Source organism: Desulfovibrio faecalis, assembly GCF_053570625.1.
This window is the reverse complement of the sequence record NZ_JBRBQR010000001.1, coordinates 1-57,671: the sequence shown is the minus strand read 5'-3', so window position 1 is coordinate 57,671 and position 57,671 is coordinate 1. Positions and strand designations below refer to the sequence as shown.

Genomic DNA, 57,671 nt, shown 5'->3' with positions numbered 1-57,671 from the left:
CTCCCACATGTCCATGGCCACGGCCTTGATCCGCTCCAACTGCGCCTTGGTGAACTGAAGGTAGTACCCCTCAAGGCTTTCGGCCTTACGCTCGTCGGCCACATACTCCACCGTGCTGCCGATCAGATCACAAACCACGGTCACATAGTCGTGCCCCTTGCGGAATGCCTTCTCGTCAACGCCAAGATACCGCGAGGGATTCGATTGCTTGCGCTCCCGGCCCCGGCGCACCGCCCTTTCCATGACACCCCATGCTTCGTCCCAGGTGATGCGCAGGATGCGCCGCGCTCCTGTTACGGTGGCGCACTCGGTCAGCACGTCGATGATCAATCGCTCCATCAATATGGTGAAACGTGCCTTGGACTCGGCCCAAGGCACGTTGACCTGAAGGACGCCATGCTCGGGGCAGTCCACTCGGGGAATCCGAGCATGCAGGAACGTCTTGAACTGGCACGTGTCCAGATGGCGCCAGACACGAGGCTCGGCATGGTCGCGGCAAGCCAGCTCTCGACCACAAGTAGGGCAAAACCAGCGAACACCAGGACCATGCTCCACGCGGATGTCTACCCGACCTTCCGCCGTGTCCAGTTCAACAGCCTCAACAAACCAGGGCTCGGTCAGCCCGAGAATCCGAAAATATAGGTCCGTATCCTTCATTGGTGCCCTCCGGGAAGGACATTAGCAGATCAGCTACCCACGGAAAACCCGGAAGAGCCAAAATTGTTGCCCGCGCGGGTGTTCACTTCGGCAAGGCGCGTAAGCGTAGTGGAAGAGATGTTTGATGTAACATCGCTTGCGTAATCATGAATAAAAAAAATGGGGGCAAGGAACAGGAGAACAAGAACGGCAAATGATATGAGAGGCTTGGAGATATCTGACATGTCTCATTATCCGTGGTGTTTGAACCAGGGTAGGCCGTTGAGACGAAAGAACCCCTGGGCATTGCCCGGGAGTTTGTATCTGCACGGTGCGGCAAAAGAGCCGCTGAGTATCAGTTGCTGCCGCTCCAGCTGTATCGGGGGAGTCTCTGTATCACTACTAAAGGCTGGGAAAGGGAAATTTCTGTTGTCTGTACTTTTTCTGTTATGCGTAAGGAAAGTGCAACCAATATCAGTAGTCATGATATTTTCTAGAGTTTACGTGCGGTTTCCAGATGTTGTCAATATATATAGTCTGGATAATGTTGTTTATTTGTGCCGATTTGTAACATAATGGATTAACAGTTTAAAATATTGTTGAGACCCCATTTGCAATGGCGGGATGCGTCTGCCCCATGTGCGGTAATCACATGTCAGCTTGGCAAAAACAGCAAAAGGCCCTGCAAAAGCAGGGCCTTTTCTATGCATAACCACGTACAGCAAGATGTTTGCCCGGCAGACCGCCGAAGCAGGTGCTCCTGGCTGCAGAATTGCAAATTAGGCGAGCTTGGAGAGCAGGGTTTCCTTGATGGAATCAATGCTGCCTTCGCCATTCAGTTCGATGTATTTGGTCTTGCCAGCGCCGGCGAGGTCTTTGTAGAAGTACGCGGCGGCAAGGGTGCCATCGGTGGTGTTGTAGTAAATGTCATGACGCTTGTTGATGGCGGCTTCGTCCTGGTCATCGGAGCGGCTGGAAAGCGCGCCGCCACAGACGCGGCAGACATCGCCGTTGGGCTTGATGGCGTCAATAAAGATGTTGTTGGGGTGGTTGTTGTTGTTCTTGCAGAGGCGGCGGCCCATGATGCGGTTTTTGGCCACTTCGCGGGGCAGAAGAATTTCAACCACGTAGTCAAGCTGCATGCCTTCTTTCTGGAGGGCGTCCCACAGCTTCTGGGCCTGCACGGTATTGCGGGGGAAGCCATCAAGCAGCCAGCCCTGCTGACCCTTGGTCTTCAGGGTTTCCAGCACCATGGGAATAGTGATGTCATCGGGCACGAGATCGCCGCGATCGATGTAGGCCTTGGCTTTTTTGCCCAGCTCGGTGCCGCCGCCGATGTGTTCACGGAAGATGGCCCCGGATTCGATGTGGGCGAGGTTGTACTTCTGCTTGATCAGGTCGCCCTGAGTGCCTTTGCCGCTGCCGTTGGGGCCAAAAATAAGGATATTCACTGGTACTCTCCTTGCCGGAACCGAGTTAGTTTGTGCAAAAAAGAACACAACTGGCACCCTATCCCCTAAAATAGGCCCTGTCAACGGGTGCTGGGAAGAATGCTCGACATGTTGCAGCCCACGGGCCGCTGCCTACCGAAAGAGCTTCCAGGTGCCTTCCACCACGCCGCCAAGCACATCAACAAATCCCTGGGTGATGCCTCCAATGGTGTTGAGCAGCAGCTTGCCAGCGCCAATGGATGTTTTGCTGTTGTCCAGGCTGCCATAAAGACGCATGGGGAATTCTGGAAGATTCTTCATGTTTACGGTAAAGTTACAGTCTAGAGTCTCACTGTTGAGGTCTATCCATCCACCGCCGGTAACAGTGAGGTCCTGCCCCTTGAGATAAAAATCACCACTTTTTGCAATGCCGTTGGTGATTGCGCCGGAGCTGCCCGCAGCGTCAAAGCGGGTGGGTTTGCCCTTGAGCTGACCGTCTTTGTCGCGCGACTGATAAAAGCCGTTATGAACGTTGAAGCGCCATTTGCCGTTCAGCCGCGAGGGCAACTGGTTTGCCCCTGTCAGCTCCGCATCAACCTCGGAGCTAATGCTCGCGCGCCCGCCAAGGGCCGCGCTGCCACCGCGATCCTTGCTTGCTGCGGCAAGGTCAAAGCCCTCGATGGACAGGGCATTGGCAAACCCCATCCCCTTGTTGAAACGCATTTCACCATGCGCAGACACGGGCGAGCCATAAAATTTGCCGCCCTGACTTTCATAGCGCAGGGTTCCGTTCTCCATTTTGGCTTTAAGGCGCAGGTCATCGGTGCGCAGTTTCCACAGGGTGAGCTGGCCAACGTGCGCTTCGCCCTCAGCGGAAAATGCCCGCATGAAGCGCAGATCCCACGGTTTGCTGTCGGTCTTTTTTTTGCTTTTGCCGCCGTCCGCCTGCCCGGCGGCCTTGTCGCCCACGTAGCGGTCAAGATCAATTTGCGGAGCGGAGAGCTTGAATCGCAGGGCCAGTTCCTTGCGCCAGTCAAGGCTGATGCTGCCGGAAATATCGTTTTGATCCACCTTGGCGCGGAACTCTGACAGCGCCAGGGATCCGCTATCGCCCTTGAAGGCAGTGTCCAGCTCGATCCTGCGCAGAGGTTGCGGCACATTGGGGTTGGCAGCGCCAAGCAGGCGCAGCGTTTTTGTGCTGTCCGGGATAAAGGCGGAAACCTTGCCCTGCCAGACCATGCCGTCCTTGCCCATGCCCAGTTGCCCCGCGCCGGAAATGTCCGCCCCAAGGGCGTTCATGTGCATGTCTGTGGCCGAAAGCTGGTTGCGCGCAGCCTGACAACTGAATTTGCCGCTGATTTGCGTTTGCAGACCCTCTGGCTGAAAGGATTTTTCCGGGCTGAGGCTCAGGCTGATGGTGCCGGGCAGGTTTTGAAAATCCATGTTGCCGCCGCCCTGACCATCGCCGCTGAACCAGAGCCTGCCGTTAAGGCCCACGCTGGCGTCAATGCCTTCATCTTCAATGGTGGCGGTCCACTGGCCTTCAAGGCCCAGGCGGCTTTGCTCCCAGGCCGCCGTGCGGGCTTTAAGGCTCAAATCAAGCGCTTTAAAGCCCACTGCGCCGGGGGAGGCCTTGCCTGGGATATTGTTCGGCGGGCGCAACTGGCCTTTTTCAGCCCGGGCGCTTACCGTGCCGCGCAATTTGCCCAGAAAAACATCCAGCTCCCGCCCCTGGCTCATAACGTCCACATCACCGCGCAGCTTGCCACCGCTCACGGGCATGACCGGGAGGTCTTTTGCCAGATTTTCGCCGTTAACGTCGCGCATGTGCAGGCGGATAGCGTAGGGGGTATCCGGGTGACCGCCCATGATGGTGTCGCCCTTGACGCTGCCGCCGTAAAGAGTGCCGTCAACAATCAGCAGCGTGTCTTCAAAGTGGGTGACTTGGTCAACCAGCCCCTGCTTGATGACGACCAGCGCGTCGTTGATAACGATGGGGCCGTAGTTCACCCGGGTTGCAGCCAGCCGGATGTTGTAATCAAGCCCGATTTCGCCGGGCACCACAGGCTTGCCGGGCATGGGAGTGAGCGGACCGTGCCCGTATCGTGGTTCGGCAGGCAATACCCCCACCGATTCAGGGATGGCGCGCCCCAGATTCACAGTCTCGGCCTTGAGATCCAGCAGCAGTTCAGGCCTGGCCCAGCTCGCAACGCCGCCGGAACCCAAAAAGCGGCTGCCAGCGGCGGTTACGTCAATATGCGGAACGCGCAGCCCTTTGCCGTTCACTGAAAAATCAAGAGTGCCAAGGGTTACTTCGTCCAGCGCCACCTGAAGGCCGGGCGCCAGATTACGGGCAAAGCCCAGCCATTCCGTCAGGCTTGCGCGCTGCAGTTGCAGACGTCCTTCAATACTGAAAGTGTCCGGTCCGCCCAGAAGCAGCAGGCCGTTGACGGTCACATCATCCTGCCCAAGCCGCAGGCGCAGATTTTCTAGGTTGATGCCTTGATCTTCCTTGCTGCGTTGGGCCACAGTGCCGGTAACGTGGGCAGGCAGCAGCACTTCATCCTTGCGCAGTTCGCCTTCAAGGTCGCTGGTCAGGCTCCAGCCATTGGCATCAGCCTTGAGGCCGAGCGCAAAGTTGAGGCGGGCCAGCCAGTTGGGCAGCTGCATGGTGCCCTTGACCGCCAGTTGCGGCGTTTTTGCCAGGGGGGCCGAGAGGTCAGTCTTGCCTTCCAGATTGAGGTGCTCAACCTTGGCTGGCGTTTGACCTTCTGGCTGTAGAACCGCTGTGGTGCAAAAAAAGTTGCCCTCAAGGCGTGTGCCCGAGGCGGTTTCCAGGTCGCATTGCAACCCGTAGGCCGTCACTTGCGTTTTGTCCGCGCCGATGATTTCCACTTCGCCCTGTGAAACTGCCAGTCTGAACCGACCCGGCAAAATGCCCGGCAACAGAGCCGCGCCTCCAGTGTTGTCCCCGGCAAGCCGAGACAGCCATGATTGTATGGAATTCTGCGCAGGGGGCAGCTCTTGCGCGGCAGCGCTTTGCGAGGGAACCGCCGCATCTGTTGCGGCTGGGATCGCTGCTTCCTGCGTCGGCGGTGTGCTGGCCTTTGCCGCAGAGGCTGCGGTAGGCTGAGGGACGGATTTTGGGGACGCTTTTTTGGGGGATGCGCTCCTTTCTGGCGCGGCCTGAGCTGCAACGGGCTGGGCGGCTTCGGCATTGTCAGGGAACAGAAAGGGCAGGCTGAGAGCCACGGGCAGTTCGCCCTTGAGGCGGGGGCGCAGCAGGGTGATATTGCGGGGCAGCAGTTCGCCGCGCAGCAGCGCCAGAAAGTCGGGCCGGAGTGTGGCGTAGGCAACGGTAAAACTAAAGCTCTTGCCCTCAACGCTGGCATTGCTGACAGCCAGGGATGGCAGCGGCAAAAGAGCCACATTGACCGATTCAACGGTAATATTCAGGCCGGTGCTGGCGGCAATCTGTTCAATATAATGTTGCGCCAGCGCCTCGGGATTGCGTTGCAAAAGCCAAAAGACCGCCGCCGACATAGCCGACAGGGTTAACAGAAGCGCCAAAAAAATGCGCGTGATAAGGCGAAGTCGGCCAGGGTTGAGCAGCATGTGCATTCTCGCGTCTTGACGCCTTGGGGCGTCGAGGCTAGGTTTTGAACCTATTGCAAATCGGGCCTATTGGCAACTGTCAGGCAGGAGATGCCAAGCACCGTGCGCAGTTAGCGCAAAACCACATTACTGTTGCCGGGGGCGCATGAAGCGGCTTTTGTGGATAGGCAGTCCTTTTTTCAGCGACGCCCTTTCTTCCTGCGGCTGGGATGCTGTGGCCCGGCACAATTTTGAGCATGCCGCCGTGTTTGGCTGGCATGATCTGGTGCGTATTGCGGGTTTTGAGCCAGACGTGCTGGTAGTTGCCGACAAAAGCCGTGCTCCCTATGTGCTTGGCGTAGAAGATTTTCCGTGCCTCACTGTGTTCTACAGCGTGGATTCTCACATCCATTCGTGGCAACCGTATTACGCCCAGGCTTTTGATGTCTGCATTGCGTCTTTGCGCGATCATTTGCCGCGCTTTGCAGGGGCGTATCTGCCCGCAGATCGGGTGTGGTGGTCTCCTGCCTTTGCCTGGGCTCAGGATGCGCCCGAGCCGCAGACTGCCAAGGATATGGACTGCGTGTTTGTTGGTACGGTCAATGCCAATCTGCCGTGCCGCACGGCCTTTCTGGAAAAGTGCCGCAGCGGATTGCCGGAATTGCAGATTGTAACCGGCTCCTACCGCCATTTATATGCAAGGGCGCGGGTGGTGCTGAACCACTGCGAGCACGGTGACCTGAATTTTCGGGTTTTTGAGGCCTTGGGCTGCGGCAGTTGCCTTGTGACTCCACGTATCGGGCACGGGCTGACGGATATTTTTGCCGAGGGCGAGCACATGCTCTGCTATGGGGCGGATACGGCGGACAATGGCAGTACTGTGGACGCTGCAACCGCTGCTGGCGAGGCCGTGGCGCAGGTGCGCTATCTGCTTGAGCATCCGGATGTTGCTGCGCGCATGAGGCAGGCCGCGCTGGCCTGCATAGACGGAGGCCACAGGGCGGTGCACCGCGCAAGAGCTTTCAGCGATAGGGTGCGCGCCCTCCTGACCAGCGACCCTCAGTGCGTTGCGCGCCGCAGGGGCAGGGCCGTAGCCATCCGCAAGGATTACCTGAGGTTGCCCTATCTGCATTGGGCCGAGGAGTTGCGCAGTACCGGATTGAGCGAGGCCTATCTTGCGGCTGCCAAGGGAGAATTCGGGCTGACGGGGCGGGAATGAGCAATAAAAAAACGTTGAGAACGGGTATTCTCAACGTTGATGAGCTTTAATTTCTGCTGTTTCTTCCTGAAGAAGCGGGAATACCCACTGCCGGGTCAAAGTGCAGATCCAGCGCCGGATCTACATCGGGTGCAATGCTGACGTTCTGGGCGGGTTCATCAAAACTCAGATGCAGCAGGGGGTCTTGCGCTGGCTGCGGGGCAGGGCGGGGCGCAAGATGGGCGGCACCCCTGGGGGAGAACGCAGCCTCGGCTGGTTCCGTCACGTCCAGCGCGTCAAGGCGCGATTCCAGCGAGCGCAGCAGCACACGCATCTGTGCGTGTTCTTCGTGCAGCGATCTGCAAAGTTTTTCCTGGCTGCGCAGCATGTGGTACAGCACAGCCAGTATTCCGAAGAAGCACAAAAAAATGAAAAGCATGATGGAAAACATGGCAGGCCTCCAAAAATACGGGCCGGGAAGGCCCGGCCAGCAGTTTTTATATACGTTCAACACTTCTTGGGCAAGGAGCTTTTATGGCCGCGCAACACATTGAACCGCATCTTGTAATGGCAGACGAGCGCGGCAATATCTATGACGATCCCGATCTGCTCATGGTCTGTCGGCGAGGCGCGCAGTGGGGGCTGCCGCGTCCGGACGAACTGATTCCCCTGCCGGAGGAAAGCGAGTTCTTTCTGTTGCCTGGCAGGCAGGCTGTGGGCCTTGACCCCGAAACCGGACACATCGCGCCTCCTGAAGGCGAGGCCCAGCTTGCCGTGGCGGCCTTTGCCGCACCCGGCTATACGCTTTCGGCCCATCCTGCCTATGAAAGCGGCGAAAACGCACCCATGTTGCCATTGTTTGCCTACGGGGCCGTGGGCTTCGCCAGAGGGCGTTTCTATATCTGCGCCCGCAGGGTGGATACCGAACCACGGCAGATTTTCAGCAATATTCCGCGCGGACGCATTGAACAGGGCGCCCGCGCCCTGCTGCGCGATTACCCCAAGAACAGGCTTATCCGGCATATCATGGATAACTGCGTGGCGCGCTACGATTGCCCTGCGGCCCGCAACTTTGCTCTGGGCCGTTACGAGGCCCCGCTGCCATCGTCCCGCGCTTGCAACGCCAGCTGTATTGGCTGTATTTCAGCGCAGGAGAAGGACTCGCCCATTCAGTCAACGCCACAGTGCCGCCTTGCCTTTACGCCCAGCCCCGAAGAACTGGCCGAGGTCATGCGCGTCCATTCCGGGCGCGAAACCCGTACCCCCATTTATTCCTTTGGTCAGGGCTGCGAGGGCGATCCGCTCATGAATCCTGATCTGCTGGTGGAGAGCGTGCGCCAGTTCCGCGCGGGCGAAGGGCCCGGCACTGTCAACTGCAACACCAACGCCTCCCGGCCCGAGGCTGTGATCCGCCTTGCCGAAGCTGGGCTGACCAGCATGCGGGTGAGCCTGAACAGCGCTCGGAGCGGCCTTTATGATCGCTATTACAGGCCATCCGGCTATTCCTTTGACGATGTGCGCGCTTCCATTCGCGAGGCCCGCAGCCGTGGCATATGGGTTTCTCTGAATCTGTTGGTCTTCCCCGGCGTTACGGATACGGAAGAAGAACTGGACGCCCTGGCGCGTCTGGTGGGCGATAACGGCGTGAGCATGATCCAGTGGCGCAACCTCAATATTGATCCCGAATGGTACTTCAAGCTCATGAGCGGTGGCGAAGGGCAACAGAAGCTGGAACTCTCGCCCAGCATGGGGCTGACATCGTTCATGAAGCGCCTCAAAAAGCTTTGCCCTTGGCTGCGTTACGGCTATTTTAACCCCTATCTTGGGGAAAAGGCCGAACTTGCCGCGCCTATGCCGGGAGAGTGGAGCATGCCAGCCCCGCGCGCCAGAGAAGCGGCGACGGAAGATGGTCTGGACGCCGGGGCGGATGAGGACTCGCACAACGGAGCAGACAGCGAATAGTTTGCGTAATCTGACAGACAACATTTTCGGAGCCCTGCGAGTTGCGCGGGGTTCCGATTTTTTTTCATCTTTTTTCATTTTTGTGATCAATGTCACTTCTTTTCTCTGCTGGCAGTGCTGAGGTTAAGTTGCGCAGGGTGTGATTTCTGCACAATCTGCTCGAAAAATGCCGGACGTGGCCAGCAGGGATGCAGCAAAAAAAGTCTTGGTGATTCTTTCCCTTGACAGGCGAATCGAACATCCCTATCCATTTAGAAAATGAATTTCATTTTTAAATAAGACGCAACGAAGGAGAATGTCATGAGTAAGGTACTGATTGTTTTTGGTTCCAGCACCGGCAATACGGAAAGCATCGCCCAGAAGCTTGAAGAACTGATTGCTGCTGGCGGGCACGAAGTCAAGCTGCTCAACGCGGCGGACGCCTCGGCAGAAAACCTGGCAGACGGTTACGATGCCGTGCTGTTTGGTTGCTCGGCCTGGGGCATGGAAGACCTGGAAATGCAGGACGACTTTTTGTCCCTGTTTGAGGAATTTGACCGCATCGGGCTGGCTGGCCGCAAGGTAGCCGCATTTGCCTCCGGCGATCAGGAATACGAACATTTTTGCGGCGCGGTGCCTGCCATTGAAGAGCGCGCCAAGGAACTGGGCGCGACCATCATTGCAGAAGGGCTCAAGATGGAAGGCGATGCCTCCAACGACCCCGAAGCCGTGGCCTCGTTTGCCGAGGATGTGCTCAAGCAGCTGTAAAAGTCTGCTGCGCACGGCGTTAAGCCTTTCGGCTGCGTCATATGGGCCCGCTGTGTTTCAGGTCAGTGTCATGTCTGCCCTGAAGCCGGCGGGCTTTGCAGCTCTCCCCCGTGTCCCATGATCAGGTTGCACTGGTGTACAGCCAAAACGCTGCACCTCTTGCCAAACCCTTACGTCGAGTGCAGAATTATTGTTCGCAAGAGCGAAACGTAAGGGACAAGCGAGGAGTTCATGGCAATTCTTGTTTGCGGCGGTGCCGGATATATTGGTTCCCACAATGTGCGCACCCTTTTGGAACGTGGCGAAACGCCTGTGGTGCTCGACAATTTTCTTACGGGGCACCGTGGTTCCGTTCCGCAGGATGTGCGTCTTTATTCCGGCGACATGCGTGATCCGGCATTGCTTGATGCCGTATTTTCAGAGCAACCCATTGAGGCCGTGCTGCACTTTGCCGCCTGCTCTCTGGTGGGTGAAAGCATGGAGCAGCCGCTCAAGTATTTTCAGAACAACATACATGGTATGATGGTACTGCTTGAAGCCATGGCGCGGCATGGGGTGGACAAGATCGTGTTTTCGTCCACGGCTTCGGTCTATGGCGAACCTGATGTCGTTCCCATACCCGAGCACGCGCCTCTGCGGCCCACCAATCCCTATGGCGAAAGCAAGCTCGCCATGGAGCGCATGATGCACTGGGTGGGTAGGGCGCACGGCATACGGTCTGTCATTTTGCGTTATTTCAACGTTGCTGGCGCATGGCCTCAGGGCCTTATTGGTGAGGATCACAGGCCGGAAAGTCACCTTATCCCCATCATTCTACAGGTGCCGCTGGGCAAAAGGCCACATGTCACCATTTTTGGCGATGATTATCCCACGCCGGACGGTACCTGTATTCGTGATTATCTGGACGTGATGGAACTGGCCGATGCGCACCTGCGCGCCGTGGATTACCTGCGTGGTGGTGGCGGCAGCGAAGTGTGCAACCTGGGCAACGGCACGGGATTTTCTGTGCGGCAGATGGTAGAAGCCGCGCGCCGTGTGACCGGACGCGACATTGCCGTCAGCATCGGCGCGCGCCGCCCCGGTGATCCGGCGCGGCTCATTGCCTCCGCCGAGCGCGCCGCCGAGGTGCTGGGCTGGACAGCCCGCGCTGATATCGACAGCATCATTGCCTCGGCCTGGAGCTGGCATTCGCGCAATCCCGAGGGGTTTGCCGAATAAGGTGCCTGTTTGCGCTGCAATTGTTTTGCGCCTGTCCGCTCTGCGGGTGGGCGTTTTTTGTAGGGCGCATCGAAGGCAGGCCGTGCATCCCCCTCGACATGCCCGGTCTTGTGCTTATGTAAAATGCATGCGCTGCCTGCGCCGGGAGGAACCCATGCCCAGATCCGGACGAACGAGTTGTCTCCTCATTTGTACATTTATGCTGTTGGCTCTGATGCCGGGTCTGCCGCTGGCGGCCTTTGGAGCTTCGCCTACAGCTCCGGAGGTTTCGATGCAAAACACGTATCCCATGCCGCCGCTTTCAGGACTGGAGGCGGATGTGCTGTTGCGCAAGGCCACAGAGCCGCCCTATACGGGCAAATATGTTAACAACCATGAGGCGGGCACCTATATCTGCCGCCAGTGCGGCATGCCGCTCTACCATTCGGACGACAAGTTCGAGTCCGGCTGCGGCTGGCCCAGCTTTGATACGGCTGTGCCGGGCGCGGTGCGCCGTGTGCCCGATGCAGACGGTCGCAGGGTTGAGATTATTTGCGCCAACTGCGGCGGGCATTTGGGACATGTGTTTGAGGGGGAAGGATTCACCGAAAAGAACACGCGCCATTGCGTCAATTCGCTGTCCATGAGTTTTGCCCCTGCGGGCAGCGATGCGGAAAAAGCGGCTCTGGCGCGGCTGGCAGCAAAAAAGGAAACCTCCGCTGCCGGGGGCGCTCCGCTGGCGGCTACCGGGGCTTCAGGCCAGAATGCGGCCTCTGGAGGATGCACGGCCACAGCCATTGTGGCTGGCGGCTGCTTCTGGGGGGTGGAAGACGCTTTTCAGAAAATACCGGGCGTGTGCGAGGCGATTTCTGGTTATACGGGCGGTCACACGGTCAACCCCAGTTATGAAGACGTGTGCCGGGGCGATACCGGTCATGCGGAGGCCGTGCTGGTGCGCTATGATCCCTCGCGCGTGAGTTACGAGCAGATTTTGCGCCGTTTTTTTGAAATCCACGATCCCACACAGCTCAACAGGCAAGGGCCGGACTGGGGCGAGCAGTATCGTTCAGCGGTCTTTTATCAGGGCGCGGAACAAAAGGCCGTGGTCGAAAAGCTGGTGACGCGCCTGCGCGAGCTTGGCTACAAGGTGGTTACGCAGATTGCGCCCGCAGGGCCTTTTTATGAGGCAGAGGCCTATCATCAGGATTTTGCCCGCCGCACAGGGCGGGGCGTGTGCCATATGTCTGTGCCGCGCTTTTCGCAACGAGTGGATGGAACTCCGGTTAAATAAAAGGTTCGGCTGAACGTAGCGGCCCCCTATTTCCCCCGCTGCACGCAGACAGGCCCGTTTCAGGTGGCGGAGCGTTTGCTCTCCCTGAAACGGGCCTGAATTTATTTGAATTTTTTGCAATTAACGCAGAATCTGGGCAGTGGAGGCGCAGGGCAGGCCAAAGGCTTCGGCCACGCCAGCAAAGGTGCACTGTCCATCAACCGTATTCAGGCCGCGCTCAAGGGCGATATTGTCGCGGCAGGCGTTTTTCCAGCCTTTGTCTGCCAGTTCCAGGGCAAAGGGCAGAGTGGCGTTGGTCAAGGCATAGGTTGACGTGACCGGCACGGCCCCAGGAATGTTGGCAACGGCATAGTGGATGACGCCGTGTTTTTCATAGGTGGGTTCGTGGTGGGTTGTGGGCCTGCCCGCCGTGGTTTCAAACGAACCGCCCTGGTCAATGGCCACGTCCACCACCACGCTGCCGGGGCGCATGGTTTTGATCATGGATTCTGTCACCAGTTTGGGGGCCATGGCGCCGGGAATAAGCACGGAGCCGATAACAAGGTCGGACTCCTGAACTGCCCCGGCGATATTGTATTCGTTGGAAGCAAGGGTCTGGACGCGGGAAGAGAAAATGTCGCCCAGATAGCGCAGGCGGTTCAGGTTGTTGTCCAGAATGGTAACTTCCGCGCCAAGGCCCATGGCCATTTTGGCGGCTTCCGTACCCACGGTGCCGCCGCCCACAATGGCGACCCTGGCGCGCTGCACGCCAGCCACGCCGCCCAGCAGCATACCCGCGCCGCCTGCCTGTTTGGTCAGAATGTAGGAACCCATCTGCACGGCCATACGGCCCGCAACTTCAGACATGGGGGCCAGCAGCGGCAGGCTGCGATCCTTGGGCTGCACGGTTTCGTAGGCAAGGCCCACCACCCCGGAATTAAGCAGGGCGTCGGTGAGTTCCTTGTCCGCCGCAAGATGCAGGTAGGTAAAGAGCAGTAGGCCGGGGCGAAAATATTTGTATTCGCTGGGCAGTGGCTCCTTGACCTTCATGATCATTTCAGCCTTGGCCCATACATCTTCCACTGGCAGCATACTTGCGCCAGCCTTGGCAAATTCGTCATCGCCAATACGGCTGCCAAGCCCTGCGCCGCTTTCTACCAGAACCTTGTGCCCGTGGTCAGCGAGCGCCTTGACCCCGGCGGGCGTGATGCCCACACGGTATTCATCGGCCTTGATCTCCTTGGTGACGCCAATAATCATGGATAGTCCTCGCAAGCTTATGGTTGTGGCGTAACCGGCAATACCGGTCACGCTGGGGGCATGCTTCTTCCATGGTCTGGGGCGCAGGGGGGATGACGCCTTGCGGGCGGCCTGATCCGCCCGATATGAAACCGTATATTTTTTCCCGTTTATCAGCAATAAAATTGCGATGTTTTGCGGAGTCTTCTTACAGACAATCGCACAAGGTGCGTTCGCGCAATGATTTGAGCCGGATGCCGCCGTTGAGGATTTCGCCCCGCAGTTCGCGCAGGCGGCGATCCATATCCGGGGCAAGATTCTTGCCAGCCCCAGCCTTGAAAGGCTCCATGGACGTAATGTCCACGCCGCCGTTTTGCAGGTCGCGCACCATGATTTCCTTGCCTGCAAAGTGGCCGGAGGCCGCAGCGGCTATGATGTCGTAGGCGGCTGTGTTTGGGTGCTTGAGAATGGAGGTGAGCACATGGCCGGGCAGCAGGTTGTCCTTGTCGGTGTCCAGCCCCACGGCATATGCGTTGCGCGCCTTAACCTCCTGCAAGGCCGGGCCGTTGCCCATACCACATGCCAGAACCAGAATGTCCGCACCCTGGTCGAGCAGATTTTTCGCTGCGGCGCGGCCAGCCTCCGCATTGGCAAATGAACCTGTAACCACGTTGACGACACGTACTTCTGGATCAATCACGCGCGCGCCCTCGGTGAATCCTCCCAGCAGGGAGCGCATGGCGGGGCAGTCTTCACCCGTTATCCAGCCGATAATTTTGCGTCCGCTTATGCCGGGCATGTCGGTCTGGCGGGCAAGCATGGCCGCAGCCGCCCCGGCAAGATAGGCCGCCTGCTCATCGGCAAATGTTACGGACATTATATTTGGCGCGCGGATGCCGGCATCAATGCAGCCAAACATGGTGCGGCGAAAGTTGGCGGCGTTGTTGCGCAGCACTTCGTGCAGACCGTTGGAAGCCACCAGCACCAGATCATTGTTGCCCGCAGCAGTTCGGAACATTTCCTGAAGCGCCGCCTCGTCATGCCCTGGCTGGGCGGTAATCACAGAAGCCTTTATGCCCAGCTCGCGCTCGGCCTGCCTCAGGCCGTCCACAAGACTGTCGTTCCAGTCGTTATCGCCCGTGGGCGTTTCCAGCAGAAGGGCCACGCGCAGGGGGCCTTGGGGTTTTTCGGCGCAATGGGCTGGCTGGGCAAAGCCAAGGCAAAGGAAGAGCAAAAAAGCCAGCATAAGGGAAACAGGGCGGAGTGAGAACATGGATTTTCCTTGAAGTGGATGTGCGGGCAGAGGAATCTATTTTTTTAGGTTTTTGGCAGGCTGAGTGCCCTTTTTTTGCCATGCGCAATATATCTCTGTGGCTTTTGCGGCGCAAGAGCATCTGCTGGCAGGCACTGCGCAAATAAATACAAAAATTTTTTATGTGTTTGATTTTGGTCGCAGGAGGAGAGCGCTTTTTCTATCTTGTCAGTTTCATTTAGCTTATTTTTCAGGCAACAGCCCAATTTATAGTTTGATTAATCAAACAAGTGCGTGTACACACCTTGACTTGCGAATGTGAAATAAATAACGTGTTGCTTGTGAACAAAGTAACATGAAGTGCAGGATTGTTATTGCGATGATCCTGCTGAAATTATTGAAAATTATTGCAAGGAAGGTTCCCATGTCTCTTGATGCACAGCCCCGCTGGTTTGATGCCCAGGCCATTGGCACAGCTCTGGAAAGGGAAACAGCACCTGACGCCGCAGAGCTTCGGGATATCCTCAACAAGTCGCTTGAATTGCAGCCGCTCTCCATGGCGGAAACTGTCGCCCTCATGCGCGTTCAGGACGGCGTGGGCGTTGGCCGCATCATGGCTGCCGCCGATGAAGTCAAGCAAAAGGTTTACGGGGACCGTATTGTACTTTCCGCCCCCCTGCACATCTCCAACCACTGCGGCAGCGAATGCCTGTATTGCGCCAACCGCAAAAGCAACAAGGCCGTTGAGCGCAAGTACATGACCTCGCCTGAAATGCGCGAGGCAGCCCTCAAGCTCATTCGGCAGGGTCACAAACGTATTTTTCTTGTCAGCGGCCAGTTGCCCAATGCGGATATTGAATATCTGGCCGAGGCCATCAGCATTCTGTACACGGCTTTTGACGGCGTGGGCGAGGTACACAGCGTCAACGTGAACGTGGGTGCTCTCGAATCACATGAATATGCCGCCCTGCTTGAATCGTATGTGGGCACCGTGCTGATCTATCAGGACACCTACCACGAGGCCAGCTATCGCGCGGCTCACATCTCTGGCCCCAAGAGTGATTACTACGCCCGGCTGAACGCCGCCGATGTCGCCTTTCAGGCGGGTGTGCCGGACGTGGGCGGCGGCCTGATGCTGGGCCTTGGCCCCTGGCAGTATGATCTGCTGGGTATTGTGCAGCATCAGGCGCATTTGCTGCGGGCCTATGATACCGGTTGCCGCACCCTGAGCCTGCACCGCATGCGTTGTGCCCCCGGCAGCAACATGCAAACGCCCCATCCCGTGAGCGACGCCGACTACCTGCGGTGCGTGGCTATTGCCCGGCTGGCGGTTCCCTACGCGGGCATTATCCTCACCACCAAGGAACCTGCGGGCCTGTGGCGCGATGGCTGTAGCGCGGGCGCTTCGCAGCTGCTCACTGGCAGCGTTGCCAATCCCTACGGCAACTGGATCGACAATCCCGAGCACAAGGTTCCCTTCCCCATTGGCGAAGACTGCCATGTGGATGAGGTGGTGCGCTTTCTGCTGGAAGAAGCCCGCCATCTGCCGTCATTTTGCGCGGCCTGCCCCCGGTTGGGGCGCACGGGCGAGGAGTTCCTTTCCATGGTGCGCGAATGCGGCATGAAAAACCAGTGCGGCCCCAACTCTGCGGCATCGTTCCTGGAATTTCTGCTGCACTACGCTACGCCCTACACGCGCATGATTGGCGAACAGCTGTTGGCCGAAAAAATGGAAAGGATGACCACGGGTGAGCTTGGCGCGGCCAAAAGGTTGCTGACCAAGGTGCGCGCTGGCCGTATTGACGAATTCATCTAACAGAGCGCTTGCAGATAAAACCCTCAACGGCAAGCGTACTCTGTCAACACAGTCGGAAATCAGGAGCCGGTTGCGGCTTTGCCGCACCGATAGCGACTGGTTTCCGTGTATTCCGCCGGGCGGCTTTGCTGACGCTGGCGGCGCAAATGCCGCAAAGCGGCGTTTGATCAGTATCAGGCGGGCTTTATGCCCGCCTTTTTGCGTGTTGGCGTTGTCAGGTTGTGTCAGCCGTCTGCTCAACACCGGCCAGACCAGCCGCCTAGGTAAAGAAAAACCAGGTCAACAGAGCGAACAGCGGCACAAGGATGCAGACCGACCACAAAATGTAGCCAAAAAATCCAGGCATACGCACGCCCTGATCTTCCGCGATGGCCCGCACCATAAAGTTTGGCGCGTTGCCTATGTAGCTGCATGCGCCCATAAAGACTGCGCCAGCGGAAATGGCCGCCAGAGTTTCGGGCATATGGTGCATGAGCGTTTGCGCATCACCACCAGCGGTATTGAAAAAGACCATGTAGGTCGGGGCGTTATCCAGAAAACTGGAAAGAACGCCCGTCAGCCAGAAGTACATGGCATTGACAGGCTGCCCATCGCGCGAGACCAGTTCCACCAGCGGGGCCAGCGCGCCGGAGGTCCCTGCCTTGAGAATGGCCATGGCCGGGATCATGCTGACAAAAATACCAAAGAACAACTGGGCCACTTCTTCAATGGGCCCCCACGTAAAGCCGTTCAGTTCGCGGCATCTACGGCTGGTATAGCGCATGGAAAGCCACGCCAGGCAGAGCAGGGCGGCATCGCGCAGCACGTTTTGGGCTTCCAGCGGCACGCCGCCCACCGTGGCTATGGTTCCCAGCGGGAACAGGCCGGAAAGCAGCACGGCAGTCACCACGCCCAGCAGGAACAGCAGATTGATCTTGCCGTCAAGTCCGAGTTTTTCCTGGCTGTGCATTGCCTGCCCCGGTCTTGCGGGCGCGGCTTCAGCAGGGTTGATCGGCGGTACGGGGCGGCCTTCCTTGTTATAGAGCACCATGTCCAGAACAAAATAGATTGCCAGCAGGGCGGTGGAAAGGCTCAGGGTCTTCAAAAACAGGTGCGAGGTTGTCCAGAAAAAGTCCACGCCCTTCAAAAAACCCAGAAACAGCGGCGGGTCGCCCAGCGGCGAGAGTGAGCCGCCGATGTTTGCCACCAGAAAAATGAAAAATACCACAGAATGCACGCGGTATTTGCGGTGCGCATTGGCTCGCAGCAGTGGGCGCACAAGCAGCATGGCTGCCCCTGTGGTGCCCATCCAGCTTGCCAGCACAGTTCCTATGGCAAGAATGCCCAGATTCACTGGCGGCGTGCCTGTGAGCGAACCTTTAAGGCGCACTCCACCCGCAACCGTGTACAGCGAAAAAAGAAGTACAAGGAAGGGCACGTAATCCAGCAGGATGATGTGGCAGAATTCATAGAAGGTCACGCCTGGGCCATAGACGGCCAGGCAGGGGACAAGAAAGGTGAGCGCCCAGAAAATGGAAATTTTTCCCCGGTGATGTTCCCAGAAAACATGGGCGGTCAGCGGCAGTATGGCTATGGAAAGCAGCATGCCCGCAAAAGGGATGATCCACCATGCGGAGAGGGTGCCGGGAACTGTAAGGTGGTCGGCGGCGGCAAGAGCCGTATAGGGAGTAAGCAGCAGTGCGCTCAGAGCATATGCAGAGAGGCGGAGTAGATTCATGTTGCTCCTGAAAAAAAGTGAATGGATTGCAGGTCGATAAGAAAAATCGACCAAGACTGGTGTGCTAAATATACCCTAATTGGCATTGTCCGTCCATCCCGGCAGATCGGCGCACTTGCCTGAAAGGCCGTTTTCTGCCACACAAGGGCAGCAATCAATTACAATGTGTAAGGAATCAGCCATGCCCAAAGAACCCACGGCACGGCGCAAGGCCCGCTTTCTGGAAGTGCTGAGTCACCGCCAGCCGGACCTTACGCTGGTGCTTGCCAATATTCACGACCCGCACAACGTTTCGGCCATTTACCGTTCGTGCGATGCCTTTGGCGTCAGCCGCGTGCACCTGTATTACACCAACACGGCATTTCCCGCTTTGGGGCGCAAAACATCGGCCTCGGCCCGCAAATGGGTAGAAACCGAGCGCCACAAAACCTGCGAAGGCATGATGGCAGAGCTGCGCGGTCAGGGGATGCAGGTGCTTGCCACCTCGTTTACAGAAAAGGCCCGCCCCATGCGGGAATGGGATTTTACCCGCCCCACGGCTGTGATTATGGGCAACGAGCACAGCGGCGTTGAGCCGGAACTGCTCGCTGCCGCAGATGGCGAGCTGTACATTCCCATGTACGGCATGATCCAGAGCTTCAACGTTTCTGTGGCTTCAGCCATCATTCTTGCAGAAGCAGCACGCCAGCGCGAGGCCGCAGGCATGTACGCCACCCCGCGCTTTGATGAGGCAACTCTCGCAACCCGTCTTGGGGAGTGGCTGGAAAAATAGCGATAGCCCGAACTGGCCGATATCCGGCCACGAAAGCCCGGGCCGCCCGCGCGGCGTTTGCGGGCGATACTTCGGGCTTCCGCAGCATGTAACTATTCGCCAAGAATAGTCATGAACAATCCCTCGCTGATCTGTCAGGCCTATGCCTTTGCCACTGTTGTACTGTGGTCGACCGCCTATGTGTACACAAAGGTTGCGCTGGCTTTTTTTACGCCGGGGCCGCTGGGCCTTTTGCGCTGCGCTGTGGCGTCGCTGGCCTTTGTTGGCATCTTGCTGGCAAGGGGCTGGGCGCGCGGGGGATTTTTTGTTCCTTCTGCCCGGCATCTGTCCCTGTTTGCGGCAGCAGGGCTGAGCGGCTTCACACTGTATCTGCTGGCCTTCAATGAGGGTTCCATCACCCTCAACCCCACCACCAACTGCATTGTCATTTCCACTGCTCCCATTCTGACGGCGGCGCTGGCACGCCTGTTCTTCAGCGAGCGTTTGCCCGTGCTGCGCTGGCTTGCGCTTGCGCTGGCATTTGGCGGCGTGGTGGTGATGAACGGCGGCGGGCAGGGATTTATGCTGGCCCCCGGCATGGGCTGGGTGCTGGTGGCCGCAGTGCTCATAAGCCTGTACAATATTACGCAGCGCGCCTTGTCGCGGCACTACGGCTCCATGGAAATCGCCGCCTGGAGTTTTTTTGCGGGTACGCTGTTTTTGCTGTACTGCCTGCCGCAAACCATTGCCCAGGTGCAGGCTGCGCCCGCCAGAGCGCTGTGGCTTGCGTTTTTTCTGGGGATTTTCCCCAGCGCCGCAGCATACCTGCTCTGGACAAGAGCCCTTTCCCTGGCCCCGCGCACAAGCCTTGTGACCAACTACATGTTCCTGACGCCCTTTTTGTCCATGCTGCTTGATTTTGCGGTGACGGGCGGGCTGCCTGATGCCTCCACCTTTGCGGGCGGCGCGATCATCATGGGGGCTTTGTTGCTGTTCAGCCTTGCGGGCAAGCGGGGCTAAACGGTTCTTTTACTTTCTGGCTGTCTTGGAGAATAAAATAGCTATGTAAGCTGTTGCCGCCACGCTGACTTTTTACACAAAAACAAGGCCCGTTTCCGCAGGAGATCTCCGGCAGAAACGGGCCTTTCCATTGCGGGAACCCAACCCTGATTTTAATGCTGGGCCGCTAATCGGTGTGCGGCTGCACCAGCTTTTCAAAACTTTTGCCGTTCCACTGAAAGCTTACGTCATTGTCTACCGGAACATGGGCCATGCCCGTACTGGTCCAGAACATGGGCTGCGCCTTGAGGCCGCCAAGGCCAAGGCAGATCATGACCGTAGCCTGAACATCGGGCGGCATTTTGCGCCCGGGGGCAAAAAAGACGCTTATGTCCGGCTCTTGCGGGGTGTCCACCGGCACGGCGCGGCCGGTGGCGTCAACCCGCCATAGCTCAAGGGTGCACACAGCGCCGCCCAGAGTGCCGAATGCGGCAAGTACGGAGCCGTCCGTAGCGTTGCGGAACAGGCGCAGGGCAACGGCTGTATCCCTGAACGGCATGGAGGCGAACACCAGAACGTCTTCCGTTTCTCCGGCGATCTCCCAAAATTCCGAATGCCCGGCGGAAAGCAGTTTTTGTTTTTCCTGCGGGCTCAGGCCTTCAGGAGTGTTTTCAAAAATACTTTCGGGCAGCAGTGCAAAGATACTGCGGGCAGTGACTTCGCTTTCGGCGGCCTGCACAGAATCCGACAGTGCGGCAAGCAACAGAACAATCAGTAAACAATGTATATGACGCGGCATACATCCTCCCGCAGACAGATGGTTGCAGAAACAGACGTGCTGTAAAAATTTTTATACCGCTTTCGGCAAGGCTTGTCCATGCACGCAGGCAAAGGATTGCGCGATACGGGGTGGTGGGGGGCTGAGGGTGCATTTTGCAGCGGCGGGGGCGCGCAAAAATACGCAGGCTCTGCCCTTGCCAATGCCCCTTGGGCCGCTTACATATGCTTTCATGAACACAAGCAAGCCCTGCATCCACATTGAAAAGGCCCGCCAGCACAATCTCAAAAACATAAGCCTGGACATCCCCCGCGATGAGCTGGTGGTGATTTGCGGCCCGTCAGGTTCCGGCAAATCAACGCTGGCGTTCGACATCGTGTACGCCGAAGGCCAGCGCCGCTATGTGGAATCGCTGTCTGCCTACGCCCGCCAGTTTTTGCCCCAGATGGACAAGCCGGACGTGGAAAAGATCGAGGGGCTTTCGCCCGCCATATCGCTTGAGCAGCAGAGTGTTTCGCGCAACCCGCGTTCAACCGTGGGAACAGTCACGGAAATTTACGACTTTCTGCGCGTGTTTTTTGCCCGGCTTGGGCGCATGTATTGCCCCCAGTGCGGGCGGCCCATCGAGGCGCGCGCCGCTGATGAAATCATTGGCGATATCATGGCTCTGCCGCAGGGCACCAAGTTTATGGTCATGGCTCCGCTGGTGGAACTTCAGAAGGGCACGCATCAGGACAAGTTCAAAAAGCTCAAGGCCGAAGGCTTTGCCCGTGTGCGCGTCAACGGCGAGTTTTACACCTTGGACGATGTGCCCACGCTGGACAAGAACAAGAAGCACTCCATTGATCTGGTGGTTGACCGCCTGGTGAACAAGGAGGGCATTCGCGGGCGTCTGGCGGATTCTGTTGAGCTGGCCCTGCGCTATGGCGAAGGGCGTCTTGTGCTGCACGAGCCGGACAAGGCCGCCGCAGGGCAGGAGGCAGACACAGTGCACTCCACCACCTCGGTATGTGCGCACTGCCGTATTTCGCTGCCCGCACCCAGCCCGCAGCTGTTTTCGTTCAACGGGCCGCAGGGCGCCTGCCCGCGCTGCGTAGGCCTTGGCGGCGTGGATTATTTTGAACCCCGCCTCATTGCGCCCAATATGGGGCTTTCGCTGAATACGGGCGCGCTGTTGCCCTGGGCCACGGACAAGATGTTCAGCCGATATGAGGACGCCCTCAAGGCACTGGGCAAGCGCTTCAAATTTCAGCTTTCCACGCCGCTGGAGCAGTTTAGCGAAGACGCGCTTTCCGCCCTTTTTTACGGCGAGGATGAACAGGGACGCCCCGCGCGCGCCTCGTTGGGCCTGCGCCGCAACTGGATGGGCGGCAGCGTGGCCCTTGGCGCCGGCGGCGATTATCAGAGCGAGCATTTTTCTGACGCACTGCGCGCGCAGGGGCAGGTGGGCGTGAGCGAAAAACGCTGGCCCGGCGTTATTCCTCTGCTTGAAAGCGGCATGCAGTACGGCGATGCCTGGCGCGAGGCGCTTTCGCGTTTTCGGCAGACCATGGACTGCCCGGACTGCCACGGAGCGCGGCTGAACACCAACGCGCTCTCCGTGCGGGTGGACGATCTGAATATTGCGCAGTTCTGCAACCTTTCGGTTGAGCGCGCGCTGGAATGGCTGGAAAAACGGGAATTTACGGGACGACATGTGGTCATTGCCGAGCCGCTTATGAAGGAACTGACCCACCGCCTGTCGTTCATGCGCAGCGTGGGGCTTGAGTATCTTTCGCTGGGGCGCTCCATGTCCACTCTTTCCGGCGGCGAGGCCCAGCGCATCCGTCTGGCATCGCAACTCGGTTCAGGCCTTGTGGGCGTCACCTACGTGCTGGACGAACCCTCCATCGGCCTGCATCCGCGTGACAACGAGCGGTTGCTGGGAACCCTGCGGTCGCTTCAGGCGCGCGGTAATACCGTGCTTGTGGTGGAGCATGACGAAGCCACCATCTGCGCGGCGGATACGGTCATTGAACTTGGCCCAGGCTCTGGCTCGCAGGGCGGCGAAATCATGTTTCAGGGGCGGGTGGACGACCTGCTCGGCAAGGCGGACACGCTCACTGCCCGCTATTTGCGTGGCGATGACGTGATCGCCCTGCCGGACGAACGGCGTGAAGGGCAGGGGGCGCTGGTCATGCACGGCATCACCACCAACAACCTGCGCGATATTGACTGCCGCATCCCTTTGGGCGTGCTGACCTGCGTGACCGGTGTTTCCGGCTCCGGCAAAAGTTCGCTTGTAGTGGATACGCTCTACAAGCATGTGGCCCTGAACCTTGGCCTGCGCGTGGATCAGCCCGGCACCATCGGCGGGCTGGAATACGAAAAAGGCTCTGCGCCCGTGGAACGTATTGTGGCCATTGACCAGACGCCCATTGGGCGCACGCCGCGTTCCAACCCTGCCACTTACACCAAGATTTTTGACGAGATTCGCAATATTTTTGCCATGACCCAGGACGCCCGCAAACGCGGCTACAAGCCGGGGCGTTTCAGCTTTAACGTGCGTGGGGGGCGTTGCGAAGCCTGCGGCGGTGATGGGCAGATTCGCGTTGAAATGCACTTCTTGCCCGACGTGTACGTGACCTGCGATGTGTGCAAGGGCAAACGCTATAACCACGAAACCCTTGAAGTGCGCTACAAGGGGTTGAACATCGCCGAGGTGCTCGACCTCACCGTGCATCAGGCCCGCCAGCTCTTTGAAAACTATCCCTCGCTGGAGCGCCGCCTTGCCGTGCTGGAAGAAGTGGGGCTGGAATACCTGCGACTTGGGCAGCCCGCCACCACGCTTTCGGGCGGCGAAGCACAACGCATCAAGATTTCGCGCGAACTGGGCAAGCGATCCCTGCCAGGAACCATGTATATTCTTGACGAGCCGACTACTGGCCTGCACATGCACGAGGTGGGCAAGCTCATCAAGGTACTGCATGCACTGGTGGACAGGGGAGCCAGCGTGGTGGTTATCGAGCATAATACAGACATGATTCTGGCATCCGACCATGTTCTGGATATGGGCCCCGGCGGCGGCGAGAACGGCGGCCAGATCGTCTCTGCCGGAACGCCCGAGGCCATCGTTGCCGACCCCAATTCCGTCACCGGGCGCTTCCTCATGCAGGAGAGGCTGGACAGGCTCAAGCGCAGACGGGAATAACATCCTAAGATAAAACAAACAGTCAGACTGCCGTAGCCATGTTGCATGGCGGCTTGTCGGGCGCATCCGGTTTACCGGATGCGCCTTTTTTATGTCAGCCATCCTGAGAGTGACTGAATAGCCGGTCCGTGTGCTCGTGCGGATTTTTTTGTTGACATGGAAACAATTTTTCAAGATTGTTTCCATGTCAACAAAAAGGAGCGCCATGAATCAGCCACACAGGATTGTAGCCGAGCTCATCAAAATTTCTGAACATGCCGACGCCTTCAGGCATGGGAGAGAAGACTTTTTTGATGACCTGAACCTCACGGAGGTTCATTGCATCCATTGGATAGGAACTCTTGATCATGCCAATGTGACAAAGGTTTCTAACGAAATGGGCATGACGCGTGGGGCCATAAGCAAGATATGCAAAAAACTGCTGAAAAAAAATCTTATCGAAAGTTATCAGGAGCCGGAAAACAACAAAAATATCTATTTCAGGGTTGCGGAAGGCGGGAAAAAAATATTTGAAGCCCATAAAATTAACCATGACAGAACATTTGGCGAAAAAGTCTGCATCGTAAATAAATATGATGAAGACGAGCAGGCAATAATACTGCGTTTTCTCATGGATATTAATGCATTTGTTGAACGCGGCTATGAACAGATTTACACAAATTGCGAGAAAGATGAATAATGGAGAATGCTATAATGAATTCAGCAACAGTCAAAAAAGACGTTGTGTATTCCATATCGTTCGCGCATATGTTGAATGACTGGTATATGAATATTATTCCTATACTTACGCCATTTCTCATTGCGGCTGGCTTTGGTATTGGAGAGGTTTCGTTTGCCATTTCCGCCTTTACCATTACCTCATCGCTTTCTCAGCCGCTTATTGGCTATATGGTGGACAGAAAAAACCAGAGCTGGATGATATATGTAGGCACGGCCTGGCTGGCGATACTGCTGAGCTGCATAGGTCTGACCCACAGCTCTACCATGCTGATTGCACTTGCGGCCCTTTCCGGTCTTGGAGCTGCGGCTTTTCATCCGCAGGCATCGGCTATGGTTAGCGCAGCGAGCGGGCAGAAAAAGGGAATGTATCAGGCTGTTTTTGGGGCTTCGGGGAATCTTGGCTGGGCGCTGACGCCCCTGTTTGTCATCCCGCTGGTGGAACGGTTTGGCCTGAGCGTCACGCCCTACTTTGTGGTGCCGGGCATTATTGTTACCGTATTATTGGCCTTCAAGGCTCAGAAAACGCCCGCAAGATCGCAGGCAGAAACAGTGCCGATGATGGAGGCCCTGCGCCCCGCCTGGAAAGAGCTGAGCAAGCTGGTGCTGATTATTGCCGTCCGCACGCTGACCTATTCCGGCCTTGTGGCCTTTCTTCCTCTGTACCTGCAACAGCAGGGCATGAGCTTGTCCGTCTGCTCCCACTTGCTGTTCATTCTGCTGCTTTCTGGCGCAGCAGGCGGCATAGCGGGTGGTTATCTTTCAGACAGGTTTGGTAAAACCATTGTTATTTTCTTGTCCCTGGCCCTCTCTCCCATTTTTTTCTACCTCTTTCTGCATGTTGGCGCAGGCCTGCAACCTGTAGTGTTTGCCCTGGCCGGGGCGACGCTTCTTTCGTCCTTCTCGCCCATTGTGGTGCTGGCGCAAGAGCTGCTTTTCCGGCAGGCCGCAATGGCATCAGGATTTTCACTGGGGTTTGGCATCGGCATTGGTGGACTTGGCGTTGGCCTTGTTGGGCTTGTCATCCAGTATGCAGGTCTTGCCCTTGCCATCAATATGCTGATCTGTCTGCCCTTTGTCGCTGCCTGTATAGCCTTGACGCTGAAAGGCCGCAAAACATTGGAGCAGGCGGGGTTTGCACAGTAGCGCCACTGCCGATGAGGTGGTGACTTTTTGCGGTCTCGTTGGGCAGCATGAAAAAAGCCCCGGCACATGGTACAGGCCAGGGCCGGGGCTGAGCCGGTTCGCACTCTGCCAACATGACGAACCGGAGGAGGGGGCATGCGGGGTCGGAAGCCTTGGCTTTGCTCTCTATTTTTTGGGGTCAAATTTCAGTCTTTTGCTTTCAAGACGTTGCGCCTCGGCATCGTTAGGAGTGCAGCCGCAGGAGTTTTTTTTGCCATCGCCGCAGCCGCCATCGCAACAGCCGCATTTGCCCTTGCTGACCGCCGTATAAACCCTGCGGCCAAAGTAATATGCAGCCGCAATTATGCACAATATGACGATAATCAGTTGAATATCCATGTCTTCACCTCTTGTTTTCCCCAGAATCCCTTGCGGCACATGGAGGATGTGCACGTAGTCTGCTCTCATAGAAAATGAATGTCAACTTCATTTGGATGGGCCAAAAAATATTTGGTTCTTCCGGGTTTTCCGTGGGTAACCCCTGTCAGGAACTGGCCGGGTAGAGGTTTAGACCGCCACAGAAGAAGTAGATGGCTGTCTTGAAATGCTCCCGGTTCCTATAACCGCAAGCCTTCCTCTTGATGGCCATGATCTTGCTGTTGAGGCCCTCGGCCACGCCGTTGGTGATCCTGTGGCGGCAGAAGGTCAGGATGTTCTCAAGATGTCTCTGAATCAGTCCGCCCACTTTGCGCATTGGGGCAAGATCTGACCTGTTCACCCAGACCAGCCATCGCTTCACAAAACGTCTGGCCCATCCCGTGCTCAGGTACTTCCAGACGTCGTTCAGGCTTTCCTTCATGGCCCAGGCCTTGGCCACCTTGAGGTTCGCTGTCTTCAAGGCCTCCAGGGCTGGCCGGTGTTTGTCCGGCAGATTCTCCTCCCGGTATAGCCAGAGGAATTTCGTGCCCTTGAGTCGATGGTCATCCTGACTTGTGAGTTCGCGGTGCTCTTGCTTGCGTACCCGGTCCACAGCCTCGCCTACGTGTTTCATGACGTGGAACCGATCGTGAACGATTTTCCCCGCCGCGTCCGGCACATGTTTGAGCGTAGCTTTAAAATAGGGCTCCCACATGTCCATGGCCACGGCCTTGATCCGCTCCAACTGCGCCTTGGTGAACTGAAGGTAGTACCCCTCAAGGCTTTCGGCCTTACGCTCGTCGGCCACATACTCCACCGTGCTGCCGATCAGATCACAAACCACGGTCACATAGTCGTGCCCCTTGCGGAATGCCTTCTCGTCAACGCCAAGATACCGCGAGGGATTCGATTGCTTGCGCTCCCGGCCCCGGCGCACCGCCCTTTCCATGACACCCCATGCTTCGTCCCAGGTGATGCGCAGGATGCGCCGCGCTCCTGTTACGGTGGCGCACTCGGTCAGCACGTCGATGATCAATCGCTCCATCAATATGGTGAAACGTGCCTTGGACTCGGCCCAAGGCACGTTGACCTGAAGGACGCCATGCTCGGGGCAGTCCACTCGGGGAATCCGAGCATGCAGGAACGTCTTGAACTGGCACGTGTCCAGATGGCGCCAGACACGAGGCTCGGCATGGTCGCGGCAAGCCAGCTCTCGACCACAAGTAGGGCAAAACCAGCGAACACCAGGACCATGCTCCACGCGGATGTCTACCCGACCTTCCGCCGTGTCCAGTTCAACAGCCTCAACAAACCAGGGCTCGGTCAGCCCGAGAATCCGAAAATATAGGTCCGTATCCTTCATTGGTGCCCTCCGGGAAGGACATTAGCAGATCAGCTACCCACGGAAAACCCGGAAGAGCCAAAAAATCCTGCCCCGGTGGCGTGAACACAGAGCCACAGGGGCAGGATTGCAAGAAACAATAGAGGAATCAAAACATGCCTATTCGTAAGATATTTATTTGTGTGCTCACAGGCCTGCTGTGTCTTGGCCTTTTGTGCCCCAAGGCAGCAGACGCAGCACAAACCCCGCAGGAATTTGTTAAGGAGTTTTTTGGGTGGTATCTATCCAAGCATTATGAACATAAGGATATTCTAGAAGATGGAAAACTGCCAGGATATGTTGATGAAACGCTTATTGGATACCTCAAACAAAAAGAAGTAACAAGCTTATATTATTTTACGCAAATGGGTGAAACGATGCAATTTAAAGATTGCCGTGTGCTTGTAAATAATGCTCTTTCCATGACAGACGATGTCTATGTTGTTCCTGTAATATTTAAGGGAAAAGATTTTTATAATGTCGTCATAGCATATGTAAAAAAAACTGGAACAGAATTTAAAATTGCATCCATATCAGATGCCTACCCATACTAAATTGGCAGGAAATGTATATGAAAAAATTTCTTCTTATATGCTTGCTTTTTTGCATAGGATTGTTTCAATTATGCCCACAAGTTGCACGCGCGCAAGATGTTGAGTCCTTTGTGCAGGATTTTTATACATGGTATATGAAGCAATCACTGGCAACAGATCGTCGTCTTGTCTTTGATGATGGCATGTTTAAATACGTGTGCAAATGTACCGCAAAAAGAGTACGCCTTGATTATAAAAGAGTAGTAGCTGATTCTGACTATTTTCTTAGGGGGCAAGACTTTGGAAAAGAATTGTGGCTCTTCCGGGTTTTCCGTGGGTAGCTGATCTGCTAATGTCCTTCCCGGAGGGCACCAATGAAGGATACGGACCTATATTTTCGGATTCTCGGGCTGACCGAGCCCTGGTTTGTTGAGGCTGTTGAACTGGACACGGCGGAAGGTCGGGTAGACATCCGCGTGGAGCATGGTCCTGGTGTTCGCTGGTTTTGCCCTACTTGTGGTCGAGAGCTGGCTTGCCGCGACCATGCCGAGCCTCGTGTCTGGCGCCATCTGGACACGTGCCAGTTCAAGACGTTCCTGCATGCTCGGATTCCCCGAGTGGACTGCCCCGAGCATGGCGTCCTTCAGGTCAACGTGCCTTGGGCCGAGTCCAAGGCACGTTTCACCATATTGATGGAGCGATTGATCATCGACGTGCTGACCGAGTGCGCCACCGTAACAGGAGCGCGGCGCATCCTGCGCATCACCTGGGACGAAGCATGGGGTGTCATGGAAAGGGCGGTGCGCCGGGGCCGGGAGCGCAAGCAATCGAATCCCTCGCGGTATCTTGGCGTTGACGAGAAGGCATTCCGCAAGGGGCACGACTATGTGACCGTGGTTTGTGATCTGATCGGCAGCACGGTGGAGTATGTGGCCGACGAGCGTAAGGCCGAAAGCCTTGAGGGGTACTACCTTCAGTTCACCAAGGCGCAGTTGGAGCGGATCAAGGCCGTGGCCATGGACATGTGGGAGCCCTATTTTAAAGCTACGCTCAAACATGTGCCGGACGCGGCGGGGAAAATCGTTCACGATCGGTTCCACGTCATGAAACACGTAGGCGAGGCTGTGGACCGGGTACGCAAGCAAGAGCACCGCGAACTCACAAGTCAGGATGACCATCGACTCAAGGGCACGAAATTCCTCTGGCTATACCGGGAGGAGAATCTGCCGGACAAACACCGGCCAGCCCTGGAGGCCTTGAAGACAGCGAACCTCAAGGTGGCCAAGGCCTGGGCCATGAAGGAAAGCCTGAACGACGTCTGGAAGTACCTGAGCACGGGATGGGCCAGACGTTTTGTGAAGCGATGGCTGGTCTGGGTGAACAGGTCAGATCTTGCCCCAATGCGCAAAGTGGGCGGACTGATTCAGAGACATCTTGAGAACATCCTGACCTTCTGCCGCCACAGGATCACCAACGGCGTGGCCGAGGGCCTCAACAGCAAGATCATGGCCATCAAGAGGAAGGCTTGCGGTTATAGGAACCGGGAGCATTTCAAGACAGCCATCTACTTCTTCTGTGGCGGTCTAAACCTCTACCCGGCCAGTTCCTGACAGGGGTTACCCACGGAAAACCCGGAAGAACCACAATTTTTATCAGGCTGTTCGTAACAGCATGATGGAAATGAGCGGCATGACCAAGTATCTGGCGCAGCAGGAATATCACGTCAGCAGAGAATATGTGCTTGGACTTGCCCCCTTGTTTTACGCCCACGGCGTGCGGCGTTTCAGCATTGTCGATGCAGAAGGCAAGGGTTTTGACGGCGGAGGCGCGCAGGTAGACTACAGCAATGACCCGATCTTTTTACGCACCCGTCAGGGCCTGACCCATGTTGCCACCGCTGGCGGCACCACCAGCCCGCGTCTTCTGGTCATTGGCAATCCGCTGGTTGCCCACGGCAACGTACAGGCGGTTCTTATCAGCGAATTCCCGGCAGAAGCCATAGAAAGCAATATGGAAACGTGGGCGTTCAGCAACAACACCTACAACATGGTTTTTGACGAATCAGGCCAGCCCCTCTTCTGGTCGCCGCCCCCCGGCAAGGTCATGGATGACCTCTTTGTTTCGTTCACCACATGTGGGATTCCCTCGAGCGTTACGGACATACTGCGGCAAAAATTTGCAGACGGCGCACAGCAGTCCGTGACTTTTTTTGACAAAGCCACGGGCCTTTTCATCGCCACAACGCCTGTTGAACGTTTTGGCTGGCGCATGGTCTCCTTTGTCCCGCAGCAAGCAGGCAATGCGGCTGCTTCAAAACAATCGCTCATCACCAACGAGCTTGTCTGGCGGCTGGTGATTCTGGCTGGCATAATCCTTACATTCCTGCTGTTGCTTGAGCGCAACTCCTCCCGCAAGCTGCGCCGCCAGCAAGAGGATTACCGCTCCATCATCACCAGCATGTCCGGCGGTGTGCTCAAATTTTTCAGCCCTGACGGCACATTCCTTTTTGTCAGCCCCAATTATGTAAAAATGCTCGGATTTACAGAGGCAGAATTTAAAAAAGCATACGGCAACAGTTTTTCTGCCACAGTGTATGAACAAGACCGCGAATCCACGCTACGCACCATGCGCAAGCAGATGAAAAACTGCCAGCCCATAGATGTGGAATACCGCACACGCACCAAGAACGGAGCCTTGATCTGGCTGTACCACAAAGGATCTGTGGTCAACATTGAACACGGCCGATCCTACATACAAAGCATTGTCTTTGACATTACCCGCAATAAAGAAGCGGCCCTTTCCAAGCGCATATCCGATGAGCGTTACCAGTTTATTCTGGAACAGCACGACATCAACATATTTGAGCAAAATCTGGTCAACGGATATTTTTCCTGCTCGGCTCAATGGCTGCACACCTTTGGCGCTGTTTTCAATATCCTGGAGAACGACCCGGCCATCCCGTTGTTTCCTGACGATCAGGAACGCCTTGTGGCTTTTCAAAAGGAAGTGCGCCTTGCGCCGCACCAGCATAAATGCACCCTTGAGGCAAGGTTACGTGATGCCGATGGGGAATACCGCTGGTTTCGCATTGAGGCCTCCAACATAGCCAATACCCAGGGTTCCCCTATCTATTCCATTGGCATTATTACGGATATCGACAAGCAAAAATCTCTGGAGCTGCAATTACGCACCCAGGCCACACGCGACGGCGGCACCGGCATGCGCAACAAAATATCTACGGAGAAAGCCGTATCGCAATTTCTGGAAACGCACGAATCCCCCCTGCCGCAATTCTACGCCATGTTCATGGTTGATTTTGACAATTTCAAGGGCGTCAATGACCGATTCGGCCATGCCATGGGTGACAAGGCCCTCTTTGACATGGCCCAGATCATCCGCCGTAATTTCCGTGGCGTGGATATTGTGGGACGCATCGGCGGCGATGAGTTTCTGGTTTTCTGTACAGAAAAGATGTCGCTGCTTGGCATACGCGAGCGTGCCCACATACTTGTGGAACAGCTGCACACCCAGTGCTGCGACCAGCACTCATGCCTCACCCTGACCGCCAGCGTTGGCGTGGCATGCAGCCCACGGGATGGCACAACCTATGCTGAACTGTTCAATAAGGCAGACAAGGCCACTTATGCCGCAAAAAAACTGGGCAGAAACAGATGCGTGTTCTATAAAGAAATGAATGGAGATGCAGAGCAGGGTGACCCTCTGCAATAAGGATTGTTGCCTGATACTCAAGGATGCGGCTGTTCCAGAGAACAGCCGCATCCTTGTTTCATGCATTCACAGGGCGTATGCCCAAGTTGGCGCAGATTAACGTGCCGTTTCCGCGCTCCGCTGCCTCATGGCATGCAATATTTCCGCTCCCAGCGCTATGGCATGCGAAATGGCCTTTTCGTTATTCACGCTCACAGCAATGGCATAGCCTGTCTGGCGGTCATAAAAATACACCGAGCCAAAGCCGGGGAATAATCCAAGCTTGCCTGTCAGATCAATGCTGGGTTCGTTAAATAAAAAGAGTGTGCAACCATCAAGTTCACTGCTGACATAATGATTATTCTTTGAGACGGATACGGCCTCCTTTCCATCTGGCAAAACCAGAGGCCTGAGAGGCAACACTTCAAGAACGTTATTCTTCAGCACACGATCAAGATTTACAAGGCGCACCACATCATCCGGCGCGGCTTCAAGGTTGCCTGTGCCCTTGGCAATGGCAATACTGGCTGCCAGTGGCAGTTGCAGTTCGTTCCCGCTAGAAGTGTAACCATTCGCTAGGCGAGGGACCACCGCTCCGTCCACTCCCACCAGCAGAGACTTCATGCCCAGCTTGCCCACAAACATGTCGAGCACCTGCTCCCCATAGGGGCGACCCGTAATCTTTTCGGCAATAACAGCAAGCATGAGAAAACCGGTATTACAATATTGCTGCCGCGTACCTGGCAGGAACAGAGGCGGCTGCTTTGCCGCCATATCAATGAGATCCTCTGCTGACCAGTAACGGGCCCAATTTTGCTGTACCTGCGCAAGGGCAAGCATTTCCGGCATGCCCGATGTATGCTCCAGCAGGTTGCGCACGGTAATATTCTTGCCGTTGGGATAGGCGGGGAAAAATCGAATTATGGGCGTGTTGTAGTCCAGCTTGCCCTCTTCAATGAGACGATGGATAAGCGTTGCCGTAAAAACCTTGGTGACAGAACCTATTTTGAACCGCGAAGCAGTGGTCAGGGGGGTTGGGTTTTCCAGCGAGGCATTGCCAAAAGCGGCACACACGGGGGTGTCCTCCCCCTTGCGCAGCAAGGCGACAGAAAGTCCTGGAACCTCCGGCAATGCTGCTTTTTTTGCAGCCAGCGCCACTACCGTTCTGCGGATATCGTCTGCTTCGCCAGTTTTTTTGCCAGCGCAGGCAACCAGCATGAGACACCCCATAACGAGGATGGCAGACAGACAAGCCACACGGAGTGCTTGAGAAAACCGGAACGAAAGAGCGCGGCGGTGGATCATACATTTCCTCCACGGTTGTGGTACCGCCCGCGCAGGAATTCACGCGCCTGGCTATGGGCAGAGTTCCATACCATAAAACACCCCTGGCACCTTGGCAATGCTCAACAATGCACACTTTGCCCTCCCCAGCAAAAAAACTGCCGCGCCCCGTATCAAACACGGAGCGCGGCAGAACTACGCTTTCATCCCGCAAAGAGCGGTAACACACTAGGCCCAGAGAATATTATCCGTTTCCAGTGGCGAAGCCTGCGCCGGATGCACGGGCATGATGCGCACGCCGTATCGGTAATGCCCGCTGAATGTTGGAATGTAGCTTGCGGTATAGCGCATGCATTCCTTGCAGTTTTCTTCTGCTCTTGGCTCGAGACGCAGGATTTCCGGCTTGTCGCGGAAGCTGCCGTTGATGAGCGCCTGCCCGATCACAAGCTGCACCAGTATTTCCTGCGGCTTCATTTCGCCAAGATGCATGCGCAGTTGCACACTCACCGGTTCGCCGCAGACCATGGTGTTGTTTTCCACACCGCTGATGGTCAGTTCGTCCACCTTGACCGTGCCAAAACGCGCAGGCAAATCATTCTGCCAGGCGGCAAGCGCACGGCAGGCCTCCCAGTTGTTATCGCGCAGCATGTTGCGCCGGCGCGCCGCCCGCAGATAAAACTGACGGATATAATCGTTGAGCATGCGGTTGCTGCTGTACATGGCCGTGAGGCTTTTGAGCGAACGCTTGGCCGTGGCAACCCATTCCAGGGGCAGACCTTCTGCATTGCGCTCAAAATACAGGGGGACAACCGCATTTTCCAGTAGTGAATAGAGGGCCTCGGCATCGGCGTAGTCATTCTGCTCGCTGCTGGGCAGTTCTGTGGAAACCACAGGGCCAATGGTCCAGCCGTTCTGTCGGTTGTAGCCCTCGCACCACCAGCCGTCAGAAATGCTCAGGTTGATGCCGCCGTTGACTGGCAGTTTCATACCGCTGGTGCCCGAGGCCTCGTGCGGCCTGCGCGGCGTGTTCAGCCAAACGTCGCAGCCTTGCGCCATAATGCGCGACACAGCCAGGCTGTAGTTTTCCACAAAGAAGATGCGGCCCAGAAAGCGCTCGTCCCGGCACATGCGCAGCACTTCCTGAATCATGTTGATGCCCGCCTCGTCCGCAGGATGCGCCTTGCCGGAAAATACCAGCACCACAGGGCGGTTGGTATTGCTGAGTATGCGGGCCAGCCTGTCCGGGTCTGCAAAAATCAGCGTGGCGCGCTTGTAGGGGGCGAATCTGCGGGCAAAACCAATGATGAGGGTATCTGGTTTGAGCATGGATTCCATGCGTTTGCGTTCATCAGAAGACAGATGGAACTTCTGGATAAATTCCGGAATCCGGCGGCGCAGGTCGTCAAGCAGGGCTTCCTTCTGGTGCATGCGGGCCGCCCAGAAGGCCTCGTCAGGGATATGGTCCACCTTGTCCCATACGCCGGAACCGGGAGGCGACTGCATCCAGCCAGAACCAAGATACTGGTGCAGCAGTTCATGCATCCAGCTGCCCACGTAGGACGGCACATGAATACCGTTGGTAACGTGCCCGATGGGCGTTTCCGCCACAGGCAGGCTCTTCCAGAGGTTGTTCCACATGTGGCGCGAAACAACGCCGTGCAAACGGCTCACACCGTTGGCCCAGCACGAATGCCGCAGAGCCAGAACCGTCATTTCAAAGGAATTGCTGTTGCCGCCCTCTATCTGCCCAAGCTGCACAAACTGCTGCCAGGACAAACCAAGGTTGGCCGCAATTCCGCTGAAATACCGTTCCATCAGCTCCAGAGAAAACGATTCGTTGCCAGCAGGCACAGGGGTATGCGTGGTAAACACCGTGTTGGAGCGCACCCGCACAGTTGCCTCGGTATAGTTCATGCCCATGCTCAGGCATTCCTGAAGGCGTTCCATGGCCATAAAAGCCGAATGCCCTTCATTCATATGAAACACGCTGGGCATTATGCGCATCGTGCGCAGCAGCCGCATGCCGCCCATGCCCAGCAGCATTTCCTGCAGCAGGCGCACCTCGCGGTTGGCCTCGTAGAGCTTGTCGGTAATGCGGCGGTCTTCGTCCGTATTGCGGCGGGTGTCCGTATCCATGAGGTACAGGGTTATGCGGCCCACAGCCAGCTTCCACACCCTTGCAAACAACAGGCGGCCAGGCAGTTCAAGCTGCACATAGACCGGCTGGTTGTCCGCATCGTAGACCATCGAAATGGGCATGAGGCCGAAGTTGTTGACGGGATACTGGGCCACCTGTCGCCCATCTGCGTCTATATCCTGCCGGAAGTAGCCGTTTTTGTATAAAAGGCCAACGCCCACCAGAGGAATGGCCATGTCCGAAGCAGACTTGAGATGATCGCCAGAGAGGACGCCCAGCCCGCCGGAATAAATGGGGATGGATTCGCTCAGGCCGTATTCTGTAGAAAAATAGGCAATGGGGGCTTCTGGCGTCACATCCGTGCTGAGCGAGCGGATGGGTTCGGCCATGTAGGCGTCAAACTTGGCGACGACCTCACGGTAAAGATTCATGTAGTCTTCGTTTTCCAGCAGATCGCGGAAGCGCTCCGGGTCGGCCTGCTCAAGCATCTTGAGCGGATTACGCCAGCTTTCCCAATGGGAGGGGCTCAGGGCCATGAACAGTGCCTTGGCCTTGTCGTGCCAGCACCACCACACATTGTGGGCAATGTCGCGCAGGCGGGAAAGCTCTTCCGGCACCTCGGCAACGGCCATGATGGGCCGCAAAAATGGCGTGGCGGAACACGATGTGGAAAGCACCCGCGCAAGCGCCGCATGCCCGCAGTCACAGTTAATCCGGGTGGAGGCCTTTTTGAAAGCTATCTCAAAAGCCCTGACGTAGTTTTCAAAAAAGAACTGCCACGATGATTTTTCTGCCAGCGCGCGCGCTTCCGCGCGCCATTGGGGCAAATCATCCACTGCGCAAGTGGCGGCGCGGATCAGATGCTCGTGCAGCACTGTGGCGCTTTGCTCAAAGTTCATGCCCCGGCGTGGCATGACGCACACGCCCTTGAACGCAGCGGCCCCTTCCTGCAACTGCGTGCGCGCCCACATGCCAAAACCGGAAAGATCCGTGGTAAGGGTGGGCACGGCCCAGGCCGCGCTTTCCTGCGGCGTATACCCCCACGGCTCGTACCAGGAGGGGAAACATCCCACATCGCAGGCCGACATGACTTCATCGTAGGGCATATTCAAAAAGCCGTCTTCTCCATTGAGCATGGCTGGCACAAAGATGACCTTGACCCTGTTTTCCGGCCGGTTGTTCAGGCCCAACCGATGGCAGGCGTTGAGTATGGGATCTTGTGGCGCATTCCAGGCGAAATGCGTGCAGATAAAGGGCAGGCCGTTGTCGTTGGCCTCGGGGTCGCCAGAAACCGCAGCGGTATTAACGCCCGTATGCCCGCCCATGACAAGGCACAGGGCCAGAATGGAAGCGTCCGTGCCAGCCAGGCTCTGCTCAAGTTTTGCCAGGGCATCAAGAAAGATGTCCACGCCCTTGTTGTGCATTTCATAGCGGCCAGAAATGGCGAAAATGCGTGTGTTGGCGGGCAGTTCGCAACGCAGAAAGCGGTTGGCGGCCTCCACTATGCGCGCCCGGTGTTCCTCCGGGCGGGAGCGTTCTACGGAATAATCGGGGATAACCCGCATATCCAGACCATTGGTGGTGATGACATCGGGCTGCCGCCCCAGCAGCACCGTGGATTCCTCGCCGGTGATGGGGCTGACGGTGGTAAAAACGTCCGCTTCGCGGGCGCTGGCCCCCTCAAGCGACCACTTGGCCGTGATGTTCAGGGCTGCGGCCTCGTTGGCGGGGTTGATGCTGCGCAGGTTGGAATAGATATCCCGCCCGGTTCCGGCCATGGCGCGCCCGAGCATGGTGGCGTGGGTAGTGAACACCGTGCCTATGCCGGGAGACAGTTTTTTGAGCGAAAGCAGGCCAGCGCCGCACATCCATTCGTGGAACAGGGCAACGCTGCGTCCTTCAAGGGGTTCGACCCGGCTTTCATGAATGGCCGCAATAACCGCACTGCAAGCCGTGGCGAACATGACGGGTTCAATATAGTCCCACCCGCCGGAAAGCGAATCCACACCGTAATTTTTCCACAGATCATACAAAAGCTGGTTGCTGGAATAACGCTTGGCAAAATCCACCAGAATGGCCTTGGGGCGACCGGGAATATTCCAGCGGCCCATGCGGCATTTGAGATCCTTTGTGGCAAATGCCAGGCGAAGCGAATCCCATATATTCTCGTCCGTTTCTTCAAAACCCACATTTTCAGCCAGGGACGGGCCAAGGAGAAAATAGTCCTCGCCAAACTGCTCTACAGCCTGCAATGCCTTGCTGCTGACCACAGAGTAAATGCCCCCCACCTTGTTGCAGACTTCCCAACTGACCTCAAACAACGTGACGGTGCTGTTATCGAAATTCATGTTTTCTCCTTATGGAAAGGCCGATTGGCTTAAACGGACGCACCAGTGCCGGAACGGACATTGCTCTTGCGTGCTCTGCGGGGCTTGAGTTCCTTGCCTGCCAGTTCTGCGGCTTCAAGTCGCAGCTCAAAATCTGCCAGCACATTCATATAGGTGATATAGGCGTCATAGGGGCTATCAAAGGGGCTGGGCCTGTCCTGCCTTGGGCCGGAAAACAACTTGGTGGACATGTGCCGGAAATGGTCGGCGGTTTGCAGGCGCTCGTAGTCGTGCAGCAGCATCTTGTCGCCGCTGGCGCTCACCCTGGCGGCCAGGCTGTAAAGCGTATGGATGGCGTCTTTCTGCATGTCGTTGCCAAGCCACGATGTCAGGTCGTGGCCGCTTTCTTCCCACGACACGAACTGGGGCACGTCCACTTCTCCGGCTGGAGCGCGCTTTCCGGCAATGGAGCCGGGCGTGGCAAACCTGAAGCGACTGTCGCGCAGCAGGGCCTCGGGCAGGGCCGACATAAAATCGAAGATGCCCGAATCCTGCCCATGCCGCAGACCGAATATATGAAAATCATTGTAAATATTGATCACATCCGCTTTTTCGCCCAAGCTGTGGCACCACGAGGCGAACTTGTCGGCAGTGAGCGGCCAGTCGTTCCACCCCCTGTCGCCAAAGCGCAGCCCCATGTCGTCGGAAAGGGACGTATTGCGAAGCAAAAGATTCATCTTGGGGGCGGAAACCGGGCGGTACACCCAATTGGGGCTGCGCCAGCCAAGCACCTGATCCGCACCCTCGGCCAGGGCGGTTTTAAAACCATGCTGCTGCAAGGCGGCGGCAAGGTCATTGTTGAACACGCATTCCGTATGCATGAAGGTGGTGGGCTTTTTGCCAAACAGTTTTTTGATGCGCGCGCTTTGCGCCTTGACCTGCCTGTCAAATTCCTCGCGTGAATACAGAAAGGCCAGCGAATGCGCCGAAGTTTCAGCGACAAATTCCACGCAGCCCGTAGCCGCAAGGGCGCACAGGCTTTCTGTCACTTCAGGGGCGTACTGCTCAAAAAGATCCAGGGCGGTGCCCGAAACGCACAACGACACCGCAAACGCCCCTTCATGGCGGCGCACAAGCCTGAGCAGCATTTCTGCGGCTGGCAAATAACACAGGCGCGCCGCGCGCAGCATGGTTTCGCAGTTGCGGTCATCGTCTTCGTAAACGGAGCTCTGCCCCATATCGAAAACCGTGTAGCGGCGGAACTGGTACGGTTCATGTATATTGAAACACAGACATAGCGCAGGCATCAGTGACCTCCAAGGACATCCCGGTAAATGGTCAGCAATTGGTCAGCGGCATTTTCCCATCTGATGGATTTCATTTCTTCGCGACAGTTTTTCACCAGCTCGGCGGCAAGGCAGGGATAACGCAGCACGGCGCAGATCTTGTCGGCCATGTCGCGCGTATCCCAAAAATCGGCCTTGAGGGCGTGCTCCAGCACTTCTGAAACGCCCGACTGGCGCGAAAGCAGCACCGGCACATCGTAAAGCATGGCCTCCAGCGGCGTTATGCCGAAAGGCTCGGAAACTGAAGGCATGACGTAAAGATCGCTGAGGGCGAACATGCGGTCCACATCCTCGCCGCGCAAAAATCCGGCAAAATGGAAGCGCCGCCCCATGCGCAACTGCCCTGCCCTGCGGATCAACGCTGGCAGCATGTCGCCGCTGCCAGCCATGAAAAAGCGGACATTGGGGATTTTTTGCAGCACAAGGCGGGCCGCTTCCATAAAGTATTCCGGCCCTTTCTGGAATGTCACCCGGCCGAGGAACAACACGCGCTTTTCATGCCGTATGCGTTGCGGCACAAGATAGCAGCGCCCGGCCTCATGCCGCGCAACGGCATTGTGCACCACCACCACCTTTTCGGGCGCCACACCGTAGCGGTCAATGACGGTTTTGCGGGTCAGGCGGCTTACGGCCACCACCACATCGGCTGCGTTCAGCCCGGCGCGCTCTATGCCCGCCACCTGTTCGTTGATGTTCAGGCCACTGCGGTCATATTCCGTAGCGTGGATGTGCGCCACCAACGGTTTGCCAGTCAGCGCCCTGGCCATCATGCCCGCAGGATAGGTCATCCAGTCGTGCACGTGGATGACGTCAAACTGCTCCTGCACGGCAATGGCCCCGGCAAGACGGCTGTAACGCTGCACCTCGGCCATGAGGTCAGGCCCGTAACCGCCGTGCAGTTCAAACGTGATTTCGCCTTTGCAGGCGGCATGGCCCGCATGCGGTGCAAAGGCGCGCGTACTGGCCGCATTGCCTGGCTCATGCCGCAGATTTTCCAACGCTTCGGCATAGCCCTTCGGCGTGAGGTAGGGAACAAGCGGACTTTCCACCGGCAGGCAGCGGATGCTGCTGGCCCAGAGTTCATGCCCGGCCTGCGTCATGCTTTCCGCAATATGGGCCGCAACCGGAGTTCCGGAGGCCCCCCGCAGACGCAAAAAGCTGTTCTGCCCGCTGCCGCCTTCCACTCGTGGCAGTACAAAAATAATCTCCGCCCCTTTTTTTGCCAGAGCCTGCGTCATGCCAAAGCATGCCGTTCCCAGGCCACCGCTGATGTGGGGCGGAAATTCCCAGCCAAACATAAGCACTCGCATGGCGAAACCCTTATTCTTCACTGCCGGGCGCGGACACGCCCAGAGTCATGGTTGCCCTGCATACGCCGGTTGTGTCGCCGGATGCAGGATGGGCCAGACAATGCGCCACCCTTTGCTCCCATTGGACGTAAACATCCGGCGCGGCCTTTTGCAGTTTTTTGAGCATGCGCAGGCACTCGGCCACGCTCCAGGCCTGGGCGGTGCAGCCGCCGGGATTATAAGGCGGGGAGCCGTCAAAAACTTCTGAGATGCTGCCAAGTCCGGCTTCGCAGAGATGCTGGCAAAACAGGGGCGTAACCATATCAAGCAAACCCTGAACAGCACCGTCCAGATCCCAGGCAGTGTGCAGCAGCGCATCTGCGTAATGGCCCAGCAGCCACGGCCAGACCGTGCCCTGATGGTAGGCGGCATCGCGGCTCTCGCCATTGCCTTCGTACCTGCCTTTGTATGCGGCTGCGTCAGGGGCAAGGGTGCGCAGGCCAAAAGGCGTGAGCAGCCTGTTGCGCACGCATTCCACAACTTGCGGTTGAAAATCGTCCGCAAGCACGGCATGCGGCAGGGACACGGCAAATATCTGATTGGGACGCACGCTCCGGTCGAGCTGTCCGTCGCGCCACACGTCACCCAGATAGCCGCCCTCCTCGTTTGCCCAGAAGCGGAGCAAAAATGCATCGCGCATGACGGCTCGCTGCCGCTCGCCCGTGAGCAGCGGCTCCTGAAATGCGGCGGCAAGGCTGTCGGCAAGGGCAAGGGTGTTGTACCAGAGGGCGTTGATTTCCACGGGGCAACCGTGCCGGGGCGTGACCGGGCAGCCGTTCACCTGAGCATCCATCCAGGTGAGCTGGGTATGGGCGTCGCCCGCATGCAGCAGGCCCTCGGCATCCACAAAGATGCCCATGCCCGGCCCCTTGCGGTAGCCCTTGATGATGGCTTTCAGGGCATCCCAGGCATGTTGCCGCGCCCAGGCCAGACCATCGGGAACAATGGCAATCGCCTGTTGCAGGGCAAAGGCATACCACAAGGATGCGTCTACTGTGTTGTAGGCATGCTCGCCCGACTCCGAAAACATGTTGGGCACAAGGCCATTGCGGATATGCCGCCCCACCTCGGCCAGAACGCGCAGACCAAATTCTTCGCGTCCGGCGTAAAAGGCCAGCCCCGGCAGACTGATGAGCGTGTCGCGCCCCCAATCGTCAAACCAGGGATACCCGGCAATCACGGTGGATCGACCAGAAGGCGTCGTTATGCAGAACTGGCCGCCAGCTTGCGCCAGTTGCCCGGCAAGGCCGCCGCCTGCAAGATGGGCATCTGTGCGGGCGCGGCTTTCCGTCTCCCACAGGGCGCGCAGGTTTTCTCCGCAGGCCTCCGTGCCAGCCGCCACATACACGTAACCGCCCTGAGGCAACGACGGCAGAGCTATTTCAAGCGTGCCGGGCATGAAGAGGTCTTCGCTGTCGTCAAAGCCACGCTCGCGCTCTTCAAAATATTCCACATTGCGGCACCAGTCCGGCTCGGCCACAAAAATGGCGGAGGCATGCTGCCTGCATTTTTCGCTGGTCGTCGCGCCCTCGGCATTCACAGCCATCGAGCAAGCCTTGCCTGAATCTCCGGCGGCCTGAATATACAGGGGCGGCAAGCTCTCATACGGACGGATGGAAAAACCACCGGACACGGCAATGGTATCAGCCCGCAGGGCCGGGTTAGCCCGCGTGAGCGCGTGGATATTGCGGTAGGCAAGCAAGGGCTTGAGGCGCAGAGTAAGCGGGGGGATGTCCTCCGGCCCGCGCAGTTCATAGCGCACCAACAGCAGGCTTTTATCCCGCGCAAGCAGCATCTCGCGGCTCAGGCTGACTTCGCCCACCCGATAGGTACTCTGCGGCCACTGATCGAGCTGAAAGGCTTCAAGATACTCGTGCCCGTTGGGATAGAGCGTGCCGGGATGCTGACGGGTGGAAAAAAAGAATTCCTTGTCGCCGCCGCACACCGATTCCTCAAGGGCAGAGAGCAGCACATGCCGACCATGTGGCGTGTTGACGATAAGCAGGCCGTGATATTTGCGCGTGTTGCAGCACAAAATGCTGCTGCCGGAGCAGTCGCCCCTTTCGTTGGCGAGCAGCCACTCCCGGTGCAGCGCCCTGCGTGTGTTCTGGCAAGCTGCCTTGTCAAAGCTGAACCGCATACGGCCTCCTTGGCGCCCATTATGGAGCGCGACGGCGAATGCTGCGGAAAGACGAAGGGCGCAATCGCCGCCTGACCGCCAGACAGTGCTGGGCGGCCCAAGTTGCGGCAATGCTTGCAGGAAGGTACGGCGGAAAGGGCGCAGAGAGAAACTGAAACAGCCGAACCTCTGACCGCGAAAACCGCAACAGAAAAACATTTAAGAAAATAAAGGTCTTCTCTGTTTTTACAGTTTTACCTTATCCCATTATTTTTTGGCTGTCGAGCGCGTGTCACTTTTGTTTTCAGGTTTATCGTCTTAACGATGAGCAAAATGCGACATATTTGTTAGTTTGCTAATAATACATGAAGAATTTGACCAATCTGAAATAATCGTGTGAGCATCGTGTTACAATCGTCCAATTTATCGTGACGACCTGAGAATATTCACACTGCTTTGCTGTATAAACCAGCCGCAAGTACTCATAGCTGATTACAACTGCCGCACAAGGCCGCATGGTTATAACGCAGCCTTATTGCCCTTGCCGGGTTGCGTCTGTTTGCGCCAATGCGCGGCCCGGCGATACTGGGGGCTTTTTCTTTCTTCATTTTTAGGGTAAGCTTGTTCGTTGCTCACAATATTTGCATACCTGACGGGGGTAGTTCATGAAAGCACTTGGTCGTTGGCTTGGGGCTCTGGCCCTTACCCTGCTTGTGCCTGTTGCGGCGCTGGCTGGTGACATCAAGGTTGGCCTTATGTGCCCGCTTACGGGCAAATGGGCTTCCGAAGGCCTGGATATGAAAAACATCGTTACCCTGCTGGTTGACGATGTGAATGCCAAGGGCGGCATCAAGGGCCGCAAGGTTCAGCTGGTTGTCGAGGACGACGCGGGCGACCCGCGCACCGCCGCTCTGGCCGCGCAGAAGCTTGCTTCCGCCGGTGTTGTGGCCGTTATCGGCACCTACGGCTCCGCCGTGACCGAGGCCAGTCAGAGCATTCTGGACGAGGCTGAACTGGTGCAGATCGGCACTGGCTCCACCAGCGTGCGCCTTACGGAAAAAGGCTTGAAGCTCTTTTTCCGCACCTGCCCGCGTGACGACGCGCAGGGCAAATCTGCCGCCGAAGCCATCAAGAAGGGCGGCTACAAGGCAGTGGCCCTGCTGCACGACAATTCTTCGTATGCCAAGGGCCTGGCGGAAGAAACCAAGGCAGTGCTTGAAAAAGACGGTATGAAAGTGGTGTTTTACGATGCTCTTACCCCCGGAGAGCGCGACTACACCGCCATTCTGACCAAGCTTAAGGCTGCCAATCCCGACCTTGTGTTCTTTACCGGTTACTACCCTGAAACCGGCATGCTGTTGCGGCAGAAAAGAGAAATGGGCTGGAACGTTCCCATGATGGGCGGCGATGCCGCAAACCATCAGGATCTGGTCAAGATCGCCGGTAACGAAGCCGCCACAGGCTATTTCTTCATCAGCCCGCCGCTGCCGCAGGATATGGACACGCCTGAAGCCAAGGAATTCCTCAAGGCCTTCAAGGCCAAGTACAATACCGTGCCTGTTTCCGTGTGGGCCGTGCTGGCTGGCGATGCTTTCAAGGTTATCGAAGGCGCGCTTGAAGCCGGCAAGGACACCCCCAAGGAAATGGCCGCATGGCTCAAGGAACTCAAGGGCATGCCCGGTCTTTCCGGCAACCTTGGTTTTGACGCCAAGGGCGACCGCGTGGGCGAGTTCTACCGCACCTACAAGGTTGACGCCACGGGCAACTTCGTTTTGCAGCCCAAGTAGTGCGGCGCGGTCATTAGCCGCGCCAATGTTGCACAGATACACGCCCGGGGCATAAACGCTCCGGCGAAAAGCGCAATCCCCTTGAGGACGCGTTCATTACGGCGGGCGACCGGTATCCCGGTCGCCCGCCAAATGCCGAGTACCAACGCCGAACATTATGGAACAATTTCTCCAACAGCTTTTGAACGGCCTGGCCGTGGGCGGCATCTACGCGCTTGTGGCGCTGGGCTACACCATGGTGTACGGCGTGCTCAAGCTCATCAACTTTGCCCACGGCGACCTGTTTACCATTGGCGCCTATCTGGGGCTTACCCTGCTTGTCAGCTGCAATATGGCAGGCGCGCTCAATCCGTTTTTGGCGGTAGCCGCCGTTTTTGTCATGGTGGCCCTGCTGGTGGCGATTATTGGCTTTTTGCTTGAGCGCACGGCATACCGCCCCCTGCGCAACGCCAATCGCCTCTCCGCCGTGGTTTCCGCCCTTGGCGCTTCCATATTTTTCCAGAACGCGGTCATGCTGATCTACGGCGCGCGCTTCTACGTGTATCCCGACTATCTGCGCCCCGACTTTACGGTGAGGATGCTCGGCCTTGAAGTGCCCGGCGTGCGGCTGCTGGTCATTGCCGCCAGCGTTGTGCTGATGCTCGGCCTCTGGGCCTTTATCCAGCGCACCCGCACAGGCGCGGCCATTCGCGCCGTGGCCATCGACCCCGGCGCTGCACAGCTTATGGGCATCAACGTTGACCGCATCATCTCGCTGGTCTTTCTTATCGGCCCCGGCCTTGGCGGCGCGGCGGGCCTGATGGTGGGCATCTATTACGGGCAGATCGACTTTACCATGGGCTGGTCGTACGGCCTCAAGGCCTTTACCGCCGCAATCCTGGGTGGCATCGGCAACATCCCCGGCGCCATGCTGGGCGGGCTTTTGCTCGGCGTTATCGAAGCCCTTGCCGCAGGCTACATAGCCATTGCCTGGAAGGACGCCATCGCCTTTCTGGTGCTCATTCTTATTCTGATTATCCGACCCACCGGCATTCTGGGCGAGCGCACGGCGGACAAACTATGAAAAAACTTCCGTGCAACTTCGCCGTGTATGCGGCTGCGGGCCTCTTTTTGTGCGCGTTGCCGCTCTTTTGCAATGCCTACTGGCTTGACGTGTGCGTGAGCATTGGCCTCTACGCCCTGCTGGCCCTTTCGCTCAACGTTATTCTGGGGCAGGCGGGCATATTCCACATGGGCCACGCCGCCTTTTTTGCCGTGGGCGCCTACACCACCGCCATTCTCAACACGGTCTGCCATTGGCCTGTACTATGGGTCATGCCGCTCTCCGGCGCGGCAGCGGCCATATTCGCCCTCATTGTGGCCCGCCCCATCATCCACCTGCGCGGCGACTATCTGCTGATCGTCACCATCGGCATTGTGGAAATTGTGCGCATTGCGCTTATCAACGATGTTTTCGGCCTCACGGGCGGCGCCAACGGCATTTTCGGCATCAGTCGGCCCATGTTTTTTGGCTTCAAGATCGTCAAGAGCATGCAGTTCTATTTTCTGGTCTGGGGCATGGTGGGCGCGAGCCTGCTGCTGTTCTACGGACTGTGGCATTCCCGCTTTGGCCGCGCGCTGAACTTCATCAAGGAAGACGACGTGGCCGCAGAAGGCTGCGGGGTCAACGTCACCCATTACAAGCTGGCGGCCTTTGTGCTGGGCGCGTTCTGGGCGGGCATGGCTGGCACGCTCTATGCCGCAAAAATGACGACCATTGCGCCGGAATCGTTTAACTTCATGGAATCCGTGATCATCTTTGCGGTGGTCATTCTTTCCGGCGGCAGCCAGCTTGGCGTGCTTATCAGCGCGTTTCTTTTCATCGGCCTGCCCGAAGTGCTGCGCGAATTTTCCAATGCGCGCATGCTCATTTTCGGCCTTGCCATGATGGTTATGATGGTCTGGCGGCCTCAGGGATTATTGCCCCCGAGGCAGCGACGCTACAAGGTGGATGTGCCGCCTGCAGCTGCCAGCGACGGGAGGCCCGCATGACCCTGCTGCGCCTTGAAGAAATGAGCAAGATGTTCGGCGGCCTGATTGCCCTGAATGATCTTACCTTTGACGTGGACGCTGGCAGCATTGTAGGCCTTATCGGCCCCAACGGCGCCGGCAAGACTACCGTGTTCAACTGCATAACCGGCAACTATACGCCGGAATCGGGCCGCATCTTTTTTGACGGCAAATCCATTGCCGGGCTGCGCCCGCACAAGGTGGTGGAACTGGGCATCGCCCGCACGTTCCAGACCATCCGCCTCTTCGGTCGCCTTTCTGTGCTGGAGAACGTGCTTGCCGGGCGGCACTGCCGCATGAAATCCGGCCTGATATCGTGCATGCTGCACACTCCGGGCCAGCGTAAGGAAGAAAGAGCCGCCGTTGCCCGCTGTATGGAAGAGCTGGAATTTGTGGGTCTTGCCGATCGCTACACCGAGGCCGCTGGCGGCCTTTCGTACGGCAACCAGCGTTTGCTTGAGGTAGCCCGCGCCCTGGCCTCCGACCCCCGCCTCGTGATTCTGGACGAGCCCGCAGGCGGCATGAACGATCAGGAGACAGCCGCTCTGGTGCATACCATCCGGGCCATCCGCGACAGGGGTATCACCGTGCTGCTCATTGAGCACGACATGCGCCTGGTGATGAAAATTTGCGAAAAACTGGTGGTGCTGGAACACGGCACCATGATTGCCCAGGGCAAGCCCGAAGACGTGCGGCAGGATCCCGCCGTCATTGAGGCCTATCTGGGCGCAGACGACGAAAAGTGGTAAGCCATGTCCCTGTTGCAATTGTCTAATGTGCGCGTGCGCTACGGCAGTGTTGAAGTACTGCACGGCATCGACCTGAGGGTGGACGAAGGCGAAATCGTCACCATTCTTGGGGCCAACGGTGCGGGCAAAAGCACCACCTTGCTGTCCATCAGCGGGCTGGTGCGCCCCTTTGAAGGCGAAATCCTTTTTGAAGGACAAAACCTGCTGCGCCTGCCGAGCCACAGGGTCGTAGGGCTTGGCATTGCCCAGTCGCCCGAAGGGCGGCGTGTTTTCGGCATCATGAGCGTTCTGGAAAATCTGCGCCTAGGGGCATTCTGCATTGAAGACAAGGCTCGCCGCGAGCGCACGCTGGAATGGATTTTTGATCTTTTTCCGCGTTTGCACGAGCGCAAGGATCAGCTCGCGGGTACGCTCTCCGGCGGCGAGCAGCAAATGCTCGCCATAGGCCGCGCCCTCATGGCCGAGCCGCGCCTCCTGCTGCTGGATGAACCATCGCTGGGCCTTGCCCCGCTGCTGGTGCGCTCCATCTTTGAAACCGTGCGGGCCATCAACAAGAAAGGCGTGACGGTGCTGCTGGTGGAACAGAACGCCCGTGCGGCGCTCAAGCTTGCCACGCGCGGCTATGTGCTTGAAGTGGGGAGCGTTGTTATGGAAGACCGGGCCGAAAACCTCCTTGCCAATGCCAGCGTACGCGAGGCTTATCTGGGCGGTTAGACCAGACGGAGCGGTTGCTTTTTTACAACAGCCCGCAGAAGAACGAGATTCACGCGCCGCAGCCCGGCTGAAAAATTTTTCACTTCTTTTACTTGACAGAAAATTGCTTTCAACTATATTTTTCCATTCCAACGCGGCGGCCATTCCGCCGTTATTTTAGCAATACGGCGCTGCTGCGCATGGAGGTTTTGCTATGACCCCTCTGGAAAAAGCCACCAAAACCGCTGAAGGCGTGGTGGTCAACGGTTTTGTTCTTTCCCCGGTGGTTGAACAGTGTTCTGGCTGTGACCGCGTGCGCGAATTTGAAGGCGAAGAGTTCTGCTCCAGCTACCCTGTCCCTGCCAAAAAGTGGACTGCTGGCCGTTGCAACTTTGCCACGCACGTGAAGGCCTCTGTTGCCGCTGCCGCCAAGGTCAACCCTTTGAAGGCGTCCAAGCGCGCCGCCAAGGGTGGCCGCTAGGCCAACCAGGCTTACATCGGTTCCGACATGCCGCTGGCGGTCAGTTTGCGATCTTATCGCTACAGGCCGGTTCAACAACGGTCATGCCGGGGCTGAAGACTTTTTCAAGGGGCTGCGCGAGCAGCCTCTTGCGCGTTGTAACGCCATACGGGAAAACCCATGTTCAAGACACTCGACACATTGTTGCGCGGGCTGGCCGGGCGGGAAGACCGCGTTGCGGAGCTTCAGGCCGTTCTTACGGCATGCCAGGCTCTTGGCCCGGACAACGGCGGCCAGGGCGAAATGGAAAAGGTGCGCTGCATCACCAACTGGCTCAAAGCCTGCGGCGTGACCGCCCTTTCACGCGTTGACGCGCCGGACCCGCGCGTTACCGATGGTCAGCGTCCCAACCTTGTGGCCCGCATCCCCGGCAAAAGCAGCCGCACCCTCTGGCTTTTCGGGCATACGGACGTGGTGCCTCCGGGCGACCTCGCAGCCTGGAGCAGCAATCCCTGGCAGGTGCGCCGCGAAGGTGATTTTCTGTACGGACGCGGCGTGGAAGATAACCAGCAGGCCATAGTCAGTATGCTGCTGCTGGCGGAAGAAGTGCTCTCTCAGGGCATTACCCCCGAGCTTTCACTTGGTCTTGTTTTCATGGCAGACGAAGAAACCGGCAGCCTTTACGGCCTGGAGCACCTGCTCAACACAGCCCCGCATTTTTTTAATCCCGACGATCTCTACATCGTGCCGGACGCCGGTTCGTCCAAGGGCGATGTCATTGAAATCGCAGAAAAAAGCCAGCTCTGGCTCAAGGTGCAGACCACGGGCATCCAGTGCCACGGCTCCACGCCGCAAAAGGGCCGCAACGCTTTTCTGGCGGGGGCGGACATGGCCCTCTCGTGCCATAATGCTCTGCGCTCCGCCTTTGCCGATGCCAACCCCCTGTTTGACCCGCCCTATTCCACCTTTGTGCCGGGCAAGCACGAAGCCAATGTCCCGAACATCAACACCGTTCCCGGCAATGATGTTTTTTACATTGACTGCCGCCTCCTGCCCCATGTGGATATGGACAACGTGCTTGCAAAAATGCGCGAAGTGGCCGCCGAAGTGGCGGAAAAGCACACGGTGCAGATACAAGTGAGCGTGGTGCAGCGGCAGGACGCCACGGCCATACCGCAAACCGGCACCGTTGTTACAGCGCTCAAGGCCGCCATCGCCCGCATTTACGGCGTTCAGGCGCAGGCCGTGGGCATAGGCGGGGCAACCGTTGCTGCTTTTTTGCGGCAAAAGGGCCTGCCCGCCGCCGTGTGGGGCTGCCTTGAAAACACCTGCCACCAACCGGACGAACGCTCCTCTATCACCGCTACCATCAAGGATTCGCAGGTGTTTGCCCACATCCTCATGAACGCAGCCCATGTCTGATTCCATATTTGACTGCATTGTCGCCGGCGGCGGCCACGCTGGCAGCGAAGCCGCCGTGGCCCTCGCCCGCATGGGGCATAGAGTGCTGCTTATCAGCGGCAACCTCGACCGGCTGGGCTACCTCTCGTGCAACCCCGCCATTGGTGGTCTGGCCAAGGGCCACATGGTGCGCGAAATTGACGCCCTTGGCGGCATGATGGGCCTGTGGGCCGATGCTGCGGGCATACAGTTTCGCGTGCTGAACATGAGCAAGGGGCCAGCGGTGCGGGCCACACGCGCCCAGATTGACCGCGAGGCCTATCAGCGCGTGCTCAAAAAAACGCTCTACAACACGGCCGGCCTGCGCATCTGGCAGGATTCCGTGGTGGACGTGACCACCAATGACGGCTGCGTCACTGGCGTGCGCACAGCCCAGGGGCTGACCTTTGCAGCGCGCCACGTGCTGCTGACAACGGGCACCTTTCTGGACGGGCGCATCCACATGGGCCTCACCAATCTGCCCGGCGGCCGCCTGGGCGATGCTCCGGCGCTGGGCCTTTCAGACAGCCTGCGCAGCCTCGGTCTGACCCTGGGGCGCCTGAAAACCGGCACCACGCCGCGCATCCTCAAATCATCCATCGACTATTCGCAGCTCGAGGAACAGCCTGGCGACACCCCGCCTCCGGGCTTCAGCTTTCACGGCCCCGGCCCAGCTCTGGAACAGGTGTCGTGCCATGTGACGTGGACAAACGAACGCGCGCACGAAATCATCCGCAGCGGCTTTGACCGCTCGCCCATGTTCACGGGCGTCATCAAGGGCACCGGGGCGCGCTACTGCCCTTCCATTGAAGACAAGGTGGCCCGTTTTCCGCACCGGGAGCGGCACCAGATTTTTCTGGAGCCTGAGGGACTCAACAGCTCAGAGGTGTACGCCAACGGCATTCCCACCAGCCTGCCCCTCGATGTGCAGCTCGATATGGTTCACGCCCTCAAAGGGCTGGAAAACGCCGTAGTGCTGCGCCCCGGTTACGCCATTGAATATGACTACGCCAACCCCATCCAGTTGCGCCCCACCCTTGAAACCAAGGCCGTGCCGGGATTGTGGCTTGCGGGGCAGATCAACGGCACGTCCGGCTACGAGGAAGCCGCAGCGCAGGGCCTGTGGGCCGCGCTGAACATCTCGTGCGCCATGCGTGGTCTTGCCCCTTTTACGCCGGGGCGTGATCAGGCCTATATGGCTGTGCTTGTTGATGATTTGGTTACGCTCGGCACTCAGGAACCCTACCGCATGTTCACCTCGCGCGCGGAGCACAGGCTGCTGCTGCGCGAAGACAATGCCGATACGCGGCTGACCCGGATTGGCCGTGAACTTGGGCTTGTGAGCGACGAACAGTGGCGCGCGTTTTGCATAAAACAGGAGGCCGCCGAACGTTTCAGGGAATATCTGTGCAAAAAGCGCATACCCGGGCACAAATTGCCCGAGGATGCACCCGAGGCGCAGTTGCCTGTGGGCAAGACTCTGGCAGAAGCCCTGAAACGCCCGGATGTTGACCTGGACTCGCTTGAAGCCATGCTGACCGCGACCCAACACGAAGCGCTGGCCGAGACCGGGGCTGATCTGGCTGCGGCCAGAGCTGCCGCCGGAACCGGCGCCTGTGAGAGCGTGCAGACAGAAATCAAGTATGAGGGCTATCTGGCACGTCAGCGTGAACTTATCGCCCGCTCGGCCAAGCTTGAGGCAACGGCCTTGCCCCCGCAACTCGATTATGCCAAAGTAGCTGGGTTATCCCATGAAGTGGTAGAAAAACTGGACAGGGTGCGCCCTTGCAGCCTCGGGCAGGCCGGACGGATATCCGGCGTAACCCCTGCGGCGGTTGCATGCCTGGAGGTTCACCTCCACAAACTTGGATTGCTGCGCCCTGAAAAATACCCCAATGGCGCTGCTGCATCCCCGCAGTGAGGGATGACGCCACACAACTGTTGACATCGGTGAATCTATGACGGGCACCCAACTTCTTATTGTTGTCGGCATTCTGCTTGCGGCGCTTTGCGCCACGCTCGTCTCGGTCAAAGGCCGGTTGCAGAGCATGCGCCACGCGGCAAAGCGTGCGGAAATCATCCGCCGCATGCTTGAGACTGCGCAGGAACAGAACGAAATATTCGACCTTAACGTTGAGGAACTCCACAACAGCAAGGGCATGGCTGGCACCCTCGCCAGGATACTTTCCACCCAGCTTGAGATGGAAGTTCTTTCCTATGTATCACGCGAGCTTGAAGGCACCCCGGTGGAAGTCTTCTTTCGCGCCACCCTGCCCGAAGGCCCTTCCTTCTTTAAATTCCAGGCACAGATTCAGCAGGTAAAGGGCGCGTACGACAAATCGCGCCTTCTCCTTTCCATGCCCAAGGATATAGACGCCGGGCAAAAGCGCCATTTCATCCGCGTTAAACCGCCCAAGGATCTGGTGCGCGTTATCGGCGTGTGGGAGATGGATCCCGCCAAACCCATGCCCCGTAACACGGCTGAAATTGGCAGGCCCCTGCTGCATTACAAATCCGGCATGGAAAACGAGCTTGTGCAGGTGGCCGACATTTCCGCCACAGGCATGGCCCTGCGCTTTCCCACCGAATCGCTGGAAGACAAGCCAGTTGACCTCGACAAAGGTTCCCAGTTACTTTGTCTCATCATCTATCAGATGAGCAAGGAAGACCGCGTGGTCACATTCTGGTGCACCTGTGACGTGCTCAATATCCGCATGCAGAAAGAACCCACCCCGGCTCTGGTTCTGGGGACAGAATTCAGCAACTGGGCGGTTCTGGAACAGGGCAAGGCCGATATCAACTGGTTCCACAGCACCCCCAAAAGCGGTGTTTCGCCCATTACCCAGTGGGTGATGCAAATGGATATCCAGCAGCGCAAGCTGACTGGCTAGGGCATATTGACAGTAAAAACGTGAAAATACGTTAGCAGGAAAATTCTGCCGTGGCGGTTGCACCGCAGGCAAACGCGCGCGGCGCGTAGTGAGTACGCCAACCTAGGAGGTTATTTTGGACGGCGGCACGGAAGGTCACAGTACCATCTGGTCGCGCCTGAGCAGACTGTTCGGGCACGACGATCAGGAATCTCTCGAAAAAGCCATTCTGGAAGCACGAGCCGACGGCGAGGTGGAACCCTACGAGGAATCCATGCTCCTTGGCATCCTGCGCTTCAACGATCTTCAGGTGCAGGACACCATGATCCCCCGCACCGATATAGACTGCGTTCCCGATGACATGCCGCTTCAGGAAGTGGCGCGCATCATTGTGCGCTCTGGTCATTCGCGCATTCCCGTATACAAGGACACCCGCGACAATATCGTGGGCATTCTCCACGCCAAGGATGTTCTCAGCAGCCTGCTGGATCAGGGGGATCACGCCCCCGCTGTTTCGCGGGTCATGCGCGAGCCTTTCTTTGTGCCCGAGACCAAGTCCATCCGCACCCTGCTGCAGGAATTTCGCGCACGCAAACAGCACATTGCCATTGCGCTTGACGAATACGGCGGCACATCCGGCCTTATTACCATCGAAGATGTGCTGGAAGAAATCGTGGGTGATATTGAAGACGAACACGATGCCCCGCGTCAGGAAGACATCCGCCCCCTCGGTGAAAACGTTTACGAACTCACAGGCCGCGCCCTGCTGGAAGACATTGAAGACTTGGGCGTTGATCTGGATTCTGACGAGGTGGACACCATCGGCGGCTACCTGAGCATGGAGGCGGGGCACGTCCCCGGCCCCGGCGAGCGCTTTACCCTGCGCGGCTGGGCCTTTACCGTACTTGAAGCTGACAGGAAGCTTATTATCCGCCTGCGCATGGAACCTGCTGACCACGCCGCGCCCGCTCCGGCCACGGAAGAGGAAGAAGCGGCAAAAGCATGAAGCTGTTCCGTCCTGAAGCGCCAGGGGCCACGCAGCGCGGCTGGGTCTTGTGCCTTGCTGCCGCACTAGGTCTGTGGCTGGGTTTTCCCAACGATCTTATCAACTTTCCTCCACTGGTGCTCCTGTGGCCTGTGGCGCTGGCATTGCTTGGCCGGGAGGCCGCAAGCCGCGCCATTGCCTTGCGCATGGGCTGGATTGGCACCATTGCGGGCGGCATGGCAGCGCTCTACTGGCTCACCCTGCCCGTACACAACGTGGGCGGCCTGCCCTGGCTGCTGGCCGTTCCCTGCGCGCTGTTCATCGTGACCTGCATTGGCAGTGCCGGCGGCCTGTTTGCCCTCGCGGCTCACATGTTCCGCCACAGGCCCGCCTGGGTGCAGGCCGTACTGCTTGGCCTCTTGTGGTATCTGCTTGAAGCAATCTATGCCCTTGCCCTGGGATTTCCCTGGCTGGACATGGCCGGGGCTTTGTCCCCCTGGCCCATACTGGTGCAGGCTGCGGACATGGTGGGCGGTTACGCCCTTACTGGAGTGTGGAGCATGGCGGCCCTGCTGTGCGGCCTTGCCTTTGCCTGCGGGCCCCGGCGCTTCTGCCCCGACCGCGCAAGCCTGATCCCCGGCCTTGTGCTCACGATTGCCCTGCTGTGCTACGGTGGCTGGCGGCTTTACGCCAACCCGATGGTCACAGAGCCTACCGGGCCGGGCAGCGTGGATGTGCTCTATGTGGAAGGCAACGTTGACCAGAACCAGAAGTGGGTTCCCGCTTTTCAGCGGCAGACTGTGGATCTGTATCTGGGCCTGACGTATCAGGGCCTTGCGCAAAAACCCGATGCCCGCCCCCTCATTGTGTGGCCGGAAACAGCCATGCCTTTCTTTTTTGAGGTTAATGCCCTGCATGCCCCGCGCATTCGCGAGCTGGCGGCCCGCAGCGGTAGCCCTCTGCTGTTTGGTGCGCCGGGCCTCGAGCGCCACCCCGGCAAAAAAGATCCCGATGTTTTCAACCGGGCCTTTTTACTGAACCCCAAGGGCGATACTGTCGGATATTACGACAAGGAACATCTGGTTCCCTTTGGCGAATATCTGCCGGAATGGCTCAATTGGGGATTTCTGGAAGCATTGCTGCAAGGGGTTGGCGTGTACCAGACTGGCACCGCTGTCGCCCCGCTGCGGCAGGACAATCTTGCTCTGGGAATGCTCATCTGCTATGAGGGAATATTCCCGTGGCTTGCCCAGAACCGCGTGGCGGATGGGGCAAATATTCTTGTAGATATCAGCAATGACGGCTGGTTTGGCAACACTCCGGCGGCACGGCAGCATCTCTACCTCACTGCCTTGCGGGCCGTGGAGCAGAACCGCTGGATATTGCGCGGCACCAACACGGGTATTTCTGTTGTGGTGGACCCGCGCGCCCGGCTGACCATGCACGGAGGCCAGTTCAAGGCTCAGGCCGTTTGGGGCAAGGCGGCGCTTGTGACTGCGCCAAGCCTGTTCCACAGTATTTCGCCCTGGCTTATGCCCGGGGCCGCCCTGGCATTTCTGGCCCTGCTGCTGCTCGGCCCCGGCGGCAGGTTTGCAAAAGATCGCGACAAAGCCGCCAGCTGTTCCTGATTTTTTGGTCTTGCGCGGTCAACGCCGCGCGCATGGGGAGGTGCATCCTCCCGGTTGCGCGGTTTTACGCCTCAGACCATTCACCTTAACCCCCATAGTATCCACAATGTTGCAACTCAGTGATCTGCGCGCCGCATGCCAGCCCCTTTCCCAACGTTTCGCCACCCTCTGGGGGCGTCTTTGACGTTGCCGCCAGCCAGAAGCGCCTGCAGGACATCGAACACGAAATTTCCCGCCCCGGCGCATGGGACAATCCCGAAGCGCTGACTCCTGTTTTGCAGGAAAAAAGGCGTCTTGAAGAAGAAATTGAGCGTCTCAGCCGCCTCAAGACCTGCCACGACGACATGAACGAATGGCTGACCCTGGCCTCTGAAAGCGAAGACCCCGAAGCTCTGGAATCCCTTGACCAGCAGAACCGCGATCTTGCCGCCCTGCTGGACGAAACAGAGCTTGTCATGCTGCTTTCCGGCGAGGAAGACAATCAGGACGCCATCCTTGAAATCCACCCCGGCGCTGGCGGCACAGAGTCGCAGGACTGGGCCGAAATGCTGCTGCGCATGTATACCCGCTGGGCCGCGCGCCACAAGTACACAGTGGAAGAGCTGGACTACCTGCCTGGCGACGAGGCGGGAGTTAAAAGCGTTACCCTGCGCATTGCCGGGCCGCATGCCTTTGGCTTTCTCAAAAGCGAGCGCGGCATCCACCGACTTATCCGTATTTCGCCTTTCGATTCATCGGGCCGCCGCCACACCTCCTTTGCATCTGTGGATGTGATCCCCGACGTGGGCAACGATATTGAGCTGGACATCAAGGAATCCGACATCCGCGTGGATATTTTCCGCTCCAGCGGCCCCGGCGGGCAGAGTGTCAACACCACAAGTTCGGCCGTGCGCGTGACCCACATTCCCACAGGTGTTACTGCCCAGTGCCAGAACGAAAAATCTCAGCACCACAACAAGGACACGGCCATGCGCGTTTTGCGCGCCCGCCTCTACAACATCGAGCTGCAAAAACGCGATGCTGAGCGGCAGGCGGAATACGCTGGCAAGGACGCCATCGCCTTTGGCAGCCAGATCCGCACATACACCTTGCAGCCCTACAGGCTGGTCAAGGATCACCGCACCGGCTCCGAAGCCGGAGATGTGGAAGGCGTTTTGAACGGTCAGATCGACCAGTTCCAACACGATTACCTGCTGCACCGCCATGAGCAACAACGCTGATTTTGACGCACTTGCCAACGAGCTGCTTGCCTTGCGGCAGGCAGACGGTACAGCTTCGCGCAGCAGCGGCGAATCTGTGCTGGTGGCTCGGCTGCTGCCGGGTTTCAACGTCAGCAGGTGGCAGGAATTTTTGGGTAGTGTCCAGAATTTTTCGCACATTTTGTAGCTGTCAGTCAGTGTGAGTTTTGGCGGTGTCTTGAGGAGCCGGCGCGGAGCCTTGCGAGCGATACCCCACAAAGATATCGCGGCTGCAAGGGGCGTGACGGCTCCGGTTCTATATCAACACTTCTTGCTTCATATTCATGTACCGTTGTGTTCCCCACTTTTGACCCGCCATATACCGCAGGCGAGCCGATACCAGCATGAGCGCTGCATGACCATCCGGAAAGCTGCCTACCACACGTGTCCGTCGGCGGATTTCCCGATTCAGGCGTTCAAGCGGGTTATTTGTCCGGATATGCCGCCAATGCGTTGAGGGAAAGGCATAATAGGAAAGTGTTTCATCGCATCCGGATTCCAAAATCCTGGCTGCTTTATCAAGGCGTAATGCCTGGAGTTTTTTCACCACCTCAATCGCTTTCTGGCGGGCGGCTTCTTTGTCTTCTTGCGCGTGGATAGCCTTGAGCATCAAGGCGACCTCCTTGGCTTTGCCGCGAGGCGTTGCGTGCAATACGTTACGGTAGAAGTGCACCACGCAACGTTGCCATTTCGCATCGGGATAAAATTCTCCAAGCGCATCCAGAAACCCAAGACTTTTGTCTGATATCATCAGGTCGACCCGCTCAAGACCGCGCTCGCGCAAATAGCGCAGGAATTGCCGCCAGCTCTCGCTGTCCTCTCGGGAGCCTTCAGCTACACCAAGAATTTCACGAAAACCGCTTGTATTCACACCGATAGCCACAAGAACAGACACGTTCTGCACTTCCCCGCCCCAGGAGCGCTTCAGCCAGATGCCGTCCACGAAAACATAAGGGTACCTTGGTTCAAGCGGACGATTGCGCCATTCTTCTACACGTTCAAAAATTTTCTGATTCAAGTCACTTATGGTACTTGGACTGACACGGCTGCCCCACAGCGCTTCTGTGATGTCTTCCACACGACGTACGGAGACGCCCGCCAGATACATTTCCACCAGCGCTTCTTCCACGGAACTTTCACGACGACGATACCGCTCGATTATCGCGGTTTCAAACGGTACATGCCGCAGCTTGGGGACCTTAAGCTGAACCGTTCCGGCTTTGGTCTGCAAATCCCGTTCATAGTGACCTGCTCGGGTGCTGGCACGTTGCGCATTACGTTCATAACGCCTGGCCTGGCATAAAGCATCCGCTTCTGCATCAAGTAGGCCGTTTAGTGTTTCCTCAACGCTCTGGCGCACTACCTCGGACACATGCGACCGCAATTCTTGCTCATCAACCTCAATAACCGGAACTTTCCTTTTCTCACGCTCACTGATAATTTTCATCTGTAGCCTTCCTTGATGGAGTGTTTTGATGGTGGTTCACCAAAACATAACCAACTTGGCGGGCTACTTCCATTTTTTAAATGTGCGAAAAATACCGTACGTTATC

At 57.6% G+C, this 57,671-nt stretch carries 45 protein-coding genes (1 of these 45 running past the window's edge); 28 read left to right on the top strand and 17 right to left on the bottom strand.

Going from position 1 to position 57,671, the window contains the following annotated elements; translation table 11 throughout:
* From ACUZ79_RS00225 to ACUZ79_RS00210, 4 genes are all read right to left on the bottom strand, one after another.
* Positions 1–657, bottom strand: partial view of an ISL3 family transposase gene (locus ACUZ79_RS00225; RefSeq protein WP_096152604.1) — the 5' portion only. 579 nt of this gene lie to the left of the window's left edge; the window shows 657 of its 1,236 coding nt (coding positions 1–657); its start codon is at positions 655–657; its stop codon lies off the left edge, out of view.
* A 29-nt stretch (positions 658–686) separates the two neighbouring features.
* On the bottom strand, positions 687–881 hold the full coding sequence (locus tag ACUZ79_RS00220) for a hypothetical protein (RefSeq protein WP_449250338.1): 195 nt from the start codon (positions 879–881) through the stop codon (positions 687–689).
* Between the two features lie 534 nt (positions 882–1,415).
* Positions 1,416–2,087: an adenylate kinase gene (locus tag ACUZ79_RS00215; RefSeq protein WP_297145899.1), complete on the bottom strand. Its 672-nt coding sequence runs from the start codon at positions 2,085–2,087 to the stop codon at positions 1,416–1,418.
* Between the two features lie 132 nt (positions 2,088–2,219).
* On the bottom strand, positions 2,220–5,681 hold the full coding sequence (locus ACUZ79_RS00210; RefSeq protein WP_449250337.1) for a hypothetical protein: 3,462 nt from the start codon (positions 5,679–5,681) through the stop codon (positions 2,220–2,222).
* A gap of 145 nt (positions 5,682–5,826) precedes the next feature.
* On the opposite strand from ACUZ79_RS00210, the gene ACUZ79_RS00205 reads away from it, so the two are divergent.
* Positions 5,827–6,879, top strand: a complete 1,053-nt coding sequence (locus ACUZ79_RS00205) for a glycosyltransferase family protein (RefSeq protein ID WP_449250336.1) — start codon at positions 5,827–5,829, stop codon at positions 6,877–6,879.
* Positions 6,880–6,925: 46 nt separating this feature from the next.
* Here ACUZ79_RS00205 and ACUZ79_RS00200 read toward each other — a convergent pair whose 3' ends face one another.
* Positions 6,926–7,309 (bottom strand): hypothetical protein, encoded by a 384-nt coding sequence (locus ACUZ79_RS00200; protein ID WP_240825902.1) that lies wholly within the window; start codon positions 7,307–7,309, stop codon positions 6,926–6,928.
* An 83-nt stretch (positions 7,310–7,392) separates the two neighbouring features.
* On the opposite strand from ACUZ79_RS00200, the gene ACUZ79_RS00195 reads away from it, so the two are divergent.
* The 4 genes from ACUZ79_RS00195 to ACUZ79_RS00180 all read left to right on the top strand — a co-directional run bounded on the left by ACUZ79_RS00195 (position 7,393) and on the right by ACUZ79_RS00180 (position 12,055).
* Entirely contained in the window at positions 7,393–8,820 is a 1,428-nt protein-coding gene (locus tag ACUZ79_RS00195; RefSeq protein ID WP_240825901.1) for a radical SAM protein, read from the top strand.
* Between the two features lie 300 nt (positions 8,821–9,120).
* Positions 9,121–9,567 carry a flavodoxin gene (locus tag ACUZ79_RS00190; protein ID WP_449250335.1) on the top strand — a complete coding sequence of 149 codons (447 nt, stop codon included), beginning with the start codon at positions 9,121–9,123 and terminating at the stop codon, positions 9,565–9,567.
* 231 nt (positions 9,568–9,798) lie between these two features.
* Complete coding sequence (gene galE, locus ACUZ79_RS00185; protein ID WP_449250334.1) at positions 9,799–10,785, top strand: UDP-glucose 4-epimerase GalE; 987 nt, start codon at positions 9,799–9,801, stop codon at positions 10,783–10,785.
* A gap of 271 nt (positions 10,786–11,056) precedes the next feature.
* The gene (locus tag ACUZ79_RS00180; protein WP_449250333.1) at positions 11,057–12,055 is read left to right on the top strand and encodes a bifunctional methionine sulfoxide reductase B/A protein; all 999 of its coding nucleotides are present in this window, start codon (positions 11,057–11,059) and stop codon (positions 12,053–12,055) included.
* 120 nt (positions 12,056–12,175) lie between these two features.
* Here ACUZ79_RS00180 and ald read toward each other — a convergent pair whose 3' ends face one another.
* Positions 12,176–13,294, bottom strand: coding sequence for an alanine dehydrogenase (gene ald / locus ACUZ79_RS00175; RefSeq protein ID WP_449250332.1), 1,119 nt, complete (start codon positions 13,292–13,294; stop codon positions 12,176–12,178).
* A 187-nt stretch (positions 13,295–13,481) separates the two neighbouring features.
* A complete protein-coding gene (locus ACUZ79_RS00170; protein ID WP_240825897.1) occupies positions 13,482–14,546 on the bottom strand; it encodes a BMP family lipoprotein in 1,065 nt (354 codons plus the stop codon).
* 403 nt (positions 14,547–14,949) lie between these two features.
* On the opposite strand from ACUZ79_RS00170, the gene ACUZ79_RS00165 reads away from it, so the two are divergent.
* Positions 14,950–16,341 (top strand): radical SAM protein, encoded by a 1,392-nt coding sequence (locus tag ACUZ79_RS00165; RefSeq protein ID WP_449250331.1) that lies wholly within the window; start codon positions 14,950–14,952, stop codon positions 16,339–16,341.
* Positions 16,342–16,600: 259 nt separating this feature from the next.
* Here the strand turns inward: ACUZ79_RS00165 and ACUZ79_RS00160 are convergent, their stop codons facing one another.
* Positions 16,601–18,058: a sodium:proton antiporter gene (locus tag ACUZ79_RS00160; RefSeq protein WP_449250330.1), complete on the bottom strand. Its 1,458-nt coding sequence runs from the start codon at positions 18,056–18,058 to the stop codon at positions 16,601–16,603.
* 181 nt (positions 18,059–18,239) lie between these two features.
* Between ACUZ79_RS00160 and ACUZ79_RS00155 the strand changes: the two genes are divergently transcribed.
* Both ACUZ79_RS00155 and ACUZ79_RS00150 read left to right on the top strand, forming a co-directional pair.
* Positions 18,240–18,830, top strand: coding sequence for a TrmH family RNA methyltransferase (locus ACUZ79_RS00155; protein WP_240825941.1), 591 nt, complete (start codon positions 18,240–18,242; stop codon positions 18,828–18,830).
* Positions 18,831–18,941: 111 nt separating this feature from the next.
* Positions 18,942–19,829 carry a DMT family transporter gene (locus ACUZ79_RS00150; RefSeq protein WP_449250329.1) on the top strand — a complete coding sequence of 296 codons (888 nt, stop codon included), beginning with the start codon at positions 18,942–18,944 and terminating at the stop codon, positions 19,827–19,829.
* A gap of 166 nt (positions 19,830–19,995) precedes the next feature.
* Here ACUZ79_RS00150 and ACUZ79_RS00145 read toward each other — a convergent pair whose 3' ends face one another.
* On the bottom strand, positions 19,996–20,607 hold the full coding sequence (locus ACUZ79_RS00145) for a hypothetical protein (RefSeq protein ID WP_449250328.1): 612 nt from the start codon (positions 20,605–20,607) through the stop codon (positions 19,996–19,998).
* A gap of 211 nt (positions 20,608–20,818) precedes the next feature.
* Between ACUZ79_RS00145 and uvrA the strand changes: the two genes are divergently transcribed.
* The 3 genes from uvrA (at position 20,819) to ACUZ79_RS00130 (ending at position 25,639) form a co-directional block, all read left to right on the top strand.
* A complete protein-coding gene (gene uvrA / locus ACUZ79_RS00140) occupies positions 20,819–23,776 on the top strand; it encodes an excinuclease ABC subunit UvrA (protein ID WP_449250327.1) in 2,958 nt (985 codons plus the stop codon).
* Positions 23,777–23,981: 205 nt separating this feature from the next.
* Positions 23,982–24,455, top strand: coding sequence for a MarR family transcriptional regulator (locus ACUZ79_RS00135; protein ID WP_449250326.1), 474 nt, complete (start codon positions 23,982–23,984; stop codon positions 24,453–24,455).
* A complete protein-coding gene (locus tag ACUZ79_RS00130; RefSeq protein WP_449250325.1) occupies positions 24,455–25,639 on the top strand; it encodes an MFS transporter in 1,185 nt (394 codons plus the stop codon). Before ACUZ79_RS00135 ends, ACUZ79_RS00130 begins: the two co-directional genes overlap by 1 nt.
* A 165-nt stretch (positions 25,640–25,804) precedes the next feature.
* On the opposite strand, the gene ACUZ79_RS00125 is transcribed toward ACUZ79_RS00130, so the two are convergent.
* The gene (locus tag ACUZ79_RS00125) at positions 25,805–26,017 is read right to left on the bottom strand and encodes a hypothetical protein (RefSeq protein ID WP_240826080.1); all 213 of its coding nucleotides are present in this window, start codon (positions 26,015–26,017) and stop codon (positions 25,805–25,807) included.
* A 145-nt stretch (positions 26,018–26,162) separates the two neighbouring features.
* A complete protein-coding gene (locus ACUZ79_RS00120; protein WP_096152604.1) occupies positions 26,163–27,398 on the bottom strand; it encodes an ISL3 family transposase in 1,236 nt (411 codons plus the stop codon).
* 134 nt (positions 27,399–27,532) lie between these two features.
* Between ACUZ79_RS00120 and ACUZ79_RS00115 the strand changes: the two genes are divergently transcribed.
* From ACUZ79_RS00115 to ACUZ79_RS00100, 4 genes are all read left to right on the top strand, one after another.
* Positions 27,533–27,970: a hypothetical protein gene (locus ACUZ79_RS00115; protein WP_449250324.1), complete on the top strand. Its 438-nt coding sequence runs from the start codon at positions 27,533–27,535 to the stop codon at positions 27,968–27,970.
* Positions 27,971–27,987: 17 nt separating this feature from the next.
* Positions 27,988–28,290, top strand: a complete 303-nt coding sequence (locus ACUZ79_RS00110; RefSeq protein ID WP_449250323.1) for a hypothetical protein — start codon at positions 27,988–27,990, stop codon at positions 28,288–28,290.
* A gap of 33 nt (positions 28,291–28,323) precedes the next feature.
* Positions 28,324–29,559 carry an ISL3 family transposase gene (locus ACUZ79_RS00105; protein WP_096152604.1) on the top strand — a complete coding sequence of 412 codons (1,236 nt, stop codon included), beginning with the start codon at positions 28,324–28,326 and terminating at the stop codon, positions 29,557–29,559.
* Between the two features lie 70 nt (positions 29,560–29,629).
* Complete coding sequence (locus ACUZ79_RS00100; protein WP_449250322.1) at positions 29,630–31,678, top strand: sensor domain-containing diguanylate cyclase; 2,049 nt, start codon at positions 29,630–29,632, stop codon at positions 31,676–31,678.
* Between the two features lie 96 nt (positions 31,679–31,774).
* Here ACUZ79_RS00100 and ACUZ79_RS00095 read toward each other — a convergent pair whose 3' ends face one another.
* The 5 genes from ACUZ79_RS00095 to ACUZ79_RS00075 all read right to left on the bottom strand — a co-directional run bounded on the left by ACUZ79_RS00095 (position 31,775) and on the right by ACUZ79_RS00075 (position 42,240).
* Positions 31,775–32,962, bottom strand: a complete 1,188-nt coding sequence (locus ACUZ79_RS00095) for a serine hydrolase domain-containing protein (RefSeq protein ID WP_449250321.1) — start codon at positions 32,960–32,962, stop codon at positions 31,775–31,777.
* Between the two features lie 207 nt (positions 32,963–33,169).
* On the bottom strand, positions 33,170–37,426 hold the full coding sequence (gene glgP, locus ACUZ79_RS00090) for an alpha-glucan family phosphorylase (RefSeq protein ID WP_449250320.1): 4,257 nt from the start codon (positions 37,424–37,426) through the stop codon (positions 33,170–33,172).
* 29 nt (positions 37,427–37,455) lie between these two features.
* A complete protein-coding gene (locus ACUZ79_RS00085) occupies positions 37,456–38,712 on the bottom strand; it encodes a glycoside hydrolase family 57 protein (RefSeq protein WP_449250319.1) in 1,257 nt (418 codons plus the stop codon).
* Positions 38,712–40,061, bottom strand: coding sequence for a glycosyltransferase family 4 protein (locus ACUZ79_RS00080; protein ID WP_240825909.1), 1,350 nt, complete (start codon positions 40,059–40,061; stop codon positions 38,712–38,714). The genes ACUZ79_RS00085 and ACUZ79_RS00080 overlap by 1 nt, the downstream gene beginning before the upstream one ends.
* Positions 40,062–40,071: 10 nt before the next feature.
* A complete protein-coding gene (locus tag ACUZ79_RS00075) occupies positions 40,072–42,240 on the bottom strand; it encodes an amylo-alpha-1,6-glucosidase (RefSeq protein WP_449250318.1) in 2,169 nt (722 codons plus the stop codon).
* Positions 42,241–42,884: 644 nt separating this feature from the next.
* Here ACUZ79_RS00075 and ACUZ79_RS00070 point away from each other — a divergent pair.
* The 13 genes from ACUZ79_RS00070 (at position 42,885) to ACUZ79_RS00010 (ending at position 56,266) form a co-directional block, all read left to right on the top strand.
* Complete coding sequence (locus tag ACUZ79_RS00070) at positions 42,885–44,006, top strand: branched-chain amino acid ABC transporter substrate-binding protein (protein WP_192113273.1); 1,122 nt, start codon at positions 42,885–42,887, stop codon at positions 44,004–44,006.
* Between the two features lie 157 nt (positions 44,007–44,163).
* The gene (locus ACUZ79_RS00065) at positions 44,164–45,069 is read left to right on the top strand and encodes a branched-chain amino acid ABC transporter permease (protein WP_022659474.1); all 906 of its coding nucleotides are present in this window, start codon (positions 44,164–44,166) and stop codon (positions 45,067–45,069) included.
* Positions 45,066–46,037 (top strand): branched-chain amino acid ABC transporter permease, encoded by a 972-nt coding sequence (locus ACUZ79_RS00060; protein ID WP_240825911.1) that lies wholly within the window; start codon positions 45,066–45,068, stop codon positions 46,035–46,037. Before ACUZ79_RS00065 ends, ACUZ79_RS00060 begins: the two co-directional genes overlap by 4 nt.
* Positions 46,034–46,804 carry an ABC transporter ATP-binding protein gene (locus tag ACUZ79_RS00055; RefSeq protein ID WP_240825913.1) on the top strand — a complete coding sequence of 257 codons (771 nt, stop codon included), beginning with the start codon at positions 46,034–46,036 and terminating at the stop codon, positions 46,802–46,804. Before ACUZ79_RS00060 ends, ACUZ79_RS00055 begins: the two co-directional genes overlap by 4 nt.
* 3 nt (positions 46,805–46,807) lie before the next feature.
* Complete coding sequence (locus tag ACUZ79_RS00050; protein ID WP_240825915.1) at positions 46,808–47,518, top strand: ABC transporter ATP-binding protein; 711 nt, start codon at positions 46,808–46,810, stop codon at positions 47,516–47,518.
* Between the two features lie 193 nt (positions 47,519–47,711).
* Positions 47,712–47,978 carry a PxxKW family cysteine-rich protein gene (locus ACUZ79_RS00045; RefSeq protein WP_022659470.1) on the top strand — a complete coding sequence of 89 codons (267 nt, stop codon included), beginning with the start codon at positions 47,712–47,714 and terminating at the stop codon, positions 47,976–47,978.
* A gap of 159 nt (positions 47,979–48,137) precedes the next feature.
* Positions 48,138–49,379 (top strand): M20 family metallo-hydrolase, encoded by a 1,242-nt coding sequence (locus ACUZ79_RS00040; RefSeq protein WP_240825916.1) that lies wholly within the window; start codon positions 48,138–48,140, stop codon positions 49,377–49,379.
* Positions 49,372–51,318 (top strand): tRNA uridine-5-carboxymethylaminomethyl(34) synthesis enzyme MnmG, encoded by a 1,947-nt coding sequence (gene mnmG / locus ACUZ79_RS00035; protein WP_449250317.1) that lies wholly within the window; start codon positions 49,372–49,374, stop codon positions 51,316–51,318. Before ACUZ79_RS00040 ends, mnmG begins: the two co-directional genes overlap by 8 nt.
* Before the next feature lie 37 nt (positions 51,319–51,355).
* The gene (locus ACUZ79_RS00030) at positions 51,356–52,288 is read left to right on the top strand and encodes a hypothetical protein (RefSeq protein ID WP_449250316.1); all 933 of its coding nucleotides are present in this window, start codon (positions 51,356–51,358) and stop codon (positions 52,286–52,288) included.
* Between the two features lie 115 nt (positions 52,289–52,403).
* On the top strand, positions 52,404–53,273 hold the full coding sequence (locus tag ACUZ79_RS00025; RefSeq protein ID WP_022659466.1) for a hemolysin family protein: 870 nt from the start codon (positions 52,404–52,406) through the stop codon (positions 53,271–53,273).
* A complete protein-coding gene (lnt, locus tag ACUZ79_RS00020) occupies positions 53,270–54,880 on the top strand; it encodes an apolipoprotein N-acyltransferase (protein WP_449250315.1) in 1,611 nt (536 codons plus the stop codon). Before ACUZ79_RS00025 ends, lnt begins: the two co-directional genes overlap by 4 nt.
* A gap of 106 nt (positions 54,881–54,986) precedes the next feature.
* Positions 54,987–56,100, top strand: a protein-coding gene (gene prfB, locus ACUZ79_RS00015; RefSeq protein WP_449250314.1) for a peptide chain release factor 2 whose coding sequence is annotated in 2 segments (ribosomal slippage) — positions 54,987–55,061 and positions 55,063–56,100 — 1,113 coding nt in all. Because the reading frame shifts where the segments join, the coding sequence is not laid out codon by codon here.
* Complete coding sequence (locus ACUZ79_RS00010) at positions 56,084–56,266, top strand: hypothetical protein (protein ID WP_449250313.1); 183 nt, start codon at positions 56,084–56,086, stop codon at positions 56,264–56,266. Before prfB ends, ACUZ79_RS00010 begins: the two co-directional genes overlap by 17 nt.
* Positions 56,267–56,374: 108 nt before the next feature.
* Here the strand turns inward: ACUZ79_RS00010 and ACUZ79_RS00005 are convergent, their stop codons facing one another.
* Positions 56,375–57,565: an IS256 family transposase gene (locus ACUZ79_RS00005; protein WP_449250312.1), complete on the bottom strand. Its 1,191-nt coding sequence runs from the start codon at positions 57,563–57,565 to the stop codon at positions 56,375–56,377.
* Positions 57,566–57,671 lie beyond the last annotated feature (106 nt).

Bases quoted from the DNA above. Each gene is read 5' to 3' on its own strand.
- ACUZ79_RS00220 (WP_449250338.1), bottom strand. From the start codon at position 881: ATGTCAGATATCTCCAAGCCTCTCATATCATTTGCCGTTCTTGTTCTC.
- ACUZ79_RS00210 (WP_449250337.1), bottom strand. From the start codon at position 5,681: ATGCTGCTCAACCCTGGCCGACTTCGCCTTATCACGCGCATTTTTTTG.
- ACUZ79_RS00205 (WP_449250336.1), top strand. From the start codon at position 5,827: ATGAAGCGGCTTTTGTGGATAGGCAGTCCTTTTTTCAGCGACGCCCTT.
- ACUZ79_RS00200 (WP_240825902.1), bottom strand. From the start codon at position 7,309: ATGTTTTCCATCATGCTTTTCATTTTTTTGTGCTTCTTCGGAATACTG.
- ACUZ79_RS00195 (WP_240825901.1), top strand. From the start codon at position 7,393: ATGGCCGCGCAACACATTGAACCGCATCTTGTAATGGCAGACGAGCGC.
- ACUZ79_RS00190 (WP_449250335.1), top strand. From the start codon at position 9,121: ATGAGTAAGGTACTGATTGTTTTTGGTTCCAGCACCGGCAATACGGAA.
- galE (WP_449250334.1), top strand. From the start codon at position 9,799: ATGGCAATTCTTGTTTGCGGCGGTGCCGGATATATTGGTTCCCACAAT.
- ACUZ79_RS00180 (WP_449250333.1), top strand. From the start codon at position 11,057: ATGCAAAACACGTATCCCATGCCGCCGCTTTCAGGACTGGAGGCGGAT.
- ald (WP_449250332.1), bottom strand. From the start codon at position 13,294: ATGATTATTGGCGTCACCAAGGAGATCAAGGCCGATGAATACCGTGTG.
- ACUZ79_RS00170 (WP_240825897.1), bottom strand. From the start codon at position 14,546: ATGTTCTCACTCCGCCCTGTTTCCCTTATGCTGGCTTTTTTGCTCTTC.
- ACUZ79_RS00165 (WP_449250331.1), top strand. From the start codon at position 14,950: ATGTCTCTTGATGCACAGCCCCGCTGGTTTGATGCCCAGGCCATTGGC.
- ACUZ79_RS00160 (WP_449250330.1), bottom strand. From the start codon at position 18,058: ATGAATCTACTCCGCCTCTCTGCATATGCTCTGAGCGCACTGCTGCTT.
- ACUZ79_RS00155 (WP_240825941.1), top strand. From the start codon at position 18,240: ATGCCCAAAGAACCCACGGCACGGCGCAAGGCCCGCTTTCTGGAAGTG.
- ACUZ79_RS00150 (WP_449250329.1), top strand. From the start codon at position 18,942: ATGAACAATCCCTCGCTGATCTGTCAGGCCTATGCCTTTGCCACTGTT.
- ACUZ79_RS00145 (WP_449250328.1), bottom strand. From the start codon at position 20,607: ATGCCGCGTCATATACATTGTTTACTGATTGTTCTGTTGCTTGCCGCA.
- uvrA (WP_449250327.1), top strand. From the start codon at position 20,819: ATGAACACAAGCAAGCCCTGCATCCACATTGAAAAGGCCCGCCAGCAC.
- ACUZ79_RS00135 (WP_449250326.1), top strand. From the start codon at position 23,982: ATGAATCAGCCACACAGGATTGTAGCCGAGCTCATCAAAATTTCTGAA.
- ACUZ79_RS00130 (WP_449250325.1), top strand. From the start codon at position 24,455: ATGGAGAATGCTATAATGAATTCAGCAACAGTCAAAAAAGACGTTGTG.
- ACUZ79_RS00125 (WP_240826080.1), bottom strand. From the start codon at position 26,017: ATGGATATTCAACTGATTATCGTCATATTGTGCATAATTGCGGCTGCA.
- ACUZ79_RS00120 (WP_096152604.1), bottom strand. From the start codon at position 27,398: ATGAAGGATACGGACCTATATTTTCGGATTCTCGGGCTGACCGAGCCC.
- ACUZ79_RS00115 (WP_449250324.1), top strand. From the start codon at position 27,533: ATGCCTATTCGTAAGATATTTATTTGTGTGCTCACAGGCCTGCTGTGT.
- ACUZ79_RS00110 (WP_449250323.1), top strand. From the start codon at position 27,988: ATGAAAAAATTTCTTCTTATATGCTTGCTTTTTTGCATAGGATTGTTT.
- ACUZ79_RS00105 (WP_096152604.1), top strand. From the start codon at position 28,324: ATGAAGGATACGGACCTATATTTTCGGATTCTCGGGCTGACCGAGCCC.
- ACUZ79_RS00100 (WP_449250322.1), top strand. From the start codon at position 29,630: ATGAGCGGCATGACCAAGTATCTGGCGCAGCAGGAATATCACGTCAGC.
- ACUZ79_RS00095 (WP_449250321.1), bottom strand. From the start codon at position 32,962: ATGATCCACCGCCGCGCTCTTTCGTTCCGGTTTTCTCAAGCACTCCGT.
- glgP (WP_449250320.1), bottom strand. From the start codon at position 37,426: ATGAATTTCGATAACAGCACCGTCACGTTGTTTGAGGTCAGTTGGGAA.
- ACUZ79_RS00085 (WP_449250319.1), bottom strand. From the start codon at position 38,712: ATGCCTGCGCTATGTCTGTGTTTCAATATACATGAACCGTACCAGTTC.
- ACUZ79_RS00080 (WP_240825909.1), bottom strand. From the start codon at position 40,061: ATGCGAGTGCTTATGTTTGGCTGGGAATTTCCGCCCCACATCAGCGGT.
- ACUZ79_RS00075 (WP_449250318.1), bottom strand. From the start codon at position 42,240: ATGCGGTTCAGCTTTGACAAGGCAGCTTGCCAGAACACACGCAGGGCG.
- ACUZ79_RS00070 (WP_192113273.1), top strand. From the start codon at position 42,885: ATGAAAGCACTTGGTCGTTGGCTTGGGGCTCTGGCCCTTACCCTGCTT.
- ACUZ79_RS00065 (WP_022659474.1), top strand. From the start codon at position 44,164: ATGGAACAATTTCTCCAACAGCTTTTGAACGGCCTGGCCGTGGGCGGC.
- ACUZ79_RS00060 (WP_240825911.1), top strand. From the start codon at position 45,066: ATGAAAAAACTTCCGTGCAACTTCGCCGTGTATGCGGCTGCGGGCCTC.
- ACUZ79_RS00055 (WP_240825913.1), top strand. From the start codon at position 46,034: ATGACCCTGCTGCGCCTTGAAGAAATGAGCAAGATGTTCGGCGGCCTG.
- ACUZ79_RS00050 (WP_240825915.1), top strand. From the start codon at position 46,808: ATGTCCCTGTTGCAATTGTCTAATGTGCGCGTGCGCTACGGCAGTGTT.
- ACUZ79_RS00045 (WP_022659470.1), top strand. From the start codon at position 47,712: ATGACCCCTCTGGAAAAAGCCACCAAAACCGCTGAAGGCGTGGTGGTC.
- ACUZ79_RS00040 (WP_240825916.1), top strand. From the start codon at position 48,138: ATGTTCAAGACACTCGACACATTGTTGCGCGGGCTGGCCGGGCGGGAA.
- mnmG (WP_449250317.1), top strand. From the start codon at position 49,372: ATGTCTGATTCCATATTTGACTGCATTGTCGCCGGCGGCGGCCACGCT.
- ACUZ79_RS00030 (WP_449250316.1), top strand. From the start codon at position 51,356: ATGACGGGCACCCAACTTCTTATTGTTGTCGGCATTCTGCTTGCGGCG.
- lnt (WP_449250315.1), top strand. From the start codon at position 53,270: ATGAAGCTGTTCCGTCCTGAAGCGCCAGGGGCCACGCAGCGCGGCTGG.
- ACUZ79_RS00010 (WP_449250313.1), top strand. From the start codon at position 56,084: ATGAGCAACAACGCTGATTTTGACGCACTTGCCAACGAGCTGCTTGCC.
- ACUZ79_RS00005 (WP_449250312.1), bottom strand. From the start codon at position 57,565: ATGAAAATTATCAGTGAGCGTGAGAAAAGGAAAGTTCCGGTTATTGAG.